We start from the raw sequence: 54,034 nt of genomic DNA, 5'->3' as shown, positions 1-54,034 counted from the left end.
CGCCGCCGCCGACGGCCTTCACCTTTCTGCGATCGGCAGCCGCCGCGCCGACGAGATCCGCCGCGATTTTCCCGAGGCGGTCGCGTATGAGGATCCTCGCGACCTGCTGGCCGACCCGTCCATCGACCTGGTCGTCATCGCCACGCCCAACGAGACGCACGCGCCACTGGCACGTGCAGCGCTCGAAGCCGGCAAGCATGTCGTGGTCGACAAACCGTTTACGCTCAACGCGGCCGAAGCCGAGGCGCTCATCGGTCTTGCCGACCAGGTCGGCCGCAAACTCTCGGTCTTCCAGAACCGGCGCTGGGATAACGACTTCCTGACCGTGCGGCGGCTGGTGGACGACGGCCGGCTTGGCGAGGTCGTTTATTTCGAGGCCCATTTCGATCGCTTCCGTCCGGAGATCAAGCAGGGCTGGCGCGAAACCGAGGCTCCCGGTTCGGGCCTGCTCTACGACCTTGGCGCGCACCTGATCGACCAGGCACTAGTGCTCTTCGGCATGCCCCACGCCATCACGGCCGACGTGACCCGCCAGCGCGCAGCGGCGAAAGCCGACGACTATTTCCATCTGGTGCTCGACTACGGGCATCGTCGCGCCGTGCTGCACGCGTCCGTGCTGGTGCGCGATCCCGGCCCGCGCTATCTGGTCCATGGCGACGGCGGCAGCTTCGTAAAGTACGGCATCGATGGCCAGGAAGCCGCGCTGCGCGAGGGACGCCGCCCCGGTGGCGAAGGCTGGGGCAGCGACGATCCGCTGCTGTTCGGTCGCTTCACCGACGTCGATGGCACGGCGACGGTGATCGACACATTACCGGGCCGCTATACGGCGTTTTATGACGGCGTTGCGGCGGCGATCCGTGAGAACACCGCGATGCCGGTGGAAGCGCATTCGGCCCGCGACGTGATCCGGGTGATCGAGGCGGCGCAGATCAGTGCACGCGAACGGCGCAGCGTTTCGCTGTGAACTATCGCCGCTGAAGCGGCTCCCACAAAAGGCTGGCGTATGCGGCTCTCTGTGGGAGCCGCTTCAGCGGCGACGCTCCCATTCCCCGCGCACCGCTACCCTTCGCCCAGGGCCACACCGCGCGACCGATCACTAACCCACCCGCTCCAAGACGGCGCATAGAGCCGCGACCCACAAAGCCCTGCATATTCCATCGCCAGCAGGTTATGACAGGCCGTCACGCCCGAGCCGCACATATGCACGACATCCTCGGCGGCGTGCGTCCCCATCATCGCGTTGAAGTCGCGGCGCAATACCTCGGGCTGCTGAAAGCGCCCGTGCGCGTCCAGGTTGTCCGCGAACGGATGATTCCTCGCACCCGGCACGTGCCCGGCGACCGGATCCAGCGGCTCGATGTCACCGCGGTAGCGCGGGGCTGCGCGCGCATCGAGCAGCAGGAAACGCCCACTGGCGACACCTTCGGCCAGTTCGTCGGCCGCCACCGTTCCCGCCTCGTCGAAGGCGACGTGGACCGAGGTGGCCTCCCGCCGCACGGTTCCGGCATCGACCGGATAGTTCGCCTCGAGCCAGGCGGCCCAACCGCCGTCGAGCACGGCGACGTTGTCGATGCCGGCGAGACGCGCCAGCCACCAGAAGCGCGCGGCGGCCAACGCCCCACCGGCCGCGTCATAGGCGATGACTTGCAGGTCCGGCCGCCACCCCGCCTGCGACAACCACGCCGAGAACGCCGATGCCTCGGGCAGTGGATGGCGACCCCGCCCGTTCGACGGTGTCGCCATGTCCGCAAGGTCGCGGTCGAGGTCGCCCCGCACGGCACCGACGATGTGTCCGGCCGCGTACTCGCGGTCACCCTTGCCGGCATCGGCGAGATCGAAACGACAGTCGACGAAGAGCACGTCGTCCGTGGGGAGGTTCGCGGCAGTCGCCGCATCGACCAGCGTGCGTGAAATCAACATGGATGACCCATCCGCTTCAGGAGGTTGTAGAGAATCGCCGCGGTGACGCCCCAGATGCGGTAACCCGCATGGAGAAACTCGACCATGTCCCGTCGATGGCCGCGAAAATCCATCGTATACCGTCGCAGGTTGGCCGGCTCCAGGAAGAAGGCGAAGGGCACCTCGAAGACTTCGGCGACCTCGCCCGGATCCGGCTTGAGCACCGCGTTCGCCGCGATCCGGGCGACCACGGGTGTCACCGAATAGCCACTGATCGTCTCGAAGGCTTCAAGGAACCCGAGCGGCGTGACCATGCCTGCATCGAGGCCGATCTCCTCCTCGCTCTCGCGCAGCGCGGTGGCGACGACATCGACGTCGTCAGGCTCGACACGCCCGCCGGGAAAAGCCACCTGCCCCGCATGCTGCTGCAAGGTGTCCGTGCGCACGGTGAGCACGACGCGTTGCTCACGGTCGTCGCGAATACCGATGAGGACGGCTGCGGCGCGGCGCGGCGTGGCGCCGATGAGCTCAGCCATGTCGTCATGGTTCCAGCCGCGTGGACCCGGCGGCGCATCGAGCGGAAGCAGCGCGCCACGCAGTCTCGCCAGCAGGTCGTCCATCAGCCGGCCTGCCGGTGAGGAAGGACCTCGTCCATGATCCAGAGCTTCTGTACATCGTCCATCGTCGACCAGCGGGCGATCTCGTCACCCGTGCGCAGGCAGCCCTCGCACAGGCCACGCGTGTCGAGACGACACACGCCGGTGCAGGGCGTCAGGGGAAGCGTTGACGAGGGGACGATGGCCATACCGTCGGCCATTCTAGCGCCCCGCTCCGGTTACTGCTGGATGTCGACCAGTTCGATGTCGAAGACGAGGGCTTCGTTTGGCCCGATGCGCGGCAATTCGCCTCGCTCACCGTACGCAAGGGCCGGCGGAATCACCACCTTCCACTTGTCACCGACACGCATGCGCGGGATCACGTCCTGCCAGCCCGCGATGACGCGGTTCACCGTGAAGGTCACGGGCTTGCCATGGGCGTAGGAACTGTCGAACTCGGTGCCATCGATGAGCGCGCCGCGGTAATTCACCACCACCGTGCTGGTCATCTGTGCCTGCGCGCCGCGACCCTTGGTCAGCACCGCGTACTGGATGCCCGATGGCAGTGTGACCACGCCGGGTCGCGTGCGGTTACGCGCGAGGAAGTCGGCGCTACGCTGCGCGTTCGCCGTCGCCACGCGACGGAACTCGACGGCGGAATCCCGCTGCACCTTGGCGTCGAAGTTCACAAGCTGCTGCTGCATGACGTCGATCGGCACGCCGGGGGCACGCTTGGCATAACCGTCCTGCAAGGCCTTCACCAGTACGGCAATGTCGACATCGGGCTGCGCGCTGTTGGCGAACTGGGTACCTATCTGGTAACCGATCGCATAGGACAGCTTGGCCTTGTCGATCGCCGGTGCCCCGGATGCCGGTAAGGTCGGGGCCGACTGTGCAAGCGCCACGCCACTAAGCAGTGACAGGGCGATGACCAGGAAACGCAAGGGTGACATCCCGTTCTCCGTGAACCCGGAACTTTGAGCGTGCGTGGAGGATAGTCCATCGGCCACGAGGCCGCCCGTTCGCCATCAGACGCCTCAGAGGGGTAAAGGTTCCCCTGCTAACATTCGCCTCCTCATCCCCTCGCCAGGAATCGCCATGGCTTTCCGCAACCTGACCACCGCGGACCGCGCCGCCGTCCGCACGATCACCGTCAACCGCCCCGACAAGCTCAACGCGCTCAACCAGGAGACGATCGCCGAGCTGACCCTCGCGTTCCGCCAGGCCGCACAGGACGACGCCGTGCGCGTGGTCATCCTGGCCGGTGCGGGCGAGAAGGCGTTCGTGGCCGGCGCGGACATCTCGGAAATGACGGCGTGGGCCCCGGTGAGAGCGCAGGCCGCATCGCGTGCCGGGCAGGACCTGATGCTCGCCGTGGAACGCCTCGGCAAGCCGGTCATCGGCAAGATCCAGGGCTACGCCCTCGGCGGCGGCATGGAGCTGGCGATGGCCTGTCATATCCGCGTGGCCAGCGAGAAGGCGAAGTTCGGCCAGCCCGAGATCGGCCTCGGGCTGATCCCCGGCTTCGGTGGCACGCAGCGTCTCTCCCGCCTGGCCGGCCGCGGTGCGGCACTGGAACTGTGCCTGCTGGGTCAACAGATCGATGCGGCGCGCGCCGAGCGGCTCGGCATCGTGGCCCGCGTGGTCGCCGCCGAGGAACTCGACGCGACCGTGGACGCCATGGCCGACCAGCTCGCCGCCGCCGCGCCGCTGGCGCTCAAGGGCATCCTGGAAGCCGTGATCGAAGGCGGCGAATGCGCGATCGACCAGGGCCTGGCGTTCGAGACGCAGGGCTTCGCGATCGCGTTTTCCACGGAAGACATGCGCGAGGGCACGAGCGCCTTCCTCGAGCGTCGCAAGCCGTCGTTCAAGGGCGTTTGAGACCAGGAAGCCTATCGCCGCTGAAGCGGCTCCCACACAGAGCTGCCCCTGTGGGAGCCGCTTCAGTGGCGACGCTCTACGCCCGGACAACCGTCAGCTATGCCCACCGCCGGCGTACTTCTTCTCGCCGGCGGTCACGCGCACATCCAGACGGTTCTCCGGCGGCGCCAGCGGACAGGTGGCATAAGGCGTGAAAGCGCACGGCGGGTTCCGTGCTTCGTTGAAATCGAGAATCAGCTTGCCGTCCTTCGCCAGCGCGGTATCGAGAAAACGCGCCGCGCCGTAGGTTTCCTTGCCGCTGGTGCGGTCGGCAAAGACGAAGAACAGCGAATCGGGTTCTTCCTGGATCGGGTAGAGCTCGAACGTGTGGCCGTCGCGGACGAACACGGCCTTGCCCGGGACTTTTTCCTTGTCGATGCCGCCGAGCACGTTGCCGATTTCCAGCTCGTGCGGCGGATCGAACGGCACCCAGTCGGCGACCACGCGCCACGTCGGGTCGATGCCGAAATAGTCGATCCCCGCGAAGTGGGTGCGTGAATCGGCGTTCTCGTCCTTCACGCGCAACGCCTTCTTGCCCTCACGGGCGATGACCAGGAATTTGGCCGATCCGAAGCTCACTTCGGTAGCCTTGCGTCCCGCGCCGCCGTCATCGACCAGGGTGGCGCGCTGCACCTCGCGGCCATCGACCAGGGCACCACTGCCCCTGGCCAGCTCGATCGTGGCGACGCCGCTTTCGTCCAGTGTGATCGTGCCCAGATGCGCCGGGCCGGCCTTCAGGACGATATCGTTGTCCGCCGCGCTGCCGATACGGTTGGCCCCTGGCTGCAGCCACTCCAGGCCGATGAGGCTGAGCCAGCCATCCGGCGCCTTCAGCGTCTGCAAACGGGCGGCGCGGACTTTCTCGACGGAGGCGGTGTAGTCGTCACCGGCAAGGGCGCTGCCGGCGGCCACGGCGACCACGGAAGCGAAGGCGAGCGAGCGGATCATGGCGATACCTCGTTTGGACGTCTATCCGTCCAGCATAGCGCTAAAGCGGGAACGGATCAGCGACCGCGAAGGAACAGGCGATCCAGCTCGCCCAGCGATAACTGTACCCAGGTAGGCCGGCCGTGATTGCATTGTCCCGAGCGCTCGGTGGCTTCCATTTCACGGAGCAGCGCATTCATCTCGGGAATACCCAGGCGTCGGCCCGCGCGCACCGAGCCATGGCAGGCCATGGTCGAGAGCAGTTCGTTTTCGAGCTCTTCCAGGCGGCGCGAGCTACCGTGCTGGGCCAGCTCGCCGAGGACATCGCGCGTCAGCTGGGCGACGTCGGCGCCTTCGAGCAGCGACGGGATACGACGCACGACGACGCCTGACGGCCCACTGCGCGACAGTTCGAGACCCCATTCCGCCAGGGCATCGGCATGCTCCTCGGCGGCCGCGGCTTCGCGCGCGCTGACCGCGATCGTCAAGGGCACGAGCATCATCTGCGAGCGCAGGTTGGCGGTGACGCGGCCGTTCTTGAGCTTTTCGTAGGTGATGCGCTCGTGCGCCGCATGCATGTCGACCAGGATCAGGCCGTGCTCGTTCTCGGCGAGGACATAGATATTCTTCAGCTGGGCGATGGCATAGCCCAGGGGTGGCACGTCGCTGCTGGCATCTGGCTCGTTGCCGGCCGGCGGCGTCCAAGTGCCGGCAGGGCGCGGTGCGTTGGCCGCACCGAACAGCGTCGCGTAATCGGCGAGAGGTTCGTCACGCACACCAAGACTCAGCCGCGACTGGCTGGACGACTGCGGCCACGCCGGCATGGCCGGCGACCCTTGCGTGGCGACTGCCGGAAACGAACCGACCGGGCGATAGTCACTGCCGGCGGCCGCCATCGGCGTGGCGGATTCTCCCGCCGGTGCCGTCGCACCGGCGCGTGTCTGCGCCAGCGCCTCGTGCAGGGTGCGGAACAGGAAATCGTGGATCAGGCGCTGTTCGCGAAAACGTACTTCGTTCTTCGCCGGATGCACGTTCACATCGACGCCGCTCGGGTCCAGTTGCAGGAACAGGACGAACACCGCGTGGCGACCATGGAACAGCACGTCCGAATACGCCTGGCGAACCGCATGGGCGACAATGCGATCGCGCACCAGGCGGCCGTTGACATAGAAATACTGCTGGTCGGCCTGCGAGCGCGACGCCGTCGGCAAGCCGACCCAGCCTGAGAGCCGCAAACCGGCCGCCTCATGCTCCACGCGCAGGGCCTGCCCGGGAAACTCAGGGCCGAGCACTTCGGCGACGCGCGCGAGGGCTGCGTTTTCGTCGCGCGCCGGCTTCAGCAGGCGCACCGGCTTGCCGTTGTGGGTCAGGCGGATGTCGACGCCTTCGCGCGCCAGCGCGAGCGACTTCAGCAGGTCGTCGATGTGGGCGAACTCCGTCCGCTCGGCACGGAGGAACTTGCGGCGAGCCGGTACGTTGTAGAAGAGGTCGCGTACTTCGATCGTGGTTCCCGGCGGATGCTGCGCCGGACGTGCCTCCTGCAGGCGCCCGCCGTCGACTTCGATGCGCCACGCGGCGTCTTCGCCCTGGTGCCTCGAGGTCAACGAGAAGCGCGCCACCGACGATACCGAGGCCAGCGCTTCGCCACGAAAACCCATGCTGGCGACGCGTTCGAGGTCGTCGAAGCTGCCGATCTTGCTCGTCGCATGCGAGGCCACGGCCAGCGCGAGTTCGTCACGCGGAATGCCGCCACCGTCGTCGCGCACACGTATCAGCCGGGTGCCACCCTGCTCGATGTCGACCTCGATGCGGCGCGCGCCGGCGTCGATGCTGTTCTCGACGAGTTCCTTCACCACGGAGGCGGGGCGTTCGATCACTTCGCCAGCCGCGATCTGGTTGATCAACTCGGGTGGCAGGGGACGGATGCTGGGCATGAGGGGTACGACCTGACGTGCTTTCAGGTCGAAAGGATAGCCCAAGGCCCCACCGGACGCCTCACCGCGTCAGCCGGAGGGAATCACCATGACCGAGCCGATGCGGACGTTGTCGTCGTTCATCTTGTTGGCCATCTTCAGCGCGCCAACGGACACGCCGTACTGGTTGGCGATACCGGTGAGCGTCTCACCCCGGTTGACCCGGTGCAGGTCACGCACGTTGTCATCGGCGCGACCGTTCGATGCCTTCGCCACCGAGGCCGTGGTGTCGGCCCTGGCCAGGGTCTTTCGGGGTGGCGTAGCGCGCGTGGCCGCCTTGACCGCATCCGAGGCGACCGCACCGGCGTCGGCAGCGACGGCCGGCGCCGCTGGTGCGGACGCCGCGGTGCTGGCCAGCGAGCCACCGTTGCGGCGTGCGGCCTGGGCGGCAAACCACGTGCCCGGCGGCGGCATCGATTCGAAATAATTGCGCACACCGCCGAGCACGGCCGTGGCCAGTTCGCGGCGATGACCGTCGTCACGCAGACGGGTTTCTTCCGCCGGGTTGGTGATGAACGCGGTCTCGACCAGGATCGACGGAACGTCCGGCGAGCGCAGCACGACGAAGTTGGCGCGCTCGACATAGCCGCGATGCGTCGGGCCCAGGCGACCCAAGGCCTTGAGCACGTTGCCGGCGATGGATTCGCTGGCCTGCATGGCGTAGCCCTGCTGGAGGTCCAGCAGGACGGCGGCAAGACTGTCGTCCTTGTCGTCGAGCGAAACGCCGCCGACCAGATCGGCGCGGTTTTCACGATCGGCCAGCCAGCGTGAGGCCTCACTGGTCTTGCCGCGCGGGGACAGCACCCAGACGGAGGAGCCCTTGGCGTCGCCGTTCTTGAAGGCGTCGGCGTGGATGGACACGAACATGTCCGCGTTGTGCTCCCGCGCGATTTCGTAGCGCCGCTTCAACGGAATGAAGTAGTCGCCGTTGCGCGTCAGAACGGCCTGCATGCCGGGCTGGCGGTTGATCTGGTCAGCCAGTTCGCGGGCCACCTGGAGGGTGACGTCCTTCTCGCGAAGGCCGGTCGCGCCTTTCGCGCCCGGATCTTCGCCGCCATGACCGGCGTCGATGGCGACCACCACCTTGCGGTCACCGGTGGGCAGCATGGGAGGCTTGCCCGCCGGCACCGACTTGCTGCGCGAGTTGCGGCTGCCGCGTGTCGGCAGGGGCGCCTGCGCTGGCGCGGATGCCTCAGCGTCGTCGTCGTTGCCAGCTGACGCGACGGACGGCGAGTCGTGGTCGGCGGCCGGGGGCGGGTTGTCGCCCGGATCGCTCTGCCCACCCGGATAGAGATCCAGCACCAGGCGATAGCCGTAGTCGCCGGCCGGCTTGAGCAGGAAGCTCTTCGGCTTCGCCCTGGGATCGACCGTCGCGACCAGCCGCGCCGAGCCACCCTGCTTGCTCACGCTCATCGATTTGAACAGGCCTTGTCCGCCCGGCGCCGAAAAATCACCCGTCACCGAGCTACCCGCGATATCCAGCACGACGCTGCCGGGCACATCGCCCTGCGACATCTTGTAGGCGGCCGGACCGGACAGATCGAAGACCACGCGGGTGTATTCCGGACCCGCCCAGGCGCGGGCTGCTTTCACGTCGGCAGCCGAAACGGCGACAGCCGTCAGCGTCGCGATGGCGGTCACGCACGCAAGCAGGCCAAGTTTGATAGTCATTCCCCTCATACGGCCCGGATTGAACTGCAAGCGCCCGACGAATGCAAGACGTTTTCCCTTGATAATCCATAACCTGCGAAACCTTCGTCAACCGGCGTACAGGAATGTGCCGCAAGCGACACGTCGTCGCATGCCGAAAAACCCCTGTTTTCAGGGATAAAGGCCGTAAACCGCGGACAAGGGCGCATGCTAGGCCTGCGGTGTCGGCGCCAGGGTCAGCGCGGCGACGATCTGCTCGCCCTTAGGCGACGTCGGCTCGAGTCGGACCGCCCTGCCCGGCCCTTCGTGACGAAAACTCAAGGCCAGATCGACGGGCGGCAAGGCACCGGCACCCCGTTCCGGCCATTCCACCAGGACGATGGCGCCGGGCTCCGCCAGGCTGTCCAGGCCCAGCCACTCCAGCTCGCCCGGATCGGCGATGCGATAAAGATCCAGATGGAAGGCCTGCCGCTCGCCGAGCTCGTAGCCCTCGACCAGGCTGTAGGTCGGACTCTTGACCCGCTCGCCGACACCGAGCGCCTTGAGAAAGGCGCGGGCGAACGTGGTCTTGCCCGCGCCCAGGTCGCCATAAAGAAAAGCGACGAGGCCGTCGGCGTCGAGAACGTCCGCCAGTCGGCGACCCAGCGCCATGGTGGCCTCCTCGTCCGCGAGGATCAGCTCGGCGACGGCGCTCATGCGTCCAGCCCATTGACGAGGCGGCGCAGTGGCTCGAGCAGGTCGCCGGCAAGCAGCCCGCGCTCGCCCATCTGGGCGGCGACGTCACCAGCCCGGGCATGCAGGCTCACGCCAAGGCAGGCTGCCTCATAGGCGTTACACCCCTGCGCCAACAGCGCCGCGATGATCCCGGTGAGGGTGTCACCCATGCCTCCACTGGCCATGCCCGGGTTACCCCAGGGGCAGACGGCGACCTCGCCGGCCGCCGAGGCGATCAGGCTGCCGTTGCCCTTGAGCACGACCACCGCCTTGAAGCGCCTGGCCATTTCACGCACGGCAGCGAAGCGATCGGCCTGCACGGCTTTCGTGTCGATACCCAGCAAGCGACCGGCCTCGCCGGGATGCGGCGTCAGCACGACTATCCTGGGCAGGGACCGCTCTTCGGCATGGAGCAGGTTCAGGCCATCGGCGTCGAGCACCGTCGGCAGATCGGCGTCGAGCGCGGTGGTCCATAGAGCGTGCCCCCAGGCTGCCTGACCCAGGCCGGGACCGAGTGCGAGCACCGAGGCCTTTTCCAGCATGGGTTGCAGGGCCTGCGGGCCGTTGACGCCGTGCGCCATCAGCTCCGGCCGCGCGGCATTCATGGCCAGCACGTGCTCGTCTCGGGTGGCGACACTGACCAGACCGGCGCCCGTGCGCAGCGCGGCCTCGGCAGCCATGCGCACCGCCCCGCCCATGCCATGGTCACCGCCGATGGCGAGCACGTGGCCGTTCGTTCCCTTGTTCGACTCGCGCGGCCGCGGTGGCAGGTGCCCGGGCAGCAGGAGATGCGAATCCGGCGAGTCGAACAGCGTTTCCGGAAGCCCGAGCGTATGCAGCGCGATGTCGCCGGCGACTTCGCAGTGAAAGGTATGCAAACCGCGCTTGTGCACGATGAACGTAGCGGTCGCCTCCGCGCGGATCGCCACGCCGGGCGTGGCGCCCGTGTCGGCGGAGAGGCCCGAGGGAAGATCGAGCGCCAGGATGGGTGCGCCATACGCGTTCATGGCCTCGATCGCCTGGCGTGCATCCCCTTCGGGCGCCCGGTTCAGACCGGTGCCGTAGATCGCGTCGACCAGCACGTCGGCCGGCGGGAGTGCCGTCCAGGTCGCCAGGGAAACCGGCTCACCACCCGCCGCGACGAAGGTGTCGCGAGCCCTGATGGCATCGACGCCCCTGGGTTCGCCGAGAGCGACCAGATCGACGTCCAGGCCGGCGGCAAGTGCGTCGCGAGCCACCAGATAGCCGTCGCCGCCGTTGTTGCCCGCACCACAGACCACCCGTAGCCGCTCGGCCACCGGCCAGCGCTCGTGCAACATGGCGAAGGCTGCCGCCGCCGCACGTGTCATCAGCTCGAATCCCGGGATCCCGAGCTCGGCCGTCGCGCGCTGGTCGATCGCGCGGGCCTGCGCTGAAGTGAAGAGAGCGGTGCCGAGTTTGGGTGCGGTCATCGGGGGATTATAGAAGGGGCAAGTAGAATGCACGTATGTCCGCCCCACCCTCCATCGACTACGCCATCCTCGCCACTGACATCAAGGCGTGGGCACGCGAGCTCGGGTTTGCCGACGTCGGCATCTCCGGCACCGACCTCGGCAACGACGAGGCCTACCTGGAGCGCTGGCTGGCGGACGGCCATCACGGCGAGATGGAATACATGTCCCGTCACGGAACGCGTCGCAGCCGCCCTGCCGAACTCGAGCCCGGCACCCTGCGCGTGGTCTCCGTCCGTATGGATTACATCCCCCCCGGCACCGCGAATGCGTGGGAGGTGATCAACGATGGCGACAAGGCCTACGTGGCCCGGTACGCACTCGGCCGTGATTATCACAAGGTCATGCGCAACCGACTGCAGAAGCTCGCCGCGCGCATCGGCGAGCGCATCGGCGACTTCGGCTACCGCGCGTACGTCGACTCCGCCCCCGTGCTCGAAAAGGCACTCGCCCGTAATGCCGGCCTCGGCTGGATCGGCAAGCACACCGTTGTGATCAACAAGCGCGCCGGCTCGTATTTCTTCCTCGGCGAGCTGTACACCGATCTCCCCTTGCCGGTGGACGAGCCCGCCACCGCGCATTGCGGCAGCTGCCGGCGCTGCATCGACATCTGCCCGACCCAGGCCATCGTCGCGCCGTATCGCCTGGACGCGCGCAAATGCATCTCCTACCTCACCATCGAACTGAAGGGCAGCATCCCCGAAGAACTACGCGCGCCGATCGGCAACCGTATCTTCGGTTGCGACGACTGCCAGCTGATCTGCCCCTGGAACAAGTTCGCACAAGAAGCGACCGAGCCCGACTTCGCGCCACGTCATAGCCTGGATGGACCGAAGCTGGTGGATCTCTTCGCATGGACCGAAGCGGAGTTCCTGTCCCGCACCGAAGGCATGGCGATCCGCCGCACCGGCTACGAAGGCTGGCTGCGCAATCTCGCCGTTGGATTGGGCAACGCACCGACGAGCACCGAGATTCTCACCGCACTCGAAGCACGCGCGGATGATCCGTCGGACGTCGTGCGTGAACACGTGGCCTGGGCTCGTGCGCAACATGCGTTGCGCTCGAGCTCGTAACACTTGAGCGTCTCGCGCAGGAGACCTTGGTGTCCACCCTCCCCAGCGAGGGTGGGCACCGAAGGCTCTGCGCGACGAACCTCCACGCGAGCGGCGGCGCGAGCCGCTCAAAACGCGCACTCGCAACGCGAGTGAACCGATACGCCAAAAAAAGCCCGGCGCAAGGCCGGGCTCGGTTAACACATGTTTGCAGCAATCAAACCATGCCACCTGACTTCCGCACGATCAGCATCGCCATCTCCAGCGACTGTTCGTAGTTCAGGCGTGGATCGACCATCGAGCGGTACGCACGGTCGAGATCGCCCTCGACCAGATCGCGGGCGCCGCCGAGGCATTCGGTAACGTCCTCACCGGTGAGTTCCAGATGCACACCGCCCAGCCGTGTGCCGGCGGCCGCGTGGATGTCGAAGGCCTGGTCGAGTTCGCCGGCAATGTTCGCGAAGCGACGGGTCTTGTAGCCGTTGGTCGTGCTCTCGGTGTTGCCGTGCATCGGATCGGCCACCCAGAGCACGCGGCGCCCCTCCCGCTTCACGGCCTCGAGCAGCGGCTGCAGGTGCGTGCCGATCTTGTCGTTGCCCATGCGGTGAATCAGGGTCAGGCGACCCGGTTCTTCGTTCGGATTCAATACGTCGATCAAGCGGAGCAGATCGTCCGCCTGCACGGTCGGTCCGACCTTCACCGCGATCGGATTGCGGATGCCGCGGAAGTATTCCGTATGCGCGCCGTCGAGTGCCGCCGTGCGCATCCCGATCCACGGGAAATGCGTGGACAGGTTGAACCAGCCATCCTGGCGCGGCACCTGACGCGTGAGCGCTTCCTCGTAATGCAGCAGGAGCGCTTCGTGCGAGGTGTAGAAATCCACGCGCGAGTAGCTGGAGATCGACTGACCGGCGAGCGTTTCCATGAAGCGCAGCGAATCGCCGATGCTGGCGACCATGCGACGGTACTCGGCGGCCAGCGGCGAATGTTCGACCCAGGCCAGGTCCCAGTATTCCGGGTGGTGCAGATCAGCGAAACCGCCGTCGATGAGTGCGCGTACGAAGTTCATCGTCATCGCCGAACGCGCGTGCGCCTTGATCAGGCGATTCGGATCCGCGCGACGGGCTTCCGGCGTGAATTCCGGGCTATTGACCAGGTCACCACGGAACGCCGGCAAGGTGACACCGTCGCGCGTTTCGCTATCGGCCGAGCGCGGCTTCGCGTACTGGCCGGCAAAACGGCCCACGCGAAGCACGGGCTTCTTCAAGCCATGCACGAGCACGAGGCTCATCTGCAACAGCACCTTGAGCCGGTTGGAAATGATCGGGCTATTGCAGTCCGCGAAGCTCTCGGCGCAGTCCCCGCCCTGAAGCAGGAAACGCTCACCGTCCTGCGCCTCGGCGATGCGCTGCTTGAGGGCGAGGATTTCCCAGGAGGTGACCAGCGGAGGCAGCTGACCGAGTTGCTCGAGCGCCCGATTGAGCTCCTCGGCGTCGTTATACGTCGGCTGCTGGAGGGCGGTCCTCGACCGCCACGAACCCGGCGCCCAGTCGAGGGACGAGGGTGCTACGGCTTTGAGGGAGTGCTGCATGACGGCGGTGCCTTCGTGGTTGCGCCTTGCTTGGCGCGGGGAAATCAACGGACGGTGCGACGGACGGCCACCAGGGCCCAGATCGTCAGCACGATGAACCAGAACAGCGTCCAGCCGGGCATGGGAATGCCGAGGATCGGCTCTATCTTCGCGCACTCGCCGGAACCGGTGAACGCAAGCTTCAGCATCTTGGTGAACGGAAACGCATCGAACAGGTAACCCAGACCAGGCCCACACGCGGGCACGTCGGCCGCCGGGAGCGACTGCAACCAGAGATGGCGTCCCGCCGTGGCGATACCCCACAGACCGCCCAGCGTGATCAGCAGCGCGTAGACGCCTCGTGCGCCGACCTTACGGGGCGCGTGGAGGCCGCCAACCAGGAAGAACACACCCATGGTGCATACCGCAATGCGCTGGAAGATGCACAGCGGGCACGGGTCCAGGTGCATGACGTACTGCGCGTAGAGCGCGAAAGCCATGAGAGCAACACAGACGACAAAACCTGCGAGGTAGCGACCGCGGAACGAGAGGTTCATAGGGGCGATATGGGGTGGGGAACCCCCACGTTAACCCTTTGTGCACATGCTTGTCAGCAAGCACGTAAAGTTTCTTTTGTAACCAAGGATCAAGGGCTTGCGTAAGAATTGTCGCAGTACGCCGGTCGCGGGACCTTAAACGAAAAAACCCCGGCAGGGAGACCCTGCCGGGGTTCGTTCGAAACAGCCGGTTAAGGCTTATTCGGCGTCGACTGCTTCGGCGCGAGCCGGGCGGTCAACCAGTTCGACGTAGGCCATCGGAGCGTGGTCGCCCGGGCGGAAGCCGCACTTGAGGATACGCAGGTAGCCACCGGGACGCTCGCGGTAGCGAGGACCCAGCTCGACGAAGAGCTTGCCGACGGCCTCTTTATCGCGCAGACGCGCGAAGGCGAGACGACGGTTGGCAACGCCATCGGTCTTGGCGAGCGTGATGAGCGGCTCGGCGACGCGACGGAGTTCCTTCGCCTTGGGAAGGGTGGTACGGATAAGCTCGTGCTTGATCAGCGACGAAGCCATGTTCTTGAACATCGCTTCGCGGTGGCTGCTCGTGCGGTTGAGCTTGCGACCGGATTTCTGGTGGCGCATGGCGTTTACTCTCTAAGGTCTGTTGTTATGAAAAGCCGTCAGAATGATGCGGCTTCCCGCGGTTACCCGCTGATGCAAGGCTGTAAGAACGCCTCGCTATAAGAGCACGGCCTCTTTGGACCGCTTTGGAATTCCGGAGGAAATGCGCGAGGCATCCGCCGGATGGCGCAAAAGACCGGGGCGACCGAAAAGCGGTCGCCCCGTTTGAATCAGCCCAGCTGCATACCGTGGGAAAGCCCCGGCGGCGGCCAGTTTTCGAGCTTCATGCCGAGAGCGAGACCACGCCCACCCAGCACATCCTTGATTTCCGTCAGCGACTTCTTGCCAAGGTTCGGCGTCTTCAACAGCTCGACTTCGGTCTTCTGGACCAGGTCGCCGATGTAGTAGATGCTTTCGGCCTTGAGGCAGTTCGCCGAGCGGACCGTCAGTTCGAGATCGTCGATCGGACGCAGCAGGAGCGGATCGAACCCGCCCTTCTCCGCCTTGGTCGAATCGCTCTCGCGGCGCGAGAAATCGCCGAAAACCGACAGCTGGTCGTTGATGATTTCAGCCGCCTTGCGGACAGCGTCTTCAGCACCGATCGTACCGTTCGTCTCGATATCGAGCACGAGCTTATCGAGGTTGGTGCGCTGCTCGACACGAGCGGCGTCCACTTCGTAAGCCACGCGCAGGACCGGCGCGAACGACGCGTCGAGCTGCAGACGGCCGATCGGCCGCGTCTCATCATCCGGATGCTGGCGCGCGCTGGCCGGCTGATAGCCGACGCCACGACGCACCTTCAGGCGCATGTTCAGTGCCACATCCTTGGTGAGATGGCAGATCACATGCTCGGGGTTGACGATTTCTACGGAGTGATCAACCGCGATGTCGCCTGCGGTGACCACGCCCTTGCCCTTCTTCGACAGCGTCAGGGTGACTTCGTCACCACTGTGCTGGCGGATGGCAACATCCTTGAGGTTGAGCAGGACTTCGATCACGTCCTCCTGCAGACCCTCAAGCGTGGTGTATTCGTGCAGCACGCCGTCGATTTCGACCTCGACGATGGCGCTGCCCGGGATCGAAGAGAGCAGCACGCGACGCAGCGCGTTGCCCAGGGTGTGACCAAAGCCACGCTCGAGCGGCTCGACCACCACCTTAGCGCGGTTCGCTCCAAGCTGCTCGACGCTGAGGCCACGAGGCCGCAGCACACTAGTTGACGAAACTGCCATGCAAGGCTCCGGTGAATTACTTCGAGTAAAGCTCGACGATCAGGGCTTCGTTGATGTCGGCCGGCAGGTCACCGCGATCCGGCACAGCCTTGAACGTGCCTGCGAACTTCTTGCTGTCGACCTCGACCCACGACGGACGAAGGTCCATCGTGTCAAAGACCGTCGCCGCTTCCTGGACGCGCAGCTGGCCGCGCGCCTTCTCGGTCAGCGACACTTCGTCACCCGGACGGACGTGGTAGGAAGGCACGTTGACCTTCTTGCCATTGACCGTGACGGACTTGTGAGCCACGAGCTGACGAGCCTGGGCGCGGGTAACCGCGAAACCCATGCGGAACACGACGTTGTCGAGACGGCTTTCCAGCAGGCGCAGCAGGTTTTCACCCGTATTGCCCTTCTGGGTCGAAGCCTTGGTGTAGTAGTTGCTGAACTGACGCTCGAGCACACCGTAGATGCGCTTGACCTTCTGCTTTTCACGCAGCTGGACGGCGTAGTCGGACAGACGGGCGCGCTTGTTTGCGCCATGCTGACCGGGTTTGTTTTCGAGCTTGCACTTGGAATCAAGCGCGCGGGCCGGGCTCTTCAGACCGAGGTCGGCACCTTCACGACGCGCAAGTTTGCAGGTAGCTCCACGATAACGGGCCATGGGTATGCTCCTTAGACGCGACGCTTCTTGGGGGGACGGCAGCCGTTATGCGGAATCGGCGTGACGTCAATAATGTTGAGCACTTTGTAGCCCAACGCATTCAGCGAACGCACGGCCGACTCACGGCCCGGGCCGGGGCCCTTGATGCGAACTTCCACGGTCTTCACACCGTAGTCGCCAGCAGCGCGGCCAGCCTTTTCGGCTGCCACCTGAGCGGCGAACGGGGTCGACTTACGGGAACCGCGGAAACCCGCGCCACCCGCCGTCGCCCACGACAGGGCGTTGCCCTGGCGATCGGTGATCGTAACGATGGTGTTGTTGAAAGAAGCCTGCACGTGGGCCACGGCATCCGTGACGACGCGCTTGATCTTCTTCTTGGTTTTAACCGGCTTAGCCATAATCGGTATCCGTTACTTCTTGATCGGACGACGCGGACCCTTACGGGTACGGGCGTTGGTACGCGTGCGCTGGCCGCGCACCGGCAGGCCGCGACGGTGGCGCAGGCCACGATAGCAACCGAGGTCCATGAGGCGCTTGACCGCCATACCGATCTCGCGGCGAAGATCGCCCTCGACCGTGTACTTGGCGATCTCGGCGCGGATCTTCTCGACCTCACCTTCGCTAAGCGACTTGATGGGGGTGGTCGGAACCACACCCGAGTCGACGCAAACCTTCTTCGCCCGCGAACGGCCGATTCCATAAATGCTCTGCAGGCCGACCCAGACATGCTTCTGGACTGGCAAATTGACACCCGCGATGCGCGCCATGATGTACTGTCTCCGATGCGTTTCGTGCGCGGTAAACGCGCAATTCTAACCTGAATTAACCTAAACGGGAAGTCCTGCGGCGCTGGGCGCCAAGGCCTCCCCTACTTGGGGATCTCCGCTGCGTCTCAGCTGCGGCGGAGATTGGACTTCTTAAGCAGACTCTCGTACTGGTGGCTGACGAGATGGGCCTGGACCTGAGCCGTAAAGTCCATCACCACCACCACCACGATCAGCAGCGAAGTGCCGCCGAAATAGAACGGGACGTGCCAGGCGTTCTGCATGAACGTGGGCACCAGGCAGACCAGGACGATGTAAACCGCGCCAACACCGGTAAGCCGGGTCATGACGCCATCGATGTAGTCTGCCGTGGCGCGACCCGGACGGATGCCCGGAATCAACGCGCCCGAACGCTTGAGGTTATCGGCCGTTTCCTGCGAGTTGAACACGATCGCCGTATAGAAGAAGGCGAACCCGATCACCAGCACCGCAAACACGATGTCGTGCACCGGTTCACCCGGGCTCAGCGCCGTGGTCAACCACTGCAACCAACGCGACTGGTGGGCAGTGCCGAACCAGGTCGCCGCAGTCGCGGGGAAGAGCAAGAGGCTGGTCGCGAAGATCGGCGGAATGACGCCCGCCATGTTGATCTTCAGCGGCAGGTGCGAAGTCTGGCGCTGGAACTGGCGCTGACTGCCCTGCTTCGCGTAGTTCACGGTGATACGCCGTTGAGCGCGCTCCATGAACACCACGAAAGCGGTCACCGCCAGGATCAGCGCGGTCACCATGAGCAGCTTCAGAACCGACAGCTCTCCGTTGTTCGCCATCGTCAGCGTGTGCGCAATGGCACCCGGGAGACCGGCCACGATACCGGCAAAGATCAGCATCGAAATGCCGTTGCCGATACCACGCTCCGTGATCTGCTCGCCGAGCCACATCAGGAACATCGTGCCGGCGGTGAGACCGACGACGGATGCCATGACGAAGCCCGCACCGGGCATATAGACCACCGGACCGCTCGCGCCGACCTGCTTCTGCAGGGCGACAGCGATGCCGAACGCCTGGAATGCCGCCAGGCCGACCGTGCCGAAGCGCGTGTACATGGTCATCTTACGACGACCCGACTCGCCTTCCTTGCGCAGAGCCATGAGCGACGGAATGACCGAGCCCATCATCTGCACCACGATCGACGCCGAGATATACGGCACCACACCGAGAGCGAACACCGAGAAGCGGGAAAGCGAACCGCCGGAGAACATGTTGACCATGTTCAACAGACCGCCGCCACCCTCAACCAGGCTGGTCATCGCCTCGGGATTCACGCCCGGAACGGGAATGAACGAACCGAGGCGGAAGACCACCAGCGCACCAATCAGGAAAAAGATGCGCTGACGAAGTTCCGTCAGTTTGCCCAGCGAGCCGAGCGTTGTGCCCTGCGCTGCAGCCACCTGATTACTCCACGCTGCCGCCGGCGGCTTCGATAGCCGCCTTGGCGCCGGCCGTCGCAAGCACGCCCGAGAGCTTGATCGCGCGGGTGATTTCACCCTTCAGGACGATCTTGACCTTCTTCGCGCGGCTGGTCACGAGACCGGCAGCGTGGAGGGTGATCAGATCGATCGTGTCGGCCTTGATGGCAGCCAGCTGGTACAGACGCACTTCTTCGGTGTCGCGCTTCTTCAGGGAGCGGAAGCCCACCTTCGGGAGACGACGCTGCAGCGGCATCTGGCCGCCTTCGAAACCGTAACGGTGCGTGTTACCGGCGCGGGCATGCTGACCCTTATGGCCGCGGCCGGCGGTCTTGCCGAGGCCGGAACCGATACCGCGAGCGACGCGGGTACGGGACTTGCGAGCGCCCTTGCCGGGACGTAGATCGTTAAGACGCATGATTCTTACTCCTCGACCCGAACCAGGTAGTAGACCTTATTGATAAGGCCACGAACCTGCGGGCTATCCTTCAGTTCACGCACATCGTTGATGTGGCTCAGGCCAAGGGCCTTCACGCTCAGACGATGACGACCCTGCACACCGCGCAGGCCCTTGACCAGGCGGACGCGGACGGTACCGCCAACGGCGGTTTCGGTGTTCTTAGCCATTGCCGAGGACCTCTTCGATCGTCTTGCCACGCTTGGCGGCGATGCGCTTCGGCGAAGCGACGGCCTGCAGACCCTTGATCGTCGCGCGGACGAGGTTGATCGGGTTGCGCGAGCCGACGGCCTTGGCGAGCACGTCCTTCACGCCGACCACTTCGAGGACAGCGCGCATGGCGCCGCCGGCGATGACGCCGGTACCCTGGGAAGCGGGCTGCATGTAGACGCGAGCCGCACCGTGGTTAGCCTTGATGGCGTACCACAGCGTGCCCTGGTTCAGTTCAATCGTGACCATGTTGCGGCGGGCGCGTTCCATGGCCTTGGAAATGGCGACCGGCACTTCACGCGCCTTGCCATAACCAAAACCGACGCGACCTTCGCCATCACCAACAACGGTCAGCGCGGTGAAGCTCATCTGGCGGCCACCCTTGACGGTCTTGGCCACGCGGTTGACGGCGATAAGCTTTTCAAGCATGCCGTCCGAATTTTCGCGATCTGTCGAGGACATCTCTTTTCCTGATAGCCCGGAATGATAGTTAGCCGGGACTTCTGTTTACGGCTCGGTCGCCGCTTGGAGTTGTAGGAGCTAAATCGGGCGGCATCGGTTCCGAAGAACCGATGCCGTCGCCTGACGCCTCTTAGAACTTGAGGCCGGCTTCACGAGCTGCATCGGCGAGAGCCTTGATGCGACCGTGGTAACGGAAACCCGAGCGGTCGAACGCGACTGCTTCGATACCGGCGGCCTTGGCGCGCTCGGCAACGATGCGGCCAACGGCCGTGGCGGCTTCCATGTTCTTCGTACCCTTCAGACCCTCGGCAACCGCGGACTGCACGGTCGAGGCGGCTGCCACGACGGTACCGTTCGGTGCGAAGACCTGGGCGTAGATGTGCTGGCCGGTGCGGTGCACGCTCAGGCGGTGGACCGCGAGCTCACGGATGTGAGAGCGGGTCGACTTGGCGCGGCGCAGGCGGGAATCGTTCTTGTTCATCGTATTACTCCAGAAAGCGGATAGACCGATTAGGCCTTCTTGGCTTCCTTCAGGATGATCTTCTCGCCCGCGTAACGGACGCCCTTGCCCTTGTAAGGCTCCGGCGAACGGAAAGCACGGATCTTCGCCGCCGTCTGACCGACGAGCTGCTTGTCAGCGCCCTTGATCAGGATTTCGGTCTGCGTCGGGACTTCGATGGTGATGCCTTCCGGCGCCTCGAAGACGACCGGATGCGAGAAACCGAGCGACAGGTTGACGGCCTTGCCGGCAAGCTGAGCGCGGTAACCCACGCCGACCAGCTCGAGCTTCTTTTCGAAGCCGGCGGTGACGCCCTGGACCATGTTGGCGACGACGGCGCGAGCCGTGCCACCGAACTTGTCGTCGGCGCCATCGGCGAGAACGACCGTGGCGACACCATTTTCCTGCTGGAACGAGACGCCCGGCAGTTCATGGGTCGTCAGGGTGCCCTTCGGGCCCTTGACGGAAACAGTACCGTTGGCGATCGAGATCTCGACACCCTTCGGCAGATTGATAGGCAACTTGGCTACACGTGACATACGGGACTCCTTACGCCACCTGGCCGATGACTTCGCCGCCAAGACCCTTAGCACGGGCCTGAGCGTCGGTCAGGAGACCGGCGGAAGTCGAGATGATGGAGATGCCCAGGCCGCCGAGGACCTTCGGCAGCTCGTCCTTACCGCGGTAGACGCGGAGACCGGAACGGCTGACACGGGAGATGGTTTCGATAGCCGGAAGGCCTTCGAAGTACTTCAGCTTGATCTCGAGGACCGGCTTGCCAGCTTCGTCAGCGGCACGGGCGTCGAGGATATAACCCTCTTTCTGCAGGAGCTGCGCGAGGGCCAGCTTCATTTTCGACGACGGCATACGAACAACCGCTTTGCCAGATGCCTGGCCATTACGGATGCGCGTAAACAGATCGGCGATGGGATCAGTCATGCTCATAAGAAAACCCTTGAGAGTGCACCGATATCCGAATTACCGGAAATCTTCAAATTGTAAAGCCGACAGAAGTCGGTCTGCGTTGCGCAGACCGACGACTATAACAGCTTGCCCCGCCGATGGCGAGTTTTTTACCAGCTAGCCTTACGCAGGCCCGGCACATCGCCGCGCATGGTGGCTTCGCGAAGCTTGTTGCGACCAAGGCCGAACTTGCTGTAGACGCCACGCGGGCGGCCGGTCAGGGCGCAGCGGTTACGCTGGCGCGCCGGGCTGGCATCACGCGGGAGCTTCTGCAGCTTCGTCTGGGCTTCCATCTTCTCGTCATACGAGGCGGTGGAGCTCAGGACGATCGCCTTCAGTTCGGCACGCTTGGTGGCGAACTTCTTGACGAGCTTGGTGCGCTTAACATCGCGCTGGATCATCGAGGTCTTAGCCATGTTCTACCTGTAATCAGTTGCGGAACGGGAAGCTGAATGCTTCCAGCAGCGCCTTGGCTTCTTCGTCGGTCTTGGCGGTGGTGGTGATGGAGATATCCATACCGCGCAGCGCATCAACCTGATCGAAGTCGATTTCCGGGAAAATGATCTGTTCCTTGATGCCGAAGTTGTAGTTACCACGGCCATCGAAAGCACGGCCCGAGACACCACGGAAGTCGCGCGTACGCGGCAGCGAGATGTTGATCAGGCGATCCAGGAATTCCCACATCTGGGCACGACGCAGCGTGACCTTGCAACCGATCGGCCAACCGTCACGGATCTTGAACGAAGCGACCGACACGCGGGCCTTCGTCGTGATCGGCTTCTGGCCGGCGATCTTGGTCATATCAGCGACCGCGTTCTCGAGGATCTTCTTGTTACCGGCGGCTTCGCCGACGCCCATGTTGAGCGTGATCTTCGAGATGCGCGGGACTTCCATGACGTTCTGGTAACCGAAGCGCTCAGTGAGCTTCGACATTACCGACTCTTTGTAAAACGTTTCAAGGCGGGTCATGACTTCGGTTCCTTACGCGTCGACCACTTCGCCAGAGCGGAACACGCGCACCTTGCGCCCGTCCTCGAGCGTCTTGGTGCCAGCGCGCTCGCCCTTGTTGGTGGCGGAGTTGAAGAGCTGTACGTTGGAGATATGGATCGAAGCTTCACGCTCGACGATTCCACCCGGCTGGTTGGCCTGGGGATTCGGCTTGGTGTGACGCTTGACGAGGTTGACGTTCGAGACGACAACGCGCTCTCCGTCAACACGCAGCACGTCACCGCGCTGCCCCTTGTTTTTACCGGTGATGACGACGACGTTATCACCCTTGCGGATACGGTTCATGGTCTGGCCTCCGCTCAGAGCACTTCGGGCGCGAGCGAGACGATCTTCATGAACTTCTCGGTGCGCAGCTCGCGGGTAACCGGCCCGAAAATACGGGTACCGATCGGCTCGAGCTTGTTGTTGAGGAGGACGGCTGCGTTACCGTCGAAACGGATCACGGAACCATCGGCGCGGCGGACACCCTTGGCGGTACGAACCACCACGGCGTTGTACACCTCACCCTTCTTGACCTTACCGCGAGGAATGGCGTCCTTGATGGTCACCTTGATCACATCACCGACGCTGGCGTAACGGCGCTTCGAGCCGCCCAGCACCTTGATGCACATCATTTCCTTCGCGCCGCTGTTATCGGCTGCAGCAAGCGAGCTCTGTACCTGAATCATGGCAGCTCTCCTTAGACTTCAGCGCGCGTGACGATTTCGACCACGCGGTGATGCTTGGTCTTCGACAGCGGACGGCATTCCGCGATGCGCACCAGGTCACCTTCGTTCGCACCGGTCTCGTCATGTGCGTGAAGCTTCGTGGAGCGACGGATGATCTTGCCGAGCAGCGGATGCTGCACCTGGCGCTCGATCAACACGGTCACGGTCTGGTTCATTTTGTTGCTGATGACGCGACCCGTAAGGGTGCGCGCGGTCTTTGTGTTATCGCTCATGTCCGCCGTCCTTACTTCTTAGCGCCGAGCACGAACTTCGTGCGGGCGATGTCACGCCGAACGCGGCGCAGCTGGTGCGGCTGGGTGAGCTGACCGGAGCCTTTCTGCATGCGCAGATTGAACTGCTCCTTGCGAAGGTCCAGCAGATCCTGCTTGAGCTCGTCCGCCGACTTCTGGTTGATATCTTTGCTGGCCATTACATCACCGCCCTGGAGACGAACTGAGTCTGCACGGACAGCTTGGCAGCTGCCAGGCGGAACGCTTCGCGGGCCGTCGTCTCGTCGACACCTTCGATTTCATAAAGCATGCGACCGGGCTGGATCGGGGCGACCCAGAACTCGACGCTACCCTTACCTGCACCCATTCGAACTTCGATGGGCTTGCGGGTGATCGGCTTGTCCGGGAACACGCGGATCCAGAGCTTGCCGCCACGCTTGACGAAGCGCGTGATGCAACGACGGGCCGCTTCGATCTGACGTGCGGTCAGCTGACCGTGCGTCGTCGCCTTGAGGCCGTACTCGCCGAAGCTCACGAGGTTGGAATTGAATGCCAGGCCGTCATTACGACCCTTATGCATCTTGCGGTACTTGGTACGCTTAGGTTGCAACATGGCAACGCTCCTTACTTGGCCGTCCGCTCGCGGCGGTTTTCACCACCATCGCGGCGCGACTGCTGAGGCTGCTGTTCTTCCTTCGACTCGGCGGTAGCTGCTGCCAGATCGAAGATCTCGCCCTTATAGACCCATACCTTGACACCGATGATGCCGTACTGGGTCTTGGCTTCGGCGGTGCCGTAGTCGATGTCCGCACGCAGGGTATGCAGCGGAACACGACCTTCACGGGCCCACTCGGAGCGAGCGATCTCGGCGCCATTCAGACGGCCGGAAACGTTGATCTTGATACCCAGGGCACCGAGGCGCATCGCGTTGCCGACCGAGCGCTTCATGGCGCGGCGGAACATGATGCGACGCTCGAGCTGCTGAGCGATCGATTCTGCGACAAGCTGGGCATCGAGCTCCGGCTTACGGACTTCGCTGACGTTGATGTGCGTCGGAACGCCCATCATGTCGGTGACTTCCTTACGCAGCTTCTCGATGTCCTCGCCCTTCTTGCCGATCACCACGCCCGGACGGGCGGTGTGAATCGTCACGCGGGCGGTCTTGGCCGGGCGCTCGATCTGGATCTTCGAGATACCGGCGGCGGCGAGCTTCTTACGGAGCATCTCGCGGACCTTGAGGTCGGCCTGCAGATACACCGCGTATTCGCCCTTATTGGCGTACCACTTCGAGTTCCAGTCCTTGGCAATGCCGAGGCGGATACCGGTGGGATGTACTTTATGACCCATCGTGTCTTACCCCAGTCAGTTGCCAACAACCACAGTAACGTGGCTGGTGCGCTTCAGGATGCGCGAACCGCGGCCTTTGGCGCGGGCGTACATACGCTTCATGGCCGGACCTTCGTCGACGAAGATACGGACGACCTTCAGCTCGTCCACGTCGGCACCGAGATTGTTTTCGGCGTTGGCGACGGCGGAGAGCAGCACCTTGCGAACAAGGTGAGCGGCCTTCTTGTTGGTAAAGGCGAGCACGTCGCTGGCTCGGCCTACGGGCATGCCGCGGACCAGGTCAGCCACCAGGCGTGCCTTCTGCGCCGAGATGCGGGCGCTGCGCAGGATCGCTTTGGCTTCAGTGCTCATCACTTGCCCTTCTTGTCGCCGGCGTGACCCTTGTACGTGCGGGTCACCGCGAACTCGCCGAGCTTGTGCCCGACCATGTTCTCGTTGATCAACACAGGCACGTGCTGGCGGCCGTTGTGGATGGCGATGGTCAGACCGACCATCTCCGGCAGAATCATCGAACGACGCGACCAGGTCTTGATCGGACGCTTGTTATTGGCGGAAACGGCGGCTTCCACCTTTTTCACGAGGTGCAGGTCGACGAACGGACCTTTTTTTAGAGAGCGCGGCATGATCGTTTCCTAATTACTTGCGACGACGCACGATGAACTGCTGGGTGCGCTTGTTGTTACGCGTCTTGTAACCCTTGGTCGGGGTACCCCACGGGCTGACCGGGTGACGGCCGCCAGAGGTCTTACCTTCACCACCGCCATGCGGATGGTCGACCGGGTTCATCACCACGCCGCGAACCGTCGGACGGATACCCGCCCAGCGCTTCTTACCGGCCTTGCCGAGCTTGCGCAGGCTGTGCTCCGAGTTGCCGACTTCACCGATGGTGGCGCGGCATTCAACCGGGACGCGACGCATTTCGCCGGAGCGAAGACGCAGCGTTGCATAACCCTGCTCACGAGCGACCAGCTGGACCGATGCACCGGCGGAACGCGCGATCTGCGCACCCTTGCCCGGCTTCATTTCGATGCAGTGGATCGTCGAACCGACCGGGATCGAACGAAGCGGCAGGCAGTTGCCCGGCTTGATCGGGGAGTCGGAGCCCGACACGAGACGGTCGCCCACCGCCACGCCCTTCGGCGCGATGATGTAGCGGCGCTCGCCGTCGGCGTAGCACAGCAGCGCGATGTGCGCCGTGCGGTTCGGATCGTATTCAAGACGCTCGACAACGGCGGCAATGCCTTCCTTGTCGCGCTTGAAATCGATGATGCGGTACGCCTGCTTATGACCGCCGCCGCGATGACGCGTGGTGATGCGACCGTAGTGGTTGCGGCCACCCGTCTTCGACTGCGATTCGGTCAGGGGCGCGTAAGGTGCGCCCTTGTGCAGACCTTCGGTCCGCACGCTGACAGCGTCGCGGCGTCCCGGGGAGGTCGGCTTGTGAGTGATCAGTGCCATCTCAATTCAACTCCTGGCTCAGGCCTTGGCCGACACGTCGATCGTGTGACCGTCGGCGAGGCGCACGTAGGCCTTACGCTTGCCCTGGCGGTTGCCAGTGCGAAAGCGGAACGACTTGACCTTGCCCTTTGTGTTAACGAGGTTCACGTCCACGACTTTGACGTCGAAGAGGTGTTCCACCGCTGCACGGACATCGGCCTTGGTCGCCTCAGGCGCCACGACGAATACGTACTGGTTGTTCTCAGCGAGGCGAGCCGACTTCTCAGAGATGTGCGGCGCGCGAAGCGTATTGAGCGTGCGTTCGGTGCTCATGCGAGCCACTCCTCGACTTTCTTGACCGCGTCCACCGTCATGACGACGAAGTCGCTACCGACGAGGCTGACCGGATTGAGGGCCAACACGTCGACGACGTGGATGTACGGAATGTTGCGGGCGGACAGGTAGAGCGCTTCGGTGGCGTCTTCCGACACCAGCAGCACACGACCCTTGACCTCGAGCTCGGCGAGCTTGGCGATCATGCCCTTGGTGCTCGGGGCATCGATCGACAGTTCGGTGACGACCTTAAGGCGACCCTGGCGGGTCAGCTCGGCAACGATCGAACGGATCGCGACGCGATAAGCCTTGCGGTTGACCTTCTGCTCGAAGCTACGCGGCTTGGCCGCGAACGTCACACCACCACCGACGAAGATCGGAGCGCGGTAATCGCCGTGGCGGGCACCGCCGCCCTTCTGCTTCTTGAACTTCTTGGTCGTACCGGACATCTGACCGCGAGACAGCTGAGCCTTCGTACCGGCACGGCCAGCCGCCTGATAGGCGGTGACGACCTGGTGCACGAGGGCCTTCTTGTACTCGCCGCCGAACACTTCGTCCGACACGGTGAGCGCCTTGGCGCCAATAACGTTGAGTTCCATGGCGTCTCTCCTCAGCCCTTGGTCGTCGGACGAATCACGACGTCACCGCCCGGCGCGCCAGGGACTGCGCCCTTGACTGCGATCAGGTGGCGCTCGGCGTCGACCTTGACAACTTCGAGACCCTGCTGGGTGCGGTTGACCGCGCCCATGTGGCCCGACATCTTCTTACCAGGAAACACGCGACCCGGCGTTTGGCGCTGGCCGATCGAGCCAGGGGCGCGATGCGACAGCGAGTTACCGTGCGTAGCATCGCCCATCTTGAAATGGTGACGCTTGATGGTGCCCTGGAAACCTTTACCCTTCGACACGCCTGCAACGTCGACCGTCTGACCGACGGTGAACACGTCGTCAGCCTTGATCTCGGTGCCGATCGCGTACTTGCCTGCGTCTTCCGCGGACACGCGGAATTCCCACAGACCGCGACCCGGCTCAACCTTGGCCTTGGCGTAATGACCCTTTGCGGGGCCCGTCAGAAGCGACGCACGCTTGGCACCGGTCGTAACCTGCACCGCGCTGTAGCCGTCGTTCTCTTCGGTCTTCACCTGCGTCACACGATTCGGGGTCGCTTCAATCAGCGTCACCGGAATCGAGCGGCCGTCTTCGGTGAAGAGCCGGCTCATGCCGCATTTGCGGCCAACCAGTCCGATACTCATCTTCGTATCCTTTATTCCGCTCAGCCGAGCTTGATCTGCACGTCAACGCCAGCCGCAAGATCGAGCTTCATGAGCGCGTCCACGGTTTTGTCGTTGGGGTCGATGATGTCAAGAACGCGCTTGTGAGTACGGGTTTCGTACTGGTCGCGGGCATCTTTATCGACGTGCGGCGACACCAGAATGGTGTAGCGCTCAATCTTGGTCGGCAGGGGGATCGGGCCGAGGACCGTGGCGCCAGTGCGCTTAGCCGTCTCGACGATCTCGCTGGCCGAACGATCGATCAGACGATGATCGAACGCCTTGAGCCGAATGCGAATCTTTTGGTTCGCCATAAAAACCGTGTCCTGTTATCGAAAGAACGTTCTTGTGATTCGGAATGGCTTCTCGCCACCCCGCACAACCCAATTACCTAACTACGGGTGCCGCAACGGGCCACCCTGGAACGGTAAAACCGCCCGGAATGACCCGAAAAAGTCAGGCAGACCGAGTTATCGGCCTGCCCAGACAGAAAAGTATAGAATACACAACGAATTGGGTCAACAGAGCTTCCGCCCCGTGGCCCGTTGGCACTCTACCCGGCATCCTTGCCTGCGAACTCGAAGCACATTCCGTGCGCCTCATTTCGCTGTGAGCCGGCGCCCTTAAGGGGCACTCGACGTATATAACCCGACGAATATATCGGATCTCGGAAAAAAAGGGAAGCTTTTTTCGCACTGCCTTACTCGCCCTGCCGACATCAGGCACCAGCTCACGCCGCAGCGAGCCCTTACGTAGCGACACAGAGCCCTGGTACGCAGCGGCGCAGAGCCTTCGGTGTCCCCGCGAGACGCCCAAGTGTAAGGAGCGACGGCGAAGCCGAGCCGCCCCTCCGCGAGGCCGAAGGCGAGCCAAAAAAAACGGAGGCCCGAAGGCCTCCGTTTTTCGATACCCAGGCAGGTCACCCTGCCCTGGCGATCTTCTTACTTGTTGATCTTCGCCACGACGCCGGCGCCGACGGTACGACCGCCTTCGCGGATCGCGAAGCGCAGGCCTTCGTCCATGGCGATCGGGAAGCCCAGCGTGACGTTGATCTTCACGTTGTCACCCGGCATCACCATCTCGACGCCTTCCGGCAGCTTGATCGAACCCGTCACGTCCGTGGTACGGAAGTAGAACTGCGGGCGATAGTTGCTGAAGAACGGCGTGTGACGGCCACCCTCGTCCTTCGACAGGATGTACACCTCACCCTCGAACTCGGTGTGCGGCGTGACCGACTTCGGAGCAGCCAGCACCTGGCCACGCTCGACGTCTTCACGCTTCAGACCGCGGACCAGCACGCCGACGTTGTCACCGGCCTGACCCTGGTCGAGCAGCTTGCGGAACATTTCCACGCCCGTGACCGTCGTCTGCTGGGTGTCCTTCAGGCCAACCACTTCGGCCGCATCACCCACCTTGACGATGCCGCGCTCGACGCGACCGGTCAGCACCGTACCGCGACCCGAGATCGAGAACACGTCTTCGACCGGCAGCAGGAACGGCTTGTCGATCACGCGCTCCGGCTCCGGAATCCAGCTGTCGAGCGCGTCGACCAGCTTGATGATCGACGGCACGCCGATTTCCGACTGGTCGCCATCAAGAGCAAGACGGGCCGAACCGTGGATGATCGGGGTGTCGTCGCCCGGGAACTCGTACTTCGACAGCAGTTCGCGGACTTCCATCTCGACCAGCTCGAGCAGCTCGGCGTCGTCGACCATGTCAGCCTTGTTCAGGAACACGACGATGTACGGCACGCCGACCTGACGCGACAGCAGGATGTGCTCGCGCGTCTGCGGCATCGGGCCGTCAGCGGCCGAGCACACCAGGATCGCGCCGTCCATCTGCGCCGCACCGGTGATCATGTTCTTGACGTAGTCAGCATGTCCCGGGCAATCGACGTGGCCGTAGTGGCGCATCGGCGATTCGTATTCAACGTGGGCGGTCGAGATCGTGATGCCGCGCGCCTTCTCTTCCGGCGCAGCGTCGATCGAACCGTAGTCCTTGAATTCACCGCCGAAACGCTCGGCACCGATCTTCGTCAGTGCTGCCGTCAGCGTGGTCTTGCCGTGATCGACGTGACCGATGGTGCCGACGTTGACGTGCGGCTTCTTGCGCTCGAACTTACCCTTTGCCATGACCTAAAACCTCGAAGAGAACGTTATATGTTTTGAAGAAGAAGTCCCAATCAGGACTTCTTCATGACCTGCTCAGCGATGTTGCTGGGCGCCGGCTCGTAATGGTCGAATTCCATCGTGAACGTGGCGCGACCCTGCGACAGCGAACGAATCGTGGTCGCATAACCGAACATCTCACCGAGCGGGATCATCGCATTGATGGTCTTGCCCGACGGAGTTTCTTCCTGACCGGTCAGCATGCCGCGACGGCGCGAGATATCGCCCATCACGTCACCGACGTAGTCTTCCGGCGTCACGACTTCAACCTTCATGATCGGCTCGAGCAGAACCGGTTTCGCCTTGGCGAAACCCTGCTTGAACGCCATCGACGAGGCGAGCTTGAACGCCATTTCCGACGAATCGACGTCGTGGTACGAACCGAAGACGAGCTTGACCTTCACGTTGACGACCGGGAAGCCCGCGAGCGGACCGCTGGTGATCGTCTCGCGCAGACCCTTCTCGACGGACGGGATGAATTCCTTCGGAATCACACCGCCGCTGATGTCGTTGATGAAGAGGAAGTCGTCCTTGATGGACGGCGCGATCTTCGGATCCGCACGGTCGGCATCGGAGATCGGCGAGAGTTCGATCACAACGTGACCGTACTGACCCTTACCACCCGACTGCTTGGCGTGCTTGTAGTCCGACTTGACGTCCTGCGCCTGAATCGTCTCGCGGTAAGCCACCTGCGGCTTGCCGACGTTGGCCTCGACGTTGAACTCGCGGCGCATGCGGTCCACCAGGATGTCCAGGTGAAGCTCGCCCATGCCCGAGATGATCGTCTGACCGGACTCTTCGTCCGTCTTGACGCGGAACGACGGATCTTCCGCAGCCAGACGGCCGAGGGCGACGCCCATCTTTTCCTGATCCGACTTGGTCTTCGGCTCGACAGCCATCGAAATCACCGGCTCCGGGAACGTCATGCGCTCCAGGGTGATGATGTGATCCTGCGCGCAAAGCGTGTCACCGGTCGTGACGTCCTTCAGGCCAACCGCAGCGGCGATATCGCCAGCGCGGACTTCCTTCAGTTCGTGACGCTCGTTAGCGTGCATCTGGAGCATGCGGCCGATGCGCTCTTTCTTCGACTTGACCGGGTTGTACACCGGGTCACCGGCGTTCAGCGTGCCCGAATAGACACGGAAGAACGTCAGCGCGCCGACGAACGGGTCGGTCATGATCTTGAACGCGAGCGCCGAGAACGGTGCGTCGTCCTTGGCTTCGCGGGTGTCCGGCTGCTCGTTCTCGTCGATACCTTCGACCGGCGGACGGTCGAGCGGCGACGGGAGCAGATTGACGACCGCGTCGAGCATGGCCTGCACGCCCTTGTTCTTGAAGGCGGTACCGCAGAAGACCGGAATGATCTCGCTGCGCAGGGTGCGCAGACGCAGACCTTCGATGATCTCCGCTTCGGTCAGCTCTTCGCCACCAAGGTACTTGTCCATCATCTCTTCCGTGGCTTCCGCCGCAGCTTCGATCATGGTGGTGCGGTCAGCCTCGGCACGAGCCTGCAGCTCGGCCGGGATCTCGACGTACTCAAACTTCATGCCCTGGGACTCCATGTCCCACTTGACGGCCTTCATCTTGAGAAGATCGACGACGCCTTCGAAGTTGTCTTCGGCACCGATCGGCACCTGCATCGGCACCGGGTTGGCACCGAGGCGAGCCTTCAGCTGGCCAACGACCTTGTCGAAGTTGGCACCGGTACGATCCATCTTGTTGACGAACGCGAGGCGCGGAACCTTGTACCGGTTGGCCTGGCGCCAGACGGTCTCGGACTGCGGCTGCACACCACCCACCGCGCAGAGCACGAACACCGCGCCATCGAGCACGCGGAGCGAACGCTCCACTTCGATGGTGAAGTCAACGTGTCCCGGGGTGTCGATGATGTTGAAGCGGTGCTCGGGCAGCGAACGATCCATGCCCTTCCAGAATGCCGTCGTGGCAGCGGAAGTGATGGTGATGCCGCGCTCCTGCTCCTGCTCCATCCAGTCCATCGTCGCCGCACCGTCATGCACCTCGCCAATCTTATGACTGACACCGGTGTAGAACAGGATGCGCTCCGTGGTCGTGGTCTTGCCGGCATCGATGTGAGCCATGATGCCGAAGTTGCGGTAGCGCTCGATGGGAGTGGTGCGTGCCACGGTCTTTCCTCAATCTGAAGCTGTAGTAATTACCAGCGGTAATGCGAGAAGGCCTTGTTGGCCTCTGCCATACGATGCGTTTCTTCGCGCTTCTTGACGGCGCCGCCACGGGATTCCGAGGCTTCGAGCAGTTCGGCGGCCAGCTTGCGCGGCATGGACGTCTCGCCGCGCTTGCGCGCTGCGTCGATCACCCAGCGCATGGCAAGCGCCATACGACGGCCCGGACGAACTTCGACCGGCACCTGGTACGTGGCACCGCCAACGCGACGCGACTTCACCTCGACGGCCGGGGCGATGTTGCCCAGGGCCTTCTCGACGAGCTGCACCGGCTCACCATGCTTTTCGCTGATGTGCTGGAGGGCGCCGTACACAATGGCTTCGGCTACGGACTTCTTGCCGGACTTCATCACCATATTGATGAAGCGGGCAATCAGCTGGCTTCCGTGCTTCGGGTCCGGGAGGACCACACGGGCGGGATGGGAACCTTTACGCGACATAATTCTTGTCCTTTGCTCAGCTCTTCGGGCGCTTGGCGCCGTACTTCGAGCGCGACTTGCGACGCTTGGTCACGCCGGCGCAGTCGAGACTGCCGCGAACCGTGTGGTAACGCACACCCGGGAGATCCTTGACGCGACCGCCGCGGATCAGGACCACCGAGTGCTCCTGGAGATTATGACCTTCGCCACCGATGTAGCTGATGACTTCGAAACCGTTGGTGAGGCGCACCTTGGCAACCTTACGCAGCGCCGAGTTCGGCTTCTTCGGGGTGGTCGTGTAAACGCGCGTGCAGACGCCGCGACGCTGCGGGCTGCTCTGCAGGGCCGGCGACGCGCTCTTGTACGCCTTCGGGCTGCGGGCTTTGCGAACCAACTGGTTGACTGTCGTCATGCGAAGCTATTCCTGAGAAACATAAAGGCAGACCGAAAGATCGGCCCGCCAGATAAGCGTTGTTGACGTGCGCCTCCCGCCAAGCGGGAGGGCGCCCATCGTCCGTGATTCCGAACACGAGGCGCATCCTTGCGCCTCATTTCGTATGTAAAGCAAAGCCCGGGAGGGTCTTACTCGGCGCTATCGTTGGACCCGGCGGAGGCCTCTTCGAACGTGACGACCGGTGCCGAACCCGAGAGGGTTTCGAGCTCCGAAGCCGTCAGGCCGCCCTGGCTACGACGCGATGCGTGGTATGCCAGACCCGTACCCGCAGGGATTAGCCGTCCAACAATAACATTTTCCTTGAGGCCACGCAACGTGTCGCGGGTGCCACGGACCGCCGCTTCCGTGAGGACGCGGGTGGTTTCCTGGAACGAAGCCGCCGAAATGAACGATTCGGTGGCCAGCGACGCCTTGGTGATACCCAACAGGACCGACTCGAACCCGGCCCGACGCTCGCCCCGCTTCTCGGCGCGATCGTTTTCCTCGTTGATGCGGACACGCTCGACCTGCTCACCGCGCAGGTAGGTGCTGTCACCCGCCTCGGTGATCTCGACCTTGCGCAGCATCTGGCGAATGATCGCTTCGATGTGCTTGTCGTTGATCTTCACGCCCTGCAGGCGGTAGACGTCCTGGATTTCCTTGACCAGGTACGAGGCCAGCGGCTCGACACCCAGCAGGCGCAGGATGTCATGCGGATTCGGCTCGCCGTCGACGACGGTTTCGCCCTTCTCCACGTGCTCGCCTTCGAAGACGATGACCTGACGCCACTTGGGAATCAGCTCCTCGTGCTCGTTGCCGTCCACGTCCTTGATGATCAGGCGCTGCTTGCCCTTGGTGTCCTTGCCGAAGCTGACGATACCCGAACGCTCCGCGAGGATCGCCGGCTCCTTCGGCTTGCGGGCTTCGAACAAGTCGGCAACGCGCGGCAGACCACCGGTGATGTCGCGGGTCTTCGAGGTTTCCTGCGGGATACGAGCGACAACGTCACCCACGCCCACTTCGGTTCCGTTCTGGATCGACACGATCGCGCCGGCCGGCAGGAAGTACTGGGCCGCGATGTCCGTACCCGGCAGCTTGAGCTCACGGCCCTTGCTGTCTTCCAGGCGAACGATCGGGCGCAGATCCTTGGCCTGCGTACCACGACGCTTCGGATCGGTGACCACCGCCGACTCGAGGCCGGTCAGTTCGTCCGTCTGCGACTGCACGGTGATGCCATCGATGAAGTCGATGAAGCGCACCACGCCCGCCACTTCCGTGACGATCGGATGGGTATGCGGATCCCAGTTGGCCACGGTCTGGCCGGACTTGACCGGGTCGCCATCCTTCACGGCGATGGTGGCGCCGTAAGGCACCTTGTAACGCTCGCGCTCGCGACCGTTCGAATCGATGACGCTGACTTCGCCCGAACGCGAGACGGCGACCAGGTGACCCTGGCTGTGCTCGACCGACTTCAGGTTGTTGAACTTCAGTGCACCGGTCGTGCGGATCGTGACGTTATCGACGGCTGCCGCACGGGACGCCGCACCACCGATGTGGAACGTACGCATCGTCAGCTGGGTACCCGGCTCACCGATCGACTGAGCGGCGACCACACCCACGGCCTCACCCATGTTGACCAAGTGACCACGAGCCAGATCGCGGCCGTAGCACAGCGCGCACACGCCATGGCTGGCACGGCAGGTGATCGGCGAACGCACCTTGATCAGCTGCACGCTGGCCTTGTCGAGCTTGTCGACCAGGTACTCGTCGAGCAGGGTGTCGCGGGTCACGATGGCCTGGTCGTCGTCGCCGGGGGCGTAGACGTCCTCGACCACGACGCGACCGAGCACGCGCTCGCGCAACGGCTCGACCACGTCACCGCCTTCGACGATCGGGGACATCATGACGCCGTCTTCCGTGCCGCAATCGTGCTCGGTGATGACGACGTCCTGCGCCACGTCGACGAGACGACGGGTGAGGTAACCGGAGTTCGCGGTCTTCAGCGCCGTATCCGCGAGACCCTTACGGGCACCGTGGGTGGAGTTGAAGTACTGCAGCACGTTCAGGCCTTCACGGAAGTTCGCCTTGATGGGCGTCTCGATGATCGAGCCATCCGGACGAGCCATCAGGCCACGCATACCCGCCAGCTGACGAATCTGGGCCGCGCTACCACGCGCACCGGAGTCCGCCATGATGTACAGCGAGTTCATCGACTTCTGGTTGACCGTCTTGCCGTCGGCGTCCTCGACCTTCTCGGTACCGATACCGTCGATCATCGCCTTGGCGACGAGTTCGTTGGTGCGGGACCAGATGTCGACGACCTTGTTGTAGCGCTCGCCGGCGGTCACGAGACCGGACTGGTACTGCTCCTGGATCTCGACGACTTCCTTCTCGGCTTCCTCGAGGATGCCCTTCTTCTCAGCCGGGATCTTCATGTCGTCGATACCGATGGAGATACCGGCGCGCGTCGCGAAACGGAAGCCGGTGTACATCAGCTTGTCGGCGAACACGACCGATTCCTTCAGACCGAGCAGACGGTAGCTCTGGTTGATCAGGCGCGAGATGTTCTTCTTCGTCAGCTCGGTATTGACCAGCGCGAACGGCAGGCCCTCCGGGATGATTTCCATCAGCAGGGCACGGCCGACCGTCGTATCGACGATCGCGGTACGCGAGGAGGTGGCACCCTCTTCGTCCTGCTCGGTGATGTGGATGCGGACCTTGACCTTGGCGTGCAGTTCGACGGCACGGTTGTCGTACGCACGGCGCACTTCCGCAACGTTGGCGAACACCATGCCGGCGCCCTTCACGTTGATCAGTTCGCGCGTCATGTAGTACAGGCCGAGCACGACGTCCTGCGACGGCACGATGATCGGCTCGCCGTTCGCCGGCGACAGGATGTTGTTGGACGACATCATCAGGGCGCGGGCTTCGAGCTGCGCCTCGATCGACAGCGGTACGTGGACGGCCATCTGGTCACCGTCGAAGTCGGCGTTGAATGCCGTACACACGAGCGGATGCAGCTGGATCGCCTTGCCTTCGATGAGGACCGGCTCGAACGCCTGGATACCGAGACGATGCAGGGTCGGGGCACGGTTGAGCATGACCGGATGTTCGCGGATCACGTCTTCCAGGATGTCCCACACCTGGGCCTCTTCGCGCTCGACGAGCTTCTTCGCGGCCTTGATGGTCGTGGCTTCACCACGAGCCTGCAGCTTGGCGAAGATGAAGGGCTTGAACAGCTCGAGCGCCATCTTCTTCGGCAGGCCGCACTGATGCAGACGCAGCGTCGGGCCGACCACGATGACCGAACGGCCCGAGTAGTCGACGCGCTTGCCGAGCAGGTTCTGGCGGAAGCGGCCCTGCTTGCCCTTGATCATGTCGGCCAGCGACTTCAGCGCGCGCTTGTTCGTGCCGGTGATGGCACGACCGCGACGGCCGTTGTCGAGCAGCGCATCGACCGATTCCTGCAGCATGCGCTTCTCGTTGCGGACGATGATGTCCGGCGCAGCGAGTTCGAGCAGGCGCTTCAGGCGGTTGTTACGGTTGATGACGCGGCGGTACAGGTCGTTGAGGTCGGAGGTCGCGAAGCGACCGCCATCCAGCGGGACGAGCGGGCGCAGGTCCGGCGGCAGCACGGGGAGGACGGTCATGACCATCCATTCCGGCTTGTTGCCAGACTCGAGGAACGCCTCGATCAGCTTCACGCGCTTGGTGAGGCGCTTCAGCTTGGTCTCGGAATTGGTCGCCGTGATCTCTTCCTTGAGGCGAATGACTTCGCCCGGCAGGTCGAGGCTCTTCAGCAGCTCGTAGACGGCCTCGGCACCCATGCGGGCATCGAACTCGTCGCCGTGCTCTTCGGTGGCTTCCAGGTACTGGTCTTCGCTGAGCAGCTGGCCGCGCTCGAGCGCGGTCAGGCCTGGATCGATCACGACGAACGCTTCGAAGTACAGGATGCGCTCGATATCACGCAGGGTCATGTCCAGCATGAGGCCGATGCGCGAGGGCAGCGACTTCAGGAACCAGATGTGCGCGGTCGGGCTGGCCAGCTCGATGTGGCCCATGCGCTCACGACGGACCTTGGCCAGCGTGACCTCGGTGCCGCACTTTTCGCAGACCACGCCACGGTGCTTCATGCGCTTGTACTTGCCGCACAGGCACTCGTAGTCCTTGATCGGGCCAAAGATGGCCGCGCAGAACAGACCGTCACGCTCAGGCTTGAACGTGCGGTAGTTGATGGTTTCCGGCTTCTTGACTTCACCGTACGACCACGACCGGATCAGCTCCGGCGAAGCCAGGGCGATCTTGATCGCGTCGAAGTCCAGCGTCTGTCGCTGCTGGTTGAACAGATTGAGCAGGTCTTTCATGCGTAATCTCCGGTAGCCGCGACGATCACTTGATCTCTTCCAACTCGATATCGATGGCGAGCGAGCGGATTTCCTTCACGAGCACGTTGAAGGATTCCGGCATGCCAGCCGCCATTTCGTGGTTGCCGTCGACAATGTTCTTGTACATCTGGTTACGGCCCTGGACGTCATCCGACTTAACGGTGAGCATTTCCTGCAGGGTGTAAGCCGCGCCATAAGCTTCCAGCGCCCAGACTTCCATTTCGCCGAAGCGCTGACCGCCGAACTGCGCCTTGCCGCCCAGCGGCTGCTGGGTAACGAGCGAGTACGGACCCGTCGAACGCGCGTGCATCTTGTCGTCGACGAGGTGGTTCAGCTTCAGCATGTGCATGTAGCCCACGGTGACCGGGCGATCGAACGCCTCGCCGGTACGGCCGTCGTAGAGCACCGTCTGGCCGGATTCCGGCAGATCGGCGAGCTTCAGCATGTGCTTGATTTCGGTCTCTTCGGCACCGTCGAAGACCGGGGTGGCCATCGGGACGCCGTCGCGCAGGTTGTCGGCCAGCTGGATGATCTCGGCGTCCGTCATCGACTTGAGGTCGACGTGGCGCACCGCACCTTCCGCACCGGCATTGCCGTGGTTGTAGACCTCATCGAGGAACTCGCGCAGCTTGGCCGGCTTCTCGTTGGCTTCGATCATGGCCGCGATCTTGTGGCCCAGGCCCTTGGCGGCCCAGCCCAGATGGACCTCGAGAATCTGACCGATGTTCATACGCGAAGGCACGCCCAGCGGGTTCAGGCAGATGTCGACCGGACGACCGTCGGCGGAGAACGGCATGTCCTCGACCGGAACGATCATGGACACGACGCCCTTGTTACCGTGGCGGCCGGCCATCTTGTCGCCCGGCTGGATACGGCGCTTAACGGCCAGGTAGACCTTGACCATCTTGAGCACGCCCGGTGCGAGGTCGTCGCCCTGGGTGATCTTGCCCTGCTTCTCCTTGAAGCGCTTGTCGAAGGCCTCGCGATGACGCTTGACCTGGTCGGCCGCGCGCTCGAGGAACTCCGAGACTTCCTCTTCCTTGACGTTGATCTTGAACCAGTCGTCCTTCTTGAGCGTATCGAGGTAGGCATCGTCGATGACGGTGCCGCGCTTGAGACCGCCCGGACCGCTCATCGCGGACTTGCCGACGAGCTGCGAGCGCATACGCGCGTAGATGGCGCTCTCGAGGATGCGGAACTGGTCGTCGAGATCCTTGCGGATACGCTTCAGTTCGGTCTCTTCGATCTGCTTGGCGCGCTTGTCCTTCTCGATACCGTCGCGGGTGAAGACCTGCACGTCGATGACATTGCCGTCCATGCCCGGGGGCACGCGCAGCGAGCTGTCCTTAACGTCCGAGGCCTTCTCGCCGAAGATGGCGCGGAGGAGCTTTTCTTCCGGCGTGAGCTGGCTCTCGCCCTTCGGCGTGACCTTGCCGACGAGGATGTCGCCTGCCTTCACTTCCGCACCGATGTAGACGATGCCGGACTCGTCGAGACGGGCCAGGGCCTGCTCGCCGACGTTCGGGATATCCGCGGTGATTTCTTCAGCGCCGAGCTTCGTGTCGCGGGCGATGCAGGTCATTTCCTCGATGTGGATCGAGGTGTAACGATCTTCCTGGACCACGCGCTCGGAGATCAGGATCGAGTCTTCGAAGTTGTAGCCGTTCCACGGCATGAACGCGACAAGCATGTTCTGGCCGAGCGCGAGCTCACCGAGGTCGGTCGAGGAACCGTCCGCCAGGGTGTCGCCCACCGCCACCACGTCACCGACATTCACCAGCGGGCGCTGGTTGAGGTTGGTGTTCTGGTTGGAGCGGGTGTACTTGGTCAGCGTATAGATATCCACGCCGGCGTCGTTCTCGTCCACTTCCGCTTCGTTCGCGCGCACCACGATACGGGCGGCATCGACCTGGTCGATGACACCGCCGCGCTTGGCGGACACGGTGACGCCCGAGTCACGCGCCACGGCGCGCTCGATGCCCGTGCCGACGAGCGGCTTCTGGCTGCGCAGCGTCGGGACGGCCTGACGCTGCATGTTCGCACCCATGAGGGCGCGGTTAGCATCATCGTGCTCGAGGAAGGGCACGAGCGCCGCTGCGACCGACACGGTCTGCATCGGCGAGACGTCCATGTAGTTAATCTCGGCCGACGGACGCAGCTCCGACTCACCGCGGAAGCGGCAGGAGACGAAGTCTTCGATGAACTTGCCTTCCTTCGTCAGGGGCGAGTTCGCCTGCGCGATCACGTGGTCGCCCTCTTCGATCGCGGAGAGGTAGTCGACCTTGTCCGTGACCTTGCCGCCTTCCACCTTGCGATACGGCGTCTCGAGAAAGCCGTACGAGTTGGTGCGGGCGTACACGGCCAGCGAGTTGATCAGGCCGATGTTCGGGCCTTCCGGCGTTTCGATGGTGCAGACGCGACCGTAATGGGTCGGGTGCACGTCGCGGACTTCGAAGCCGGCGCGCTCACGCGTCAGGCCGCCTGGTCCAAGCGCGGACACGCGGCGCTTGTGGGTGACTTCGGACAGCGGGTTGTTCTGATCCATGAACTGCGAGAGCTGCGACGAACCGAAGAACTCCTTCACCGCAGCCGCAACCGGCTTGGCGTTGATCAGTTCCTGCGGGGTCAGGCCCTCGGACTCGGCCAGCGACAGGCGCTCGCGAACCGCGCGCTCGACGCGGACCAGACCGATGCGGAAGGTGTTCTCCGCCATTTCGCCGACCGAACGCACGCGACGGTTACCGAGATGGTCGATATCGTCGACCGTTCCGATACCGTTACGGATGTCGATGAGCACGCGCAGCACGTCGAGGATGTCCGAGGTCTCGCCCTGCTCGGCGACCAGACGCTGCGACTCTTCTTCCTTGCGCTCGCTGAAGTACTTGTGGTCGTACAGCACGCCCGGACCGACGACGTCCTTGCGGCCGACACGACGGTTGAACTTCATGCGGCCGACGCCCGACAGGTCGTAGCGGTCGAAGGTGAAGAACAGGTTGAAGAACAGGTTCTGCGCGGCATCCTTGGTCGGCGGCTCGCCCGGACGCATCATCCGGTAGATTTCGACCAGGGCCTCGAGCTGCGTGCGCGTGTTGTCGATGCGCAGCGTGTTCGAGATATACGCACCACGATCGAGATCGTTCACGTACAGCGTCGGCACCGTCTCGATACCGCCCTTGCGGAACTTCTCGAGGTGGTCGAGCGTGAGCTCGTCGTTCGCCGCGGCGATGATCTCGCCCGTGTCCTTGTCGATCATGTCGACGGCCACGATGCGGCCGACCGGGTAGTCTTCCGGCACTTCGAGCGTGGTGATCTTCTCGCTGGCGAGCTGGCGAACGTGGCGCGCAGTAATGCGCTTGCCGGCTTCGACCAGCACCTTGCCGTCGATCACGAGATCGAACGAGAGGGTTTCACCGCGCAGGCGCTCGGCGACGAGGTCGAGCGTGACGCCGCCCTTCTTGCCGAGGTGGAACGTGTTGTGCTCGAAGAAGATCGAAAGGATCTCTTCGTTGTTATAGCCGAGCGCGCGCAGCAGCACCGTCACCGGCAGCTTGCGGCGACGATCGATACGGGTGAACAGCGCGTCCTTCGGGTCGAACTCGAAATCGAGCCACGAACCACGGTAAGGAATCACGCGGGCCGAGAACAGGAGCTTGCCCGAGCTGTGCGTCTTGCCGCGGTCGTGATCGAAGAACACGCCCGGCGAACGGTGCAGCTGCGAGACGATGACGCGCTCGGTGCCGTTGATGATGAAGGTGCCGGTGTCGGTCATGAGCGGAATCTCGCCCATGTAGACCTCCTGCTCCTTGACGTACTTGACGGCCTTCTTCGATGCCGGGCTGTCCTTGTCATAGATGACGAGGCGCACGGTGGTGCGCAGCGGCGCACCGAAGGTCATGCCGCGGTTGCGGCATTCACGCTCGTCGAACGCCGGTTCGCCGAGCCTGTAGTCGACGTATTCGAGGGCGGCGTTGCCGGAATAGCTCGAAATCGGGAACACCGACTTCAGCGCGGCGTGGAGACCCTTCTCCTCACGCTGCTTGGAGCTGACCTGCTCCTGCAGGAATTCCTTGTACGAGTCGGTCTGGATCGTCAGCAGGTTGGGTACGCCCAGTACGGGCGGACGCTTGCCGAAATCCTTACGGATGCGCTTCTTCTCGGTAAACGAGTAGGTCATGGTGGGTACCGCCTCGGCTCAGTAGCAAAAATGAATCGAAAATCGGAGATCGAGATTCGACTGCAGGGCATCGCTGCCCTCAACTCCCGATGTCCCATTTCCGACGATCGGAACGGGGATCGAACATGGCCAGGAACGGCCAAAGCCCGGGGGCTTACGCCCCCAGGCTCACTTGACGCTATATCGAACTACAGGCGCGCAAGGCGCCGATTACTTAAGTTCGACCTTGGCGCCCGCAGCTTCCAGGTCCTTCTTGAACTTGGCAGCGTCGTCCTTCGAAGCAGCTTCCTTCACGACGCCACCGGCCTCGGTGAGGTCCTTGGCTTCCTTCAGGCCGAGGCCGGTGATGGCGCGAACGGCCTTGATCACGTCGACCTTCTTGTCGCCGGCGGAGATCAGGATCACGTCGAATTCGGTCTGCTCTTCGACAGCGGCAGCGGCCGGGCCGGCAGCAGCGGCAACCGGAGCGGCAGCCGAGACGCCGAAGGTCTCTTCGATCGACTTGACGAGTTCCATGATTTCCATCAGGGACTTGGCCTTGATGGCTTCGACGATCTGTTCGGTGGTCAGGGTGGACATGGTTTTCTTACCTTCTGAAATGGTTTCGGTATGGAAAGTCGACGGGATCAGGCTTCGACCGGGGCTTCTTCGGCGGCGACGACGTCGCTACCACCCTGCTGGTCGGCCACGGCCTTGACGGCACGGGCAAACATCGCGACCGGCTCGCTGAGGACGCGAGCCAGCATGGCGAGCGCTTCCTGACGGGTCGGCAGCGAGGCAAGCACATCGACGTGGGCGGCGGGAAGCAGCTTGCCTTCCACGGACACGACCTTCGCGATCAGCTTGTCGTTGGTCTTTGCGAATTCCTTGATCACGCGCCCGGCAGCGCCGGGTTCTTCGAGCGAGAACGCATACAGCAGCGGACCGACGAGGGCGTCCTGGACGACTTCGAATTCGGTACCGGCTACAGCGCGTGCGGCCAGCGTGTTCTTGACAACTTTCAAGAAAACACCGGACTCACGAGCCTTCTTACGCATCGCGGTCATCTGAGAGACCGTGGTGCCTGCGTACTCGGCGGCGACCAAGGAGTGAGCCTTCGCAGCGACTTCTGCCAGCTCGGCGACTACTTCTTGCTTCTGGGACAGATTGAGAGCCATTGCACTCCTCCAAATGAACTCCGCTCACGGCTCCTGCCGCTTGCGGTCCTGGGCGACATCGTCCTGACGTCGGGGACACGAGGTGTCCCGGGTGGTGGCCTTTCCAGATTCGAAACGAATACCAGAAGGGGCAGCACCATCTACGCAGGCCAGACCCATGGAGGCATCCGATTAAGCGATCCCGCTAACGACGACGGCGTTTCCATGCCAACACGAGCTCCCTGCTCGTCGCCGTCGCGCGCTGATCGCGCCTACGGTCTTTGACGGCTGCACCGGTCTATCGACCGGGGCTGCCTTCAAAAACGTTCCTCCACCGGGAGACCCGGCAGAGGCCGTAAAACGAATTACTTGGCCGAGGTGTTCACGGTCGAGGTATCGACCGGCACGCCCACGCCCATGGTGCTGGAGATCGCGACGCGCTGGATGTACTGACCCTTTGCCGCGGCCGGCTTGGCCTTCAGCAGATCGGAGATCAGCATGTTCAGGTTGTCCGCGAGCTGGGCAGCGTCGAAGCTGGCCTTACCGATCGTGGCGTGGATGATGCCGCCCTTGTCGTTACGGAACTTGACCTGGCCAGCCTTGGCGTTCTTGACGGCCGTGGCGACGTCGGCGGTGACCGAGCCGTCCTTCGGGTTCGGCATCAGGCCACGGGGACCGAGGACCTGGCCGAGCTTACCGACGACGCGCATCGCGTCCGGCGTCGCAATGACGCGGCCGTAGTTCAGATCGCCAGCGGCCATCTTCTCGGCGAGGTCGTCCATACCGACAGCGTCGGCACCGGCGGCGAGAGCGGCATCGGCCTTCTCACCCGGCGGAACGAACACGGCGACACGGACGGTCTTGCCGGTGCCGTGCGGCAGCAGCGAGGAACCGCGCACGCCCTGGTCCGACTTCTTCGCGTCGATGCCCAGACGGACGGAGACGTCCACCGACTCGGCGAACTTCGCCTTGGCGTTGTCCTTGACGATCTTCAGCGCTTCGTCGAGACCATAGGTCTTGCCGGGCTGGACGGCGGCCGTAGCGGCCTTCATACGCTTCGTGAGCTTTGCCATTTCTTAACCCTCCACTACCAGGCCCATGGAACGCGCGCTGCCGGCGATCGTACGCACGGCGGCATCCAGATCGGCAGCCGTGAGATCCGGCTCCTTCTGCTTCGCGATTTCCTCGAGCTGGGCGCGGGTGACCTTACCGACCTTGTCGGTATTCGGCTTGGGCGAGCCCTTGGCCACGCCCGTGATCTTCTTGAGGAGGATCGAGGCCGGCGGGGTCTTCGTGATGAAGGTGAAGGTACGGTCCGAATAGGCCGTGATCACGACCGGGATCGGAAGACCCGGCTCGAGCTTCTGCGTCGCGGCATTGAACGCCTTGCAGAACTCCATGATGTTCAGGCCGCGCTGACCGAGCGCCGGACCGACGGGCGGCGAGGGGTTAGCCTGACCGGCCTTCACCTGCAACTTGATGTAACCAATGACTTTCTTTGCCATTTAACTTTCCTCGCGAGTGCTGGCGCCTTGCGGCTCCTCGCTGTAGACCTTCCCTGGTGGTGAATGGGCCCGCTTATGCGAACCCCTGAAACACGGACACGCCGGAGCATAAAGCTCCAGCGTGGACCGGGCATTATAGGCGCCGGCTTCGGGCTATGCAACGCCCGTGCCGAACGGGTCGGGAGGACCGACCAGGAGGCCCTTAGGCCTTCTCCACCTGGCCGAATTCGAGCTCGACCGGGGTAGAACGACCGAAAATGAGCACCGCGACGCGCAGGCGGCTCTTTTCGTAATTCACTTCCTCGACAACGCCATTGAAGTCGTTGAACGGGCCTTCGGTGACGCGAACCATCTCGCCGGGCTCGAAGAGGACCTTCGGGCGGGGCTTCTCGACACCTTCGCGGACCCGGCTGAGGATGGCCTCGGCCTCGGTGTCCTTGATCGGGTGCGGACGGTCGGCGGTACCGCCGATGAAACCCATGACCTTCGGGGTTTCCTTGACCAGATGCCAGCATTCGTCGTCGATACGCGGCGTTTTGCCGTTGGTATCGGTTTCGATCTGCACCAGGACGTAACCAGGGAAGAACTTGCGCTCGCTGCGGCGCTTCTGGCCACCGCGCATCTCGATGACTTCCTCGGTCGGAACCAGGATTTCACCGAACTTTTCTTCCATACCCTCGCGCACGACGCGCTCGGTCAGGGCCTTGCGAACCTGCTGTTCGAATCCCGAATAGGCGTGAACCACGTACCAGCGTTTGCTCATGCCTTACCTCAATGTCCGAGCTTAAGCAGCCAATCGAGCACGACCGTCTTCAGCAACCAGTCGATCAGCCCCATTAGCAGCGAGAGAATGATGACGACCACGATGATGATACCGGTGGTCTTCAGCGTTTCGTCGCGCGACGGCCAGACGACCTTGCGCAACTCAAACTGCGACTCGGCGATGAAGCCGCGCAGCTTACGGCCAGGGACCGTGAATGCACCGATCGCCAGGGCGGCGGCAACGGCGACAATAACGCCGACGACGCGCGCGAAAGACGGCACGTTCGGGTTATCGCTGAAATAGTAGAAACCGACGATGCCGGCGATGAGCACGATGGAAGCAAGCGCTAGCTTGCCGATGTCGGCCGGGCCCATACCCTTGGCTTGTTCTGCCTTCGTGTTCATGCGCGCTCAAGAATGGCACGCCAGGAGGGACTCGAACCCCCAACCTGCGGTTTTGGAGACCGCTGCTCTGCCAATTGAGCTACTGGCGTACAAATGAAACAGTGGGGATGCCGGCCCCAGGGGACCGGCATCACTCGTACTTACTTGTTGATCTTCGCCACGACGCCGGCGCCGACGGTACGACCGCCTTCGCGGATCGCGAAGCGCAGGCCTTCGTCCATGGCGATCGGGAAGCCCAGCGTGACGTTGATCTTCACGTTGTCACCCGGCATCACCATCTCGACGCCTTCCGGCAGCTTGATCGAACCCGTCACGTCCGTGGTACGGAAGTAGAACTGCGGGCGATAGTTGCTGAAGAACGGCGTGTGACGGCCACCCTCGTCCTTCGACAGGATGTACACCTCACCCTCGAACTCGGTGTGCGGCGTGACCGACTTCGGAGCAGCCAGCACCTGGCCACGCTCGACGTCTTCACGCTTCAGACCGCGGACCAGCACGCCGACGTTGTCACCGGCCTGACCCTGGTCGAGCAGCTTGCGGAACATTTCCACGCCCGTGACCGTCGTCTGCTGGGTGTCCTTCAGGCCAACCACTTCGGCCGCATCACCCACCTTGACGATGCCGCGCTCGACGCGACCGGTCAGCACCGTACCGCGACCCGAGATCGAGAACACGTCTTCGACCGGCAGCAGGAACGGCTTGTCGATCACGCGCTCCGGCTCCGGAATCCAGCTGTCGAGCGCGTCGACCAGCTTGATGATCGACGGCACGCCGATTTCCGACTGGTCGCCCTCAAGAGCAAGACGGGCCGAACCGTGGATGATCGGGGTGTCGTCGCCCGGGAACTCGTACTTCGACAGCAGTTCGCGGACTTCCATCTCGACCAGCTCGAGCAGCTCGGCGTCGTCGACCATGTCAGCCTTGTTCAGGAACACGACGATGTACGGCACGCCGACCTGACGCGACAGCAGGATGTGCTCGCGCGTCTGCGGCATCGGGCCGTCAGCGGCCGAGCACACCAGGATCGCGCCGTCCATCTGCGCCGCACCGGTGATCATGTTCTTGACGTAGTCAGCATGTCCCGGGCAATCGACGTGGCCGTAGTGGCGCATCGGCGATTCGTATTCAACGTGGGCGGTCGAGATCGTGATGCCGCGCGCCTTCTCTTCCGGCGCAGCGTCGATCGAACCGTAGTCCTTGAATTCACCGCCGAAACGCTCGGCGCCGATCTTCGTCAGCGCAGCCGTCAGCGTGGTCTTGCCGTGATCGACGTGACCAATGGTGCCGACGTTGACGTGCGGCTTCTTACGTTCGAACTTACCCTTTGCCATGAGCGCTAAACTCCGCTGGAGCCAATGAGATAGTAAAAAAAGGAACCGCCGCGGACGACGAAGATGGTGCTCATGACTGGAATCGAACCAGCGACCTCTTCCTTACCAAGGAAGTGCTCTACCGACTGAGCTACATGAGCACGATTACGCAGCGCGCGAAGTTACAATGGAGCGGGAGACGGGAATCGAACCCGCACAATCAGCTTGGAAGGCTGAAGTTCTACCATTGAACTACTCCCGCACTGCGCGGAACTCGTCTGGTGGAGGAAGGTGGATTCGAACCACCGAAGGCGTAAGCCAGCAGATTTACAGTCTGCCCCCGTTGGCCGCTTGGGTATTCCTCCAACATAGAACGCCTATTGTCGCGAGCGTCCCGGAAACTGTCAATAACTTCTGCAGGCGAATCAGCGTGCAATGACGGCTTCCGGAGGCCCGGACACCCCGTCGATACGGGCCGTCGACGGGTGGGCCGCGAAGTGTAGCGAGGAGCCCCCGTGAAGGGAAGCGTTTTTACGCCTCGCGGGTCGCCAGCACCAGCGGCTCCATTGCGCGCGACATCTCCATGAGCTTCAGTGCGTACTCCTGCAGACGCAGATCCTTCGCCTCCACCGGCTTCCACGGCGGGACAGGGGTGGGTTTGCCGCCATCCGGCTTGTCGAGCGCCACGAAAACCATGACGCAACTGGTCGCCAGGCGCTGCTCGCCGCTGCGCAGGTCCCGTGCAAGGACGTCCACCGCCAGGTGCATGCTCGAGGTGCCGGTATGGATAAGGCGGGCGCGCACGGTGACCAGGTCACCGATCAGGATCGGCGCGAGGAACTGGATGCCGCTGACCGAGGCGGTGACGCAGTAGGCCCCGCTCCAGCCGACTGCGCAGGCGTAGCCGGCCTGATCCAGCCACTTCATCGCCATGCCGCCATGGACCTTCCCGCCGAAATTCACGTCGGTCGGCTGGGCCAGGAAACGGAATTCGACCTCACGCTGCGTGCCGGGCATGCAATCACCTTGCTCTGAAAAGTCGCATTATGGCCTCCCGGCGGCTTGTCCGACCGACCCGACCGGCATAGATTCGGCCCTACGCACCCTTGGAATGCCCGATGGCCCTTCGCAGCGTCGCCTCCCGACTCGCCCTGGCCGTCCTGCTGGGGTCGGCGATCGTCCTGATCGTCACAGGCGGCCTGCTGCTGACGCACACCCGCGAGCAAACCCTCGGCCAGACCGAACGCGAGGCCGCGGCCATCGCCTCGTCCGCCGCCAACCGCATCCAGGCACGCATCGATGGTGTCGCCAAGGTCGACCAGGTACTCGCCGGCCTGCTCACCACCCGGCGCGAGCAGGCGCCGGCGATCATCCGCGACGTTCTCGAGGCGAACCCGGAGATCGGCGATATCAGCGCCGCTTTCGTGCCACACGACCATTCGACCCTGCGCCCGGAGGACGCACCCGTGGCAAGGCGCAATCCGGCCGGGGGCATCGTCATGGGAACCCGCCTGAGCGATCCCGCCCCGTACTGGAGCTCACCCTGGTTCATCCGTGGCCTCAACTGCGACAAAGGCTGCTGGCAACCACCGTTCCGCTCCGCCGAGCGCAACGAGACCCTGGTCGGCTTCTCCACCGCCATAGCGGGCAAGAACCTGCCGGTCATCGGCGTGGCCGACGTCACCATCAGCCTGGACTGGCTGCAAAAGTTACTCGGCGAACTGGACAAGCCCGACCATGCCTCGGCCTTCGTGGTCGACGCCGACGGCAAGTTCCTGGCCCACGACTGGGTGTCCTACATCGGCACGCGAGGCAGCCGCCCCTTGCTCGCCGCCCTGGCAGCGAAGCGCAACCCGGTACGCATCACCCCGGAGGAGGGCGGCCGGGTGAGTGAGCCCGTGTGGATCTACTTCGTCCCGATCGAGGGCACGCGCTGGACGTTCGGCCTGAATATGCCGGAACGTCAGGTGCTTGCCGACCTGCGCCATACCTACATGGTCGACATCCTGCTCGGCATCCTCGCCCTTGCCGGCGTGTCGCTGATCACCCTGGTGGTGACACGCCGCCTGATGGCGCCACTGGGAGTGCTCGCCGAGCGCGCCGAGAACGTATCGCGCGGCGATCTGGACTTCGAGCTCCCGGTCCTTCGCCGCAACGACGAAGTCGGCCGACTCACGCGCGCTTTCGATCACATGCGTCATCAACTTGCCGGCCATATCGATACGGCCAAGCGGACGGCGCGCGAGCAGGAGCGCATGGCCAGCGAACTCGAGATCGCCCGGCAGATCCAGCTCGCCCTGATCCCCGATGCCCACTGGCTCGCCGATGACGGCCGGCTCGAGCTGCATGCGGCGCTTCGCCCGGCCAGCGCGGTGGGCGGCGACCTGTACACCTACTTCGCGCTCGGCGCACGGCACGTCTGCGTCATGGTCGGCGACGTTTCGGACAAGGGCATTCCGGCCGCGCTGTTCATGGCGCGCACGATCACGCTCGCGCGCACGATCGCCACCCACGCGCGCTCACCCAGTGACATCCTCGGTTCGCTCAACCGGGAACTGTGCAAAGGCAACGACACCTGCATGTTCGTCACCCTGCTGTGCGGCGTGGTCGAGACCGAAACCGGATTGCTCGCCCTCGCCAGCGCCGGGCACGAACAGCCCGTGCTGCACGCAGGCGGTAGCGCCATCCTGGTCGACGTGGAGACCGGCCCCGCCCTCGGCCTCGATCGCGAAGCACGCTACCCTGTACGCGTACTCACGCTGCTTGGGGGCGACACCGTGCTCATGTACACCGACGGCGTCAGCGAGGCGCATGCGGGAAACCAGAAGCTCTATGGCGCGCACGCCCTGCTCGAAAGCGTGTCGCGCATCGAAGAAGGCGCGACGCCGGAAGCCTTCGTCGATCGTGTACTGAGCGATGTCGATGCGTATGTCGAAGGCGCTGTCGCCTACGACGACATCGCCCTGCTCGCCCTGACCTGGCACGACACCGGCGCCGAGGGAGCCCGCCTCGATGCGGCTGTGCATTCCTAACCGCCTGGAGGACGTGTTCCTCGCCCTGGACCGTGCCGAGATGACCCTCGATCTCGCGGCCATCGACCATGCCTGTCGCGCCGACGTACGCCTCGTGCTCGAGGAATTGCTGGTCAATACCGTGCGTCACGGCTATCCGGATGGCCGTGACGGCGAGATCACGATTCACCTCGAGATTTGCTCGGACATCGTTCGCCTGGAACTGCGCGACGACGCCGAGGCGTTCGACCCTCTCCAGCATGAGCCGCCCGACCTTCCCGGCGACATCGCGGACCGGGAGATCGGCGGGCTCGGCCTGCACCTGGCACGCAGCATCGCCAGCGACTTCGAATATGCACGCGACGCACACGGCAACCGTGTCGTTATCCGTTTCGATCCATCCTTGTCCGACGAGCCGTCCTCATGACCCTGATCGTTCGCAGCGAAAGCCCCACCCCCGCCCGCACCACCGTCTGGCTCGAGGGGCGACTCGACGCAGCGACTTTCGGTGATCTCGACAGCGCCCTGCGCGACATCACGCCGATGGTCGACAACGGCGGCACGCTGGTCATCGACCTTTCCGGCCTCGAATACATCAGCAGCGCCGGCCTGCGCAGCCTCGCGCAGCTACGCAGGCAGATGCACGACCGCTTTGGCCGCACCCTGCTGCTCAACCCGCAGCCGCAGGTGAAGAAGGTCTTCGAGATCGTCAAGGCCGTGCCCGTCGCCGAGGTGTTCGCCAGCGTGGCGGAACTGGATCAGTACCTGGACCACATGCAGCGGCAGATTACGGGCTGAATGCCACACCGCTGACGGGCCGCCTTCGCCGCTCAGCCGTTGTTGGTGTCGATCAGGCCGGCACGAAGTTTTTCCAGCTGGCTCTTCAGGCCGACGACCTCGTCGATCTCGCAGCCGGTCGCACAGAACACATCGACGGGCACCTGCCCGGCCTTCTCGCGTAGCGCCCTGCCCTCGTCGGTCAAGGTGACGATGACCTGCCGCTCGTCGCGGGTGCCACGGGTGCGCTGGACCATGCCCGCCGCCTGCAAGCGCTTCAGCAAGGGCGTCAGCGTGGCGGAATCGAGGAACAGCCGCTCGCCCAGCTCCGAGACGGTGATCCCGTCACCCTCCCAGAGCACCAGCATGACCAGGTATTGCGGGTAGGTCAGGTCCAGGCCGGCCAGCAACTGCCGGTAAAGCTTCCCCATCGCCAGGTTGGCCGAATACAGCGCGAAGCACAGCTGCCCGTCGAGGGTGCGCGGCGCTTCGATACCTGCAGGGAGGGCGTTCTTGCTCATGCATCCAATGTAGGGACGCGGATATTCAATTGCAAGCGATTGAATTGTGCCAGCGGCTCGTCATGAACGGCTTCCGTATGATCCCGTCACGGCAGACAGGGAGTGCCTTTCATGAGTCTGGATCCCCTCTGGGATTTCCTCACATCATCGTGGGTCGGAGACATCATCGACCTGATCAGCAATGTAATCCGCGTTATTCCCTACACCCTGCTTTTCCTCCTGGCGTTCCTGATCGTGCAGGGACTGATGGCCAGCCACGCGGCGGTCGACTTGGGTGCCGGCCCGGCCGCGCGCGCGCTCGTGCACGGCGCTTTCCTCGATCGGTTTGGCCTCGCGTGGTCGCTTGGCGTGCCCTCGGCGCTTGTCGCGTGGAAGTGGCTGGCGACAGTCATCCCCGGGTCTAGGAAGTAACGAAGAGCCTCTTAAAAGCGCTCTCGGAGGCCACCAATCCTTCCTCGGTCATGGAGATCGTCTTGGCCTTCCCCTTGGGATTATCGCAGCTGGGGAATCGAGTCAAGTTATCCAACCCACCCATGCGCCAGTGATATGCCCGAAATATCCACCGAGGTTGTTGCGCTTCTCCAGTACCTGGCTCCCGGCTTTCTCGTGACTTGCCTGTACTTCGGATTGACCTCACACGAGAAGCCGTCCCAGTTCGATCGAACCGTGCAGGCACTCATCTACACCGCCATCGTGCACGCTCTCGTTGCTGCTGAACGACAGGTCGCATCATGGATAGGTGAATGGCATACGTTCGGCGAATGGGATAAGGACAGCGATCTGATCGCTGCCGTGATATCGGCGCTGACGATAGGTCTCGTGGTTGCCACGACCGCAAACCACGATCTCGTGCATGTCGTTCTACGCAAGCTAAGGGTGACGCACAGGACCTCCCATCCCAGCGAATGGTTCGGCGCCTTCTCGGAAACTTCGCAAACCGTCGTGCTTCACCTCAAGGACGAAACACAAGTGCATGGATGGCCGTCGATGTGGCCCTCCCATGCTGAAAGAGGCCATTTTTTCATTACTGGCGCAACGCGGAGAGCAAGAGGCACTGACATCGTGACTTCCAGCCATGAAGCCCTGATGATAAATGTAGTAGACGTAACCCTTGTTGAGTTCCCCGCACGGAAGGAGAGAACGTGATGCCAGATTCGGCCGAGAAAAGGTTCTGGGAAGATCCACGGTTTTACAATCGCTACGCCAACACCAACCCGCCGCCTTCCGAACCCATGCAACCTCCCCCAGCGCATTTCTTCGAAAACACCGCGCCAACAACGAACGCTGCGAAACGAGATGCGCCTCCGGGCTACCTGTGGGTGCTGGTCAGGATTGATGACATCGTTGCCCGCTGACAAAAAAAACCACGACGCGAGCCGTGGTTTTTTTTAAGGACAATGGCGCCTGCAATCAGACGTTGAACCGGAAGTGCAGCACGTCGCCTTCCTTCACCAGATAGTCCTTACCTTCCAGGCGCAGGCGGCCCGCTTCCTTGGCGCCCTGCTCGCCCTTGAACTTGATGAAGTCGTCGAAGGCGACCGTTTCGGCGCGAATGAAGCCGCGCTCGAAGTCGGTATGGATCACGCCGGCGGCCTGCGGTGCCGTGGAGCCTGCACGGACCTGCCAGGCGCGGACTTCCTTCTCACCGGCGGTGAAATAGGTCTGCAGGCCGAGCAGACGGTAACCGGCGCGGATGACGCGGTTGAGGCCTGGCTCTTCCAGGCCGAGGTCCTTCAGGAACTCGTCGCGATCGGCGTCTTCGAGCTGGCCGAGTTCTTCCTCGATCGACGCGCAGACCGGTACCACTTCAGCACCTTCCTGGGCGGCGTGGGCGCGCACGGCATCCAGGTGCGGGTTGTTCTCAAAGCCGTCGTCCGCGACGTTGGCGATGTACATCAGCGGCTTCATCGTGATCAGGAACATGTCACGGACGAGCGCCTTCTCGTCGGCGTCGAGGCCGGCGGAGCGCGCCGACTTACCCTCGTCGAGAACGGCACGGAGCTTCTCGAGCACGGGCTTCTTCGCCATCGCGTCCTTGTCGTTGGCCTTTGCGGCGCGCGTGGCGCGGTCGAGCGCCTTCAGCACGGCCTCGAGATCGGCCAGTGCCAGCTCGGTGTCGATCGTTTCAATATCGGCGATCGGGTCGACCTTGTTCGCGACATGGATGACGTTGCCGTCTTCGAAGCAGCGGACCACGTGGGCGATGGCGTCCGTCTCGCGGATGTGGGCGAGGAACTTGTTACCCAGACCTTCGCCCTTGGACGCGCCGGCCACGAGGCCCGCGATGTCGACGAATTCCATGGTGGTCGGGATCACGCGCTGCGGCTTGACGATATCGGCGAGCTGGGTCAGGCGCAGGTCGGGGACCGGCACGATGCCCGTGTTCGGCTCGATGGTGCAGAAGGGGAAATTCGCCGCGGCGATGCCCGCCTTCGTCAGCGCGTTGAACAGGGTGGACTTGCCGACGTTAGGCAAGCCGACGATGCCGCATTTGATGCCCATGGCGATGTTGTCCGGTAGAAGTGATTGGTGCGGTCAGGCGACCGTGTGCAGGCGTTTCATCGCCTCTTCGAACTTGCCATCCAGCGCCAGCGGCAGCACGTCGAACGCGCGCCCGATGCCGTGCATGATGGCGTCCTCGTCGGCCGCGTTGGGGCGGCCGAGCACCCACGGGGTGACCTTGTCCTTGTGCCCCGGATGGCCGATGCCGATCCGCAGGCGGTGAAACTTGCCGTGCCCGAGATGGGCCACGATGTCGCGCAATCCGTTCTGGCCGCCGTGGCCACCATCGAACTTCATGCGGACGGTACCCGGCGGAAGATCGAGCTCGTCGTGGGCGACGAGGCATTCTTCCGGCGCGATCTTGTAGTAGCGCAGCGCCGAGGCGACA

Annotated in this window: 64 protein-coding genes and 4 tRNA genes (2 of these 68 cut by a window edge); 9 read left to right on the top strand and 59 right to left on the bottom strand. The window is 63.6% G+C overall.

All coding sequences use genetic code 11. From position 1 onward, the window contains the following. On the top strand, positions 1-964 hold the 3' portion of the coding sequence (locus BJI69_RS12330; RefSeq protein WP_046966240.1) for an oxidoreductase. The gene continues 68 nt to the left of window position 1, outside the view; only the last 964 of its 1,032 coding nucleotides appear in the window; the start codon falls outside the window, past its left edge; the stop codon is at positions 962-964. A gap of 95 nt (positions 965-1,059) precedes the next feature. Here the strand turns inward: BJI69_RS12330 and BJI69_RS12325 are convergent, their stop codons facing one another. Genes BJI69_RS12325 through bamJ form a run of 4 tightly spaced genes read right to left on the bottom strand, consistent with a single transcriptional unit; the run spans position 1,060 to position 3,448 of the window. Continuing rightward, positions 1,060-1,920, bottom strand: coding sequence for a sulfurtransferase (locus BJI69_RS12325; RefSeq protein WP_046966241.1), 861 nt, complete (start codon positions 1,918-1,920; stop codon positions 1,060-1,062). Further along, complete coding sequence (locus tag BJI69_RS12320; RefSeq protein WP_046966242.1) at positions 1,914-2,519, bottom strand: CoA pyrophosphatase; 606 nt, start codon at positions 2,517-2,519, stop codon at positions 1,914-1,916. The genes BJI69_RS12325 and BJI69_RS12320 overlap by 7 nt, the downstream gene beginning before the upstream one ends. Then, positions 2,519-2,704 carry a DUF1289 domain-containing protein gene (locus tag BJI69_RS23160; RefSeq protein WP_046966249.1) on the bottom strand — a complete coding sequence of 62 codons (186 nt, stop codon included), beginning with the start codon at positions 2,702-2,704 and terminating at the stop codon, positions 2,519-2,521. Before BJI69_RS23160 ends, BJI69_RS12320 begins: the two co-directional genes overlap by 1 nt. A gap of 30 nt (positions 2,705-2,734) precedes the next feature. Continuing rightward, complete coding sequence (bamJ, locus tag BJI69_RS12310; RefSeq protein ID WP_046966243.1) at positions 2,735-3,448, bottom strand: BamJ family beta-barrel-assembly machinery protein; 714 nt, start codon at positions 3,446-3,448, stop codon at positions 2,735-2,737. Between the two features lie 145 nt (positions 3,449-3,593). On the opposite strand from bamJ, the gene BJI69_RS12305 reads away from it, so the two are divergent. Next, on the top strand, positions 3,594-4,376 hold the full coding sequence (locus tag BJI69_RS12305) for an enoyl-CoA hydratase/isomerase family protein (protein ID WP_046966244.1): 783 nt from the start codon (positions 3,594-3,596) through the stop codon (positions 4,374-4,376). Positions 4,377-4,469: 93 nt separating this feature from the next. On the opposite strand, the gene BJI69_RS12300 is transcribed toward BJI69_RS12305, so the two are convergent. The 5 genes from BJI69_RS12300 to BJI69_RS12280 form a co-directional block, all read right to left on the bottom strand. Beyond that, a complete protein-coding gene (locus BJI69_RS12300) occupies positions 4,470-5,363 on the bottom strand; it encodes a DUF1684 domain-containing protein (protein WP_046980929.1) in 894 nt (297 codons plus the stop codon). A gap of 56 nt (positions 5,364-5,419) precedes the next feature. Continuing rightward, the gene (gene mutL, locus BJI69_RS12295) at positions 5,420-7,276 is read right to left on the bottom strand and encodes a DNA mismatch repair endonuclease MutL (RefSeq protein ID WP_046967076.1); all 1,857 of its coding nucleotides are present in this window, start codon (positions 7,274-7,276) and stop codon (positions 5,420-5,422) included. A 69-nt stretch (positions 7,277-7,345) separates the two neighbouring features. Beyond that, positions 7,346-8,995: an N-acetylmuramoyl-L-alanine amidase gene (locus BJI69_RS12290; RefSeq protein ID WP_046967075.1), complete on the bottom strand. Its 1,650-nt coding sequence runs from the start codon at positions 8,993-8,995 to the stop codon at positions 7,346-7,348. Positions 8,996-9,175: 180 nt separating this feature from the next. Further along, complete coding sequence (gene tsaE, locus BJI69_RS12285; protein ID WP_046967073.1) at positions 9,176-9,661, bottom strand: tRNA (adenosine(37)-N6)-threonylcarbamoyltransferase complex ATPase subunit type 1 TsaE; 486 nt, start codon at positions 9,659-9,661, stop codon at positions 9,176-9,178. Continuing rightward, a complete protein-coding gene (locus BJI69_RS12280; protein WP_046980702.1) occupies positions 9,658-11,130 on the bottom strand; it encodes a bifunctional ADP-dependent NAD(P)H-hydrate dehydratase/NAD(P)H-hydrate epimerase in 1,473 nt (490 codons plus the stop codon). The genes tsaE and BJI69_RS12280 overlap by 4 nt, the downstream gene beginning before the upstream one ends. Positions 11,131-11,165: 35 nt before the next feature. Between BJI69_RS12280 and queG the strand changes: the two genes are divergently transcribed. Beyond that, entirely contained in the window at positions 11,166-12,242 is a 1,077-nt protein-coding gene (queG, locus tag BJI69_RS12275) for a tRNA epoxyqueuosine(34) reductase QueG (RefSeq protein ID WP_046967230.1), read from the top strand. Between the two features lie 196 nt (positions 12,243-12,438). Here queG and BJI69_RS12270 read toward each other — a convergent pair whose 3' ends face one another. From BJI69_RS12270 to BJI69_RS12040, 47 genes are all read right to left on the bottom strand, one after another. Beyond that, complete coding sequence (locus tag BJI69_RS12270) at positions 12,439-13,812, bottom strand: class II 3-deoxy-7-phosphoheptulonate synthase (RefSeq protein ID WP_046967231.1); 1,374 nt, start codon at positions 13,810-13,812, stop codon at positions 12,439-12,441. 44 nt (positions 13,813-13,856) lie between these two features. Further along, positions 13,857-14,348, bottom strand: coding sequence for a disulfide bond formation protein B (locus tag BJI69_RS12265; RefSeq protein WP_046967232.1), 492 nt, complete (start codon positions 14,346-14,348; stop codon positions 13,857-13,859). 198 nt (positions 14,349-14,546) lie between these two features. Continuing rightward, positions 14,547-14,933 (bottom strand): 50S ribosomal protein L17, encoded by a 387-nt coding sequence (gene rplQ, locus BJI69_RS12260; protein WP_046967233.1) that lies wholly within the window; start codon positions 14,931-14,933, stop codon positions 14,547-14,549. A 209-nt stretch (positions 14,934-15,142) separates the two neighbouring features. Then, positions 15,143-16,141: a DNA-directed RNA polymerase subunit alpha gene (locus BJI69_RS12255; protein WP_046967234.1), complete on the bottom strand. Its 999-nt coding sequence runs from the start codon at positions 16,139-16,141 to the stop codon at positions 15,143-15,145. A 16-nt stretch (positions 16,142-16,157) separates the two neighbouring features. Continuing rightward, complete coding sequence (gene rpsD / locus BJI69_RS12250) at positions 16,158-16,784, bottom strand: 30S ribosomal protein S4 (RefSeq protein WP_046967235.1); 627 nt, start codon at positions 16,782-16,784, stop codon at positions 16,158-16,160. A gap of 11 nt (positions 16,785-16,795) precedes the next feature. Then, the gene (rpsK, locus tag BJI69_RS12245; RefSeq protein ID WP_007513384.1) at positions 16,796-17,182 is read right to left on the bottom strand and encodes a 30S ribosomal protein S11; all 387 of its coding nucleotides are present in this window, start codon (positions 17,180-17,182) and stop codon (positions 16,796-16,798) included. A gap of 12 nt (positions 17,183-17,194) precedes the next feature. After that, positions 17,195-17,551: a 30S ribosomal protein S13 gene (gene rpsM, locus BJI69_RS12240; protein ID WP_046967236.1), complete on the bottom strand. Its 357-nt coding sequence runs from the start codon at positions 17,549-17,551 to the stop codon at positions 17,195-17,197. Positions 17,552-17,676: 125 nt separating this feature from the next. Further along, positions 17,677-18,996: a preprotein translocase subunit SecY gene (gene secY / locus BJI69_RS12235; protein ID WP_046967237.1), complete on the bottom strand. Its 1,320-nt coding sequence runs from the start codon at positions 18,994-18,996 to the stop codon at positions 17,677-17,679. 4 nt (positions 18,997-19,000) lie between these two features. Beyond that, complete coding sequence (gene rplO, locus BJI69_RS12230; protein ID WP_046967238.1) at positions 19,001-19,432, bottom strand: 50S ribosomal protein L15; 432 nt, start codon at positions 19,430-19,432, stop codon at positions 19,001-19,003. 5 nt (positions 19,433-19,437) lie between these two features. After that, a complete protein-coding gene (rpmD, locus tag BJI69_RS12225; RefSeq protein ID WP_046967239.1) occupies positions 19,438-19,641 on the bottom strand; it encodes a 50S ribosomal protein L30 in 204 nt (67 codons plus the stop codon). Continuing rightward, on the bottom strand, positions 19,634-20,143 hold the full coding sequence (rpsE, locus tag BJI69_RS12220) for a 30S ribosomal protein S5 (RefSeq protein WP_046967240.1): 510 nt from the start codon (positions 20,141-20,143) through the stop codon (positions 19,634-19,636). The genes rpmD and rpsE overlap by 8 nt, the downstream gene beginning before the upstream one ends. A gap of 130 nt (positions 20,144-20,273) precedes the next feature. Continuing rightward, on the bottom strand, positions 20,274-20,624 hold the full coding sequence (gene rplR, locus BJI69_RS12215; protein ID WP_046967241.1) for a 50S ribosomal protein L18: 351 nt from the start codon (positions 20,622-20,624) through the stop codon (positions 20,274-20,276). Between the two features lie 29 nt (positions 20,625-20,653). After that, entirely contained in the window at positions 20,654-21,181 is a 528-nt protein-coding gene (rplF, locus tag BJI69_RS12210; RefSeq protein WP_046967242.1) for a 50S ribosomal protein L6, read from the bottom strand. A 10-nt stretch (positions 21,182-21,191) separates the two neighbouring features. Continuing rightward, the gene (rpsH, locus tag BJI69_RS12205) at positions 21,192-21,587 is read right to left on the bottom strand and encodes a 30S ribosomal protein S8 (RefSeq protein ID WP_046967243.1); all 396 of its coding nucleotides are present in this window, start codon (positions 21,585-21,587) and stop codon (positions 21,192-21,194) included. A 128-nt stretch (positions 21,588-21,715) separates the two neighbouring features. After that, positions 21,716-22,021, bottom strand: coding sequence for a 30S ribosomal protein S14 (gene rpsN / locus BJI69_RS12200; protein WP_046967244.1), 306 nt, complete (start codon positions 22,019-22,021; stop codon positions 21,716-21,718). A gap of 13 nt (positions 22,022-22,034) precedes the next feature. Then, entirely contained in the window at positions 22,035-22,574 is a 540-nt protein-coding gene (rplE, locus tag BJI69_RS12195) for a 50S ribosomal protein L5 (protein WP_046967245.1), read from the bottom strand. Between the two features lie 12 nt (positions 22,575-22,586). Then, a complete protein-coding gene (rplX, locus tag BJI69_RS12190) occupies positions 22,587-22,898 on the bottom strand; it encodes a 50S ribosomal protein L24 (RefSeq protein WP_046967246.1) in 312 nt (103 codons plus the stop codon). A 14-nt stretch (positions 22,899-22,912) separates the two neighbouring features. Further along, the gene (rplN, locus tag BJI69_RS12185; RefSeq protein ID WP_046967247.1) at positions 22,913-23,281 is read right to left on the bottom strand and encodes a 50S ribosomal protein L14; all 369 of its coding nucleotides are present in this window, start codon (positions 23,279-23,281) and stop codon (positions 22,913-22,915) included. An 11-nt stretch (positions 23,282-23,292) separates the two neighbouring features. Then, positions 23,293-23,553: a 30S ribosomal protein S17 gene (gene rpsQ / locus BJI69_RS12180; protein ID WP_046967248.1), complete on the bottom strand. Its 261-nt coding sequence runs from the start codon at positions 23,551-23,553 to the stop codon at positions 23,293-23,295. 11 nt (positions 23,554-23,564) lie between these two features. Then, on the bottom strand, positions 23,565-23,750 hold the full coding sequence (gene rpmC, locus BJI69_RS12175) for a 50S ribosomal protein L29 (protein ID WP_046967249.1): 186 nt from the start codon (positions 23,748-23,750) through the stop codon (positions 23,565-23,567). Next, on the bottom strand, positions 23,750-24,163 hold the full coding sequence (rplP, locus tag BJI69_RS12170) for a 50S ribosomal protein L16 (RefSeq protein ID WP_046967250.1): 414 nt from the start codon (positions 24,161-24,163) through the stop codon (positions 23,750-23,752). Before rplP ends, rpmC begins: the two co-directional genes overlap by 1 nt. Before the next feature lie 11 nt (positions 24,164-24,174). Continuing rightward, complete coding sequence (gene rpsC / locus BJI69_RS12165; protein ID WP_046967251.1) at positions 24,175-24,897, bottom strand: 30S ribosomal protein S3; 723 nt, start codon at positions 24,895-24,897, stop codon at positions 24,175-24,177. 15 nt (positions 24,898-24,912) lie between these two features. After that, positions 24,913-25,248: a 50S ribosomal protein L22 gene (rplV, locus tag BJI69_RS12160; RefSeq protein ID WP_046967252.1), complete on the bottom strand. Its 336-nt coding sequence runs from the start codon at positions 25,246-25,248 to the stop codon at positions 24,913-24,915. Next, positions 25,248-25,520 carry a 30S ribosomal protein S19 gene (rpsS, locus tag BJI69_RS12155; RefSeq protein ID WP_029213892.1) on the bottom strand — a complete coding sequence of 91 codons (273 nt, stop codon included), beginning with the start codon at positions 25,518-25,520 and terminating at the stop codon, positions 25,248-25,250. Before rpsS ends, rplV begins: the two co-directional genes overlap by 1 nt. Before the next feature lie 13 nt (positions 25,521-25,533). Continuing rightward, on the bottom strand, positions 25,534-26,355 hold the full coding sequence (rplB, locus tag BJI69_RS12150) for a 50S ribosomal protein L2 (protein ID WP_046967253.1): 822 nt from the start codon (positions 26,353-26,355) through the stop codon (positions 25,534-25,536). 18 nt (positions 26,356-26,373) lie between these two features. Continuing rightward, on the bottom strand, positions 26,374-26,667 hold the full coding sequence (gene rplW / locus BJI69_RS12145) for a 50S ribosomal protein L23 (RefSeq protein WP_046967254.1): 294 nt from the start codon (positions 26,665-26,667) through the stop codon (positions 26,374-26,376). After that, the gene (gene rplD / locus BJI69_RS12140; protein WP_046967255.1) at positions 26,664-27,266 is read right to left on the bottom strand and encodes a 50S ribosomal protein L4; all 603 of its coding nucleotides are present in this window, start codon (positions 27,264-27,266) and stop codon (positions 26,664-26,666) included. Before rplD ends, rplW begins: the two co-directional genes overlap by 4 nt. An 11-nt stretch (positions 27,267-27,277) precedes the next feature. Then, a complete protein-coding gene (gene rplC, locus BJI69_RS12135) occupies positions 27,278-27,919 on the bottom strand; it encodes a 50S ribosomal protein L3 (protein ID WP_046967256.1) in 642 nt (213 codons plus the stop codon). 20 nt (positions 27,920-27,939) lie between these two features. Next, positions 27,940-28,251, bottom strand: coding sequence for a 30S ribosomal protein S10 (rpsJ, locus tag BJI69_RS12130; protein ID WP_036140140.1), 312 nt, complete (start codon positions 28,249-28,251; stop codon positions 27,940-27,942). Positions 28,252-28,878: 627 nt separating this feature from the next. Further along, a complete protein-coding gene (tuf, locus tag BJI69_RS12125; RefSeq protein ID WP_071924950.1) occupies positions 28,879-30,069 on the bottom strand; it encodes an elongation factor Tu in 1,191 nt (396 codons plus the stop codon). Between the two features lie 50 nt (positions 30,070-30,119). Further along, positions 30,120-32,249 (bottom strand): elongation factor G, encoded by a 2,130-nt coding sequence (gene fusA / locus BJI69_RS12120; protein WP_046969522.1) that lies wholly within the window; start codon positions 32,247-32,249, stop codon positions 30,120-30,122. Between the two features lie 29 nt (positions 32,250-32,278). Continuing rightward, positions 32,279-32,746: a 30S ribosomal protein S7 gene (gene rpsG, locus BJI69_RS12115; RefSeq protein ID WP_046969521.1), complete on the bottom strand. Its 468-nt coding sequence runs from the start codon at positions 32,744-32,746 to the stop codon at positions 32,279-32,281. A 16-nt stretch (positions 32,747-32,762) separates the two neighbouring features. Beyond that, positions 32,763-33,137, bottom strand: a complete 375-nt coding sequence (gene rpsL / locus BJI69_RS12110; protein ID WP_046969520.1) for a 30S ribosomal protein S12 — start codon at positions 33,135-33,137, stop codon at positions 32,763-32,765. Positions 33,138-33,307: 170 nt separating this feature from the next. Next, the gene (rpoC, locus tag BJI69_RS12105) at positions 33,308-37,522 is read right to left on the bottom strand and encodes a DNA-directed RNA polymerase subunit beta' (RefSeq protein WP_046969519.1); all 4,215 of its coding nucleotides are present in this window, start codon (positions 37,520-37,522) and stop codon (positions 33,308-33,310) included. Between the two features lie 25 nt (positions 37,523-37,547). After that, the gene (gene rpoB / locus BJI69_RS12100) at positions 37,548-41,717 is read right to left on the bottom strand and encodes a DNA-directed RNA polymerase subunit beta (protein WP_046969518.1); all 4,170 of its coding nucleotides are present in this window, start codon (positions 41,715-41,717) and stop codon (positions 37,548-37,550) included. A 210-nt stretch (positions 41,718-41,927) separates the two neighbouring features. Then, complete coding sequence (gene rplL / locus BJI69_RS12095; RefSeq protein ID WP_046969517.1) at positions 41,928-42,296, bottom strand: 50S ribosomal protein L7/L12; 369 nt, start codon at positions 42,294-42,296, stop codon at positions 41,928-41,930. Between the two features lie 47 nt (positions 42,297-42,343). After that, positions 42,344-42,874, bottom strand: coding sequence for a 50S ribosomal protein L10 (rplJ, locus tag BJI69_RS12090; RefSeq protein WP_046969516.1), 531 nt, complete (start codon positions 42,872-42,874; stop codon positions 42,344-42,346). Between the two features lie 344 nt (positions 42,875-43,218). Then, positions 43,219-43,926 (bottom strand): 50S ribosomal protein L1, encoded by a 708-nt coding sequence (gene rplA / locus BJI69_RS12085; protein ID WP_046969515.1) that lies wholly within the window; start codon positions 43,924-43,926, stop codon positions 43,219-43,221. Positions 43,927-43,929: 3 nt separating this feature from the next. Further along, positions 43,930-44,358: a 50S ribosomal protein L11 gene (gene rplK, locus BJI69_RS12080; protein ID WP_046969514.1), complete on the bottom strand. Its 429-nt coding sequence runs from the start codon at positions 44,356-44,358 to the stop codon at positions 43,930-43,932. Between the two features lie 202 nt (positions 44,359-44,560). After that, positions 44,561-45,121 (bottom strand): transcription termination/antitermination protein NusG, encoded by a 561-nt coding sequence (gene nusG, locus BJI69_RS12075; protein WP_046969513.1) that lies wholly within the window; start codon positions 45,119-45,121, stop codon positions 44,561-44,563. An 8-nt stretch (positions 45,122-45,129) separates the two neighbouring features. After that, entirely contained in the window at positions 45,130-45,525 is a 396-nt protein-coding gene (secE, locus tag BJI69_RS12070) for a preprotein translocase subunit SecE (protein WP_046969512.1), read from the bottom strand. Between the two features lie 13 nt (positions 45,526-45,538). Then, positions 45,539-45,614, bottom strand: a tRNA-Trp gene (locus tag BJI69_RS12065). Between the two features lie 51 nt (positions 45,615-45,665). Further along, a complete protein-coding gene (gene tuf / locus BJI69_RS12060; protein WP_071924949.1) occupies positions 45,666-46,856 on the bottom strand; it encodes an elongation factor Tu in 1,191 nt (396 codons plus the stop codon). Between the two features lie 64 nt (positions 46,857-46,920). Next, a tRNA-Thr gene (locus tag BJI69_RS12055) sits at positions 46,921-46,996 on the bottom strand. Between the two features lie 27 nt (positions 46,997-47,023). Continuing rightward, positions 47,024-47,097, bottom strand: a tRNA-Gly gene (locus BJI69_RS12050). A gap of 17 nt (positions 47,098-47,114) precedes the next feature. After that, positions 47,115-47,200, bottom strand: a tRNA-Tyr gene (locus BJI69_RS12045). A 166-nt stretch (positions 47,201-47,366) separates the two neighbouring features. Beyond that, positions 47,367-47,852: an acyl-CoA thioesterase gene (locus tag BJI69_RS12040; RefSeq protein WP_071924948.1), complete on the bottom strand. Its 486-nt coding sequence runs from the start codon at positions 47,850-47,852 to the stop codon at positions 47,367-47,369. Between the two features lie 101 nt (positions 47,853-47,953). Here BJI69_RS12040 and BJI69_RS12035 point away from each other — a divergent pair, with 101 nt between their 5' ends. From BJI69_RS12035 to BJI69_RS12025, 3 genes are read left to right on the top strand one after another with little or no spacing between them, the layout of a single operon-like run. After that, entirely contained in the window at positions 47,954-49,867 is a 1,914-nt protein-coding gene (locus BJI69_RS12035) for a SpoIIE family protein phosphatase (protein WP_071924947.1), read from the top strand. Continuing rightward, entirely contained in the window at positions 49,848-50,273 is a 426-nt protein-coding gene (locus BJI69_RS12030) for an ATP-binding protein (RefSeq protein ID WP_053057234.1), read from the top strand. Before BJI69_RS12035 ends, BJI69_RS12030 begins: the two co-directional genes overlap by 20 nt. Beyond that, positions 50,270-50,644, top strand: coding sequence for an STAS domain-containing protein (locus BJI69_RS12025; RefSeq protein WP_071924946.1), 375 nt, complete (start codon positions 50,270-50,272; stop codon positions 50,642-50,644). The genes BJI69_RS12030 and BJI69_RS12025 overlap by 4 nt, the downstream gene beginning before the upstream one ends. 32 nt (positions 50,645-50,676) lie before the next feature. On the opposite strand, the gene BJI69_RS12020 is transcribed toward BJI69_RS12025, so the two are convergent. Next, positions 50,677-51,144, bottom strand: a complete 468-nt coding sequence (locus BJI69_RS12020; RefSeq protein WP_046979298.1) for a MarR family winged helix-turn-helix transcriptional regulator — start codon at positions 51,142-51,144, stop codon at positions 50,677-50,679. Between the two features lie 111 nt (positions 51,145-51,255). Between BJI69_RS12020 and BJI69_RS12015 the strand changes: the two genes are divergently transcribed. From BJI69_RS12015 to BJI69_RS22295, 3 genes are all read left to right on the top strand, one after another. Continuing rightward, positions 51,256-51,555 carry a hypothetical protein gene (locus tag BJI69_RS12015; RefSeq protein ID WP_046979299.1) on the top strand — a complete coding sequence of 100 codons (300 nt, stop codon included), beginning with the start codon at positions 51,256-51,258 and terminating at the stop codon, positions 51,553-51,555. Between the two features lie 135 nt (positions 51,556-51,690). Continuing rightward, a complete protein-coding gene (locus tag BJI69_RS12010; protein ID WP_046979300.1) occupies positions 51,691-52,290 on the top strand; it encodes a DUF6338 family protein in 600 nt (199 codons plus the stop codon). Continuing rightward, entirely contained in the window at positions 52,290-52,499 is a 210-nt protein-coding gene (locus BJI69_RS22295) for a hypothetical protein (RefSeq protein ID WP_125903040.1), read from the top strand. The genes BJI69_RS12010 and BJI69_RS22295 overlap by 1 nt, the downstream gene beginning before the upstream one ends. 55 nt (positions 52,500-52,554) lie before the next feature. Here BJI69_RS22295 and ychF read toward each other — a convergent pair whose 3' ends face one another. Together ychF and pth are read right to left on the bottom strand one after the other, a co-directional pair. After that, on the bottom strand, positions 52,555-53,646 hold the full coding sequence (gene ychF, locus BJI69_RS12005; RefSeq protein WP_046979301.1) for a redox-regulated ATPase YchF: 1,092 nt from the start codon (positions 53,644-53,646) through the stop codon (positions 52,555-52,557). A 33-nt stretch (positions 53,647-53,679) separates the two neighbouring features. Further along, positions 53,680-54,034, bottom strand: the 3' portion of a protein-coding gene (gene pth / locus BJI69_RS12000; protein ID WP_046979302.1) for an aminoacyl-tRNA hydrolase. Its footprint extends 224 nt past the window's final position; the window shows 355 of its 579 coding nt (coding positions 225-579); the start codon falls outside the window, past its right edge — the gene reads right to left on this strand; the stop codon is at positions 53,680-53,682.

Source organism: Luteibacter rhizovicinus DSM 16549, assembly GCF_001887595.1.
Lineage (GTDB): Bacteria > Pseudomonadota > Gammaproteobacteria > Xanthomonadales > Rhodanobacteraceae > Luteibacter > Luteibacter rhizovicinus.
This window is presented reverse-complemented; position numbering and strand designations above follow the sequence as displayed.

Bases quoted from the DNA above. Each gene is read 5' to 3' on its own strand.
- BJI69_RS12325 (WP_046966241.1), bottom strand. From the start codon at position 1,920: ATGTTGATTTCACGCACGCTGGTCGATGCGGCGACTGCCGCGAACCTC.
- BJI69_RS12320 (WP_046966242.1), bottom strand. From the start codon at position 2,519: ATGGACGACCTGCTGGCGAGACTGCGTGGCGCGCTGCTTCCGCTCGAT.
- BJI69_RS23160 (WP_046966249.1), bottom strand. From the start codon at position 2,704: ATGGCCATCGTCCCCTCGTCAACGCTTCCCCTGACGCCCTGCACCGGC.
- bamJ (WP_046966243.1), bottom strand. From the start codon at position 3,448: ATGTCACCCTTGCGTTTCCTGGTCATCGCCCTGTCACTGCTTAGTGGC.
- BJI69_RS12305 (WP_046966244.1), top strand. From the start codon at position 3,594: ATGGCTTTCCGCAACCTGACCACCGCGGACCGCGCCGCCGTCCGCACG.
- BJI69_RS12300 (WP_046980929.1), bottom strand. From the start codon at position 5,363: ATGATCCGCTCGCTCGCCTTCGCTTCCGTGGTCGCCGTGGCCGCCGGC.
- mutL (WP_046967076.1), bottom strand. From the start codon at position 7,276: ATGCCCAGCATCCGTCCCCTGCCACCCGAGTTGATCAACCAGATCGCG.
- BJI69_RS12290 (WP_046967075.1), bottom strand. From the start codon at position 8,995: ATGAGGGGAATGACTATCAAACTTGGCCTGCTTGCGTGCGTGACCGCC.
- tsaE (WP_046967073.1), bottom strand. From the start codon at position 9,661: ATGAGCGCCGTCGCCGAGCTGATCCTCGCGGACGAGGAGGCCACCATG.
- BJI69_RS12280 (WP_046980702.1), bottom strand. From the start codon at position 11,130: ATGACCGCACCCAAACTCGGCACCGCTCTCTTCACTTCAGCGCAGGCC.
- queG (WP_046967230.1), top strand. From the start codon at position 11,166: ATGTCCGCCCCACCCTCCATCGACTACGCCATCCTCGCCACTGACATC.
- BJI69_RS12270 (WP_046967231.1), bottom strand. From the start codon at position 13,812: ATGCAGCACTCCCTCAAAGCCGTAGCACCCTCGTCCCTCGACTGGGCG.
- BJI69_RS12265 (WP_046967232.1), bottom strand. From the start codon at position 14,348: ATGAACCTCTCGTTCCGCGGTCGCTACCTCGCAGGTTTTGTCGTCTGT.
- rplQ (WP_046967233.1), bottom strand. From the start codon at position 14,933: ATGCGCCACCAGAAATCCGGTCGCAAGCTCAACCGCACGAGCAGCCAC.
- BJI69_RS12255 (WP_046967234.1), bottom strand. From the start codon at position 16,141: ATGGCAGTTTCGTCAACTAGTGTGCTGCGGCCTCGTGGCCTCAGCGTC.
- rpsD (WP_046967235.1), bottom strand. From the start codon at position 16,784: ATGGCCCGTTATCGTGGAGCTACCTGCAAACTTGCGCGTCGTGAAGGT.
- rpsK (WP_007513384.1), bottom strand. From the start codon at position 17,182: ATGGCTAAGCCGGTTAAAACCAAGAAGAAGATCAAGCGCGTCGTCACG.
- rpsM (WP_046967236.1), bottom strand. From the start codon at position 17,551: ATGGCGCGCATCGCGGGTGTCAATTTGCCAGTCCAGAAGCATGTCTGG.
- rplO (WP_046967238.1), bottom strand. From the start codon at position 19,432: ATGCGTCTTAACGATCTACGTCCCGGCAAGGGCGCTCGCAAGTCCCGT.
- rpmD (WP_046967239.1), bottom strand. From the start codon at position 19,641: ATGGCTAAGAACACCGAAACCGCCGTTGGCGGTACCGTCCGCGTCCGC.
- rpsE (WP_046967240.1), bottom strand. From the start codon at position 20,143: ATGTCCTCGACAGATCGCGAAAATTCGGACGGCATGCTTGAAAAGCTT.
- rplR (WP_046967241.1), bottom strand. From the start codon at position 20,624: ATGAACAAGAACGATTCCCGCCTGCGCCGCGCCAAGTCGACCCGCTCT.
- rplF (WP_046967242.1), bottom strand. From the start codon at position 21,181: ATGTCACGTGTAGCCAAGTTGCCTATCAATCTGCCGAAGGGTGTCGAG.
- rpsH (WP_046967243.1), bottom strand. From the start codon at position 21,587: ATGAGCATGACTGATCCCATCGCCGATCTGTTTACGCGCATCCGTAAT.
- rpsN (WP_046967244.1), bottom strand. From the start codon at position 22,021: ATGGCTAAGACCTCGATGATCCAGCGCGATGTTAAGCGCACCAAGCTC.
- rplE (WP_046967245.1), bottom strand. From the start codon at position 22,574: ATGACCCGCCTTGAAACGTTTTACAAAGAGTCGGTAATGTCGAAGCTC.
- rplX (WP_046967246.1), bottom strand. From the start codon at position 22,898: ATGAACCGTATCCGCAAGGGTGATAACGTCGTCGTCATCACCGGTAAA.
- rplN (WP_046967247.1), bottom strand. From the start codon at position 23,281: ATGATTCAGGTACAGAGCTCGCTTGCTGCAGCCGATAACAGCGGCGCG.
- rpsQ (WP_046967248.1), bottom strand. From the start codon at position 23,553: ATGAGCGATAACACAAAGACCGCGCGCACCCTTACGGGTCGCGTCATC.
- rpmC (WP_046967249.1), bottom strand. From the start codon at position 23,750: ATGGCCAGCAAAGATATCAACCAGAAGTCGGCGGACGAGCTCAAGCAG.
- rplP (WP_046967250.1), bottom strand. From the start codon at position 24,163: ATGTTGCAACCTAAGCGTACCAAGTACCGCAAGATGCATAAGGGTCGT.
- rpsC (WP_046967251.1), bottom strand. From the start codon at position 24,897: ATGGGTCATAAAGTACATCCCACCGGTATCCGCCTCGGCATTGCCAAG.
- rplV (WP_046967252.1), bottom strand. From the start codon at position 25,248: ATGAGCACTGAAGCCAAAGCGATCCTGCGCAGCGCCCGCATCTCGGCG.
- rpsS (WP_029213892.1), bottom strand. From the start codon at position 25,520: ATGCCGCGCTCTCTAAAAAAAGGTCCGTTCGTCGACCTGCACCTCGTG.
- rplB (WP_046967253.1), bottom strand. From the start codon at position 26,355: ATGGCACTGATCACTCACAAGCCGACCTCCCCGGGACGCCGCGACGCT.
- rplW (WP_046967254.1), bottom strand. From the start codon at position 26,667: ATGAGCACCGAACGCACGCTCAATACGCTTCGCGCGCCGCACATCTCT.
- rplD (WP_046967255.1), bottom strand. From the start codon at position 27,266: ATGGAACTCAACGTTATTGGCGCCAAGGCGCTCACCGTGTCGGACGAA.
- rplC (WP_046967256.1), bottom strand. From the start codon at position 27,919: ATGAGTATCGGACTGGTTGGCCGCAAATGCGGCATGAGCCGGCTCTTC.
- rpsJ (WP_036140140.1), bottom strand. From the start codon at position 28,251: ATGGCGAACCAAAAGATTCGCATTCGGCTCAAGGCGTTCGATCATCGT.
- tuf (WP_071924950.1), bottom strand. From the start codon at position 30,069: ATGGCAAAGGGTAAGTTCGAGCGCAAGAAGCCGCACGTCAACGTCGGC.
- rpsG (WP_046969521.1), bottom strand. From the start codon at position 32,746: ATGTCGCGTAAAGGTTCCCATCCCGCCCGTGTGGTCCTCCCGGACCCG.
- rpsL (WP_046969520.1), bottom strand. From the start codon at position 33,137: ATGACGACAGTCAACCAGTTGGTTCGCAAAGCCCGCAGCCCGAAGGCG.
- rpoC (WP_046969519.1), bottom strand. From the start codon at position 37,522: ATGAAAGACCTGCTCAATCTGTTCAACCAGCAGCGACAGACGCTGGAC.
- rpoB (WP_046969518.1), bottom strand. From the start codon at position 41,717: ATGACCTACTCGTTTACCGAGAAGAAGCGCATCCGTAAGGATTTCGGC.
- rplL (WP_046969517.1), bottom strand. From the start codon at position 42,296: ATGTCCACCCTGACCACCGAACAGATCGTCGAAGCCATCAAGGCCAAG.
- rplJ (WP_046969516.1), bottom strand. From the start codon at position 42,874: ATGGCTCTCAATCTGTCCCAGAAGCAAGAAGTAGTCGCCGAGCTGGCA.
- rplA (WP_046969515.1), bottom strand. From the start codon at position 43,926: ATGGCAAAGCTCACGAAGCGTATGAAGGCCGCTACGGCCGCCGTCCAG.
- rplK (WP_046969514.1), bottom strand. From the start codon at position 44,358: ATGGCAAAGAAAGTCATTGGTTACATCAAGTTGCAGGTGAAGGCCGGT.
- nusG (WP_046969513.1), bottom strand. From the start codon at position 45,121: ATGAGCAAACGCTGGTACGTGGTTCACGCCTATTCGGGATTCGAACAG.
- secE (WP_046969512.1), bottom strand. From the start codon at position 45,525: ATGAACACGAAGGCAGAACAAGCCAAGGGTATGGGCCCGGCCGACATC.
- tuf (WP_071924949.1), bottom strand. From the start codon at position 46,856: ATGGCAAAGGGTAAGTTCGAACGTAAGAAGCCGCACGTCAACGTCGGC.
- BJI69_RS12040 (WP_071924948.1), bottom strand. From the start codon at position 47,852: ATGCCCGGCACGCAGCGTGAGGTCGAATTCCGTTTCCTGGCCCAGCCG.
- BJI69_RS12035 (WP_071924947.1), top strand. From the start codon at position 47,954: ATGGCCCTTCGCAGCGTCGCCTCCCGACTCGCCCTGGCCGTCCTGCTG.
- BJI69_RS12030 (WP_053057234.1), top strand. From the start codon at position 49,848: ATGCGGCTGTGCATTCCTAACCGCCTGGAGGACGTGTTCCTCGCCCTG.
- BJI69_RS12025 (WP_071924946.1), top strand. From the start codon at position 50,270: ATGACCCTGATCGTTCGCAGCGAAAGCCCCACCCCCGCCCGCACCACC.
- BJI69_RS12020 (WP_046979298.1), bottom strand. From the start codon at position 51,144: ATGAGCAAGAACGCCCTCCCTGCAGGTATCGAAGCGCCGCGCACCCTC.
- BJI69_RS12015 (WP_046979299.1), top strand. From the start codon at position 51,256: ATGAGTCTGGATCCCCTCTGGGATTTCCTCACATCATCGTGGGTCGGA.
- BJI69_RS12010 (WP_046979300.1), top strand. From the start codon at position 51,691: ATGCCCGAAATATCCACCGAGGTTGTTGCGCTTCTCCAGTACCTGGCT.
- BJI69_RS22295 (WP_125903040.1), top strand. From the start codon at position 52,290: ATGCCAGATTCGGCCGAGAAAAGGTTCTGGGAAGATCCACGGTTTTAC.
- ychF (WP_046979301.1), bottom strand. From the start codon at position 53,646: ATGGGCATCAAATGCGGCATCGTCGGCTTGCCTAACGTCGGCAAGTCC.